Raw genomic sequence first — 56,599 nt, 5'->3', positions numbered from 1 at the left:
CTCCGCCACCCCGGCGACCTCCCCTCGGACGAAGGCCACCGGATCGGCGACCCGCCAGGACAGCTCGACGACGGCCGTGAAGTCGCCCTTGCCGGAGCTGGGCAGGGCGACCTGGTGCACGGCGTGCTGCGGGGTGAGGTCCACCTCGTAGTACGTCACCGGGCGGGGCGGGCCGCCGCCGTACGGGTCGGCCGGGTTCAGCAGGGTGAGCGGCCCCTCGGGACCGGTGTGCACGACGGCACTGCGCCCCGGCACGGGAATCCGCAGCCGCCCGAGGTCCCCGACGACCCCGGGCCCCTTCACCAGCTCCCGCTGCCCGCCGCCCGGGTGACACCAGGCGTGGGGCACCCCCCGGTCCCCGTACAACGGCTGGAACCGGTACGGCCCGGAGGCGGCGGAACTGGCCGTGAAACTGCCGTAGAGGGCGGGGGAGACCACGATCAGCAACGGGGAGTCGCCCACCCCGGGAGCCGGGGTGCCGAAGCCCACGGTCAGACGGGGCGGTTCGGTGAGCGCGGCCCAGTGGTCGGGCAGCCAGCGCAGGGCGGCGACGAGGACGGGGAGCAGGTCGGTGCCGGGCTCGACCCGGACCGAGTAGCCGTCGGGGTGGACGTACACCGCGTACTGCTGCGGCGCGAGGGCACCCCGGGACAGGACCTGGTGGACCGCGTACTCGAGGGTGATACGGCTTTCGGGGTGGGCGGAGAGGTCGGTGCCGGTCTTGAAGCGGAGGGCGGGGGCCTCGGCCTGTCCCAGGGCGGTCCGCAGGGACTGGCGCAGGGTGCGCAGACGGGCGCGGGTCGCCTCGGCGGCGGGACCCGGGACGCCGTACAGCGGGTCGCTGCGGAAGAGGTCGAGCGCGCCCTGGAGCAGCCGCCGGCCCAGCTCCGGAGTCAGGTCGGCGGAGTGCTGGGCGAGGGCGTTCTCGCAGGTGAAGGCATCCACGTAGGCGCCGCCCGCGTGCAGCGCGTAGCCGTCGGAGAGGGCGGCCAGGGTGCCGGGGCCGAGGCTGTCGCGGACCTCCGCGGCGAGGGCGTCCATACGGCGGATGGACTCCGGCGCGGCCGGCGGCTGCTCCCACAGCCCCGCGGACAGCTGCTCGTGGGTCAGGCGCCGCCCGGCGTTCATGAGCAGCATGCACAGCAGCGCCTGGGCCTCGGGGGACGGGACCTTCAGCGGCCGCCCGTTGCGGGTGATGCGCAGGGGGCCCAGCAGCTTGATGTGCGGCGCGTCGTACTCCCGCGCGGTCGAGAGCTCCGAGAGCGCGGAGGCGGGCAGGGTGCCCCGCACGATCTCGTCCATGAGCGCCCGGTGGTGCGAGGGGGTCGGCACATCCGGGGCCAGGCGCCCCAGCAGGGAGCCGAATGCGGCCGAGTCCGAGTCCACGGTCCAGGTGCGTGACTCCGACCCCAGGGCGAACCGGCTGAGCATGACGGTGCCGTCCGGACGCAACAGCAGCCCCTGCGAGGATTGTTGTCCGCGCACCAGCCCCCGCTCGTGCAGCGCGTTCAGCCCGGCCGTCCCGTCGCACAGCAGCCGTGCGAACACCGCGAACGACACACCGGGCCCGCTGCCCTCGACCACCTCGGTCAGCGTCACCCCGTCCACGAACTCCGCCACCAGATACGGCGTCCGGCCCTCCACGCCGAAATCCAGCACCCGCACCACACACGGATCCTCGATCTCGGACAGCGCCCGCGCCTCCCGCAGGAACCGCTCGTGCGGAGCCGGCTGCTCCGGGTACCGGTGGACGACGACCGGCCGGTCGGTGCGGACGTCCACCGCGCTCCGCACTCTGCGCCCCGGCCCCCGCCGCTCCAGCAGCCGGTACCGCCCCCCGATCAGCTCCCCGGAGGACGCCCCGCCCAGCCGCCGTACCGTCTCCGGGCTGACCGTCGCGAAGGCCGGGGTGCCGGTGGGCTCCTCGCCCCCGGAGGTCTGCGCGCGGAATTCGCCCGCCGTCAGGCCCGCGCGTTCGTCGATCGCACCGCCGATGCGTGCCAGGAGTTCGCGGGTACGGCCGCGGGTGGAGCGGGGCAGGGTGCGCAGCAGGAGGTCGCGGACACCGGCGCGGAAGTCGTAGGAGCCGGGTGGGCCGGGGACGGCGATGAGCATGCCGCTGAGGATCACCTCGGCGAGGTGCTGCGGGCGGGGGTCGCGGTCCACGGCCCGTTGGACCAGGCGCATCACCGGGACCGAGGGGACGGCCAGGGCCAGATGGCCGGCCAGGCGGAACGCCTCGGGGGAGGCCGTGGCGCGGAAGCGGAGGACCAGGTCCTGGGCCGGGAGGTCCGTGGGGGAGGGGGCGGGGGCCGTGGGCGGTGGGGCGGTCGGCAGCCAGGCCGCCGCTCCGGGGGTGCGGGCGCCGCCGGGGGACGCCACCAGCGCCGCCCAGTTGGCGAGCCACGGCGCGCCCGGCTCCAGTACGGGGAGGGGGAGGGCGGACGGGCCCGGCGGGGGGTCGGCCTCCGGGGCGTGGGGGGTGAAGGCGAGGGCCGTCAGCGGGGCTGCCGCGGCCGGGGCGGACAGGACACCGGGCTCCGCCGGGAGGGCCGTCGTCGGCCACAGCTGTTCCGGGAGCGGCTGTACGACGGCCAGCGGCATCCGGGACGCCCAGTGCCGCAGGGTGCGGTACCAGCGCTCGCCCGCCGGGCCGGTGCGCCACTGCGGGCCCATGCAGTCGCTGACGACCAGCGTGACCGTCCGGCCGTCCCCCGGGTCGGGCACGTGCCGGGCGCTCCCGTCGGGGCCCGCCGGGTGCAGGGTGACCGTGCGGAACACGCCCGACTGGGCCAGCACGGTGTGCAGTTCGCGGACCAGCGGCCGCCAGACGGGCATGGTCGGGCCCGTGTCGTGGACCAGGTTCAGCCGCAGCCAGCGGTCCCGGGCGGGGCGCAGCACGGGCAGCCAGACGTCCGGGTGCGCGCCGAGCCGCGCGATGCGGTCCGCGGTGGCCCGCTCGTCGAGGAGCCGGGCGCGGGCCGCCGGAACCGTGCGCTTCAGCGGACGCAGGGCCCGCTGGAGGGCCAGCGGGCGGGGCAGCATCGGGGGTGCGGGGGCGAGGAGGGGGGTGGTGTCGGTGGTCGCCCCGGTCGCGGTGGCGGCGGGGCGTGCGGGCGTGGGGAGGCGGAGGGGGACGCGGTCGTCGGCCGGGAGCGCGGGCGGTGGGGCGGGAGGGGCCGGGGGCGGCGGCGGTCCGGCTGCCGCGGCCGCCTCCGCCGTGCCCTCCGCCTCCGCTTCCCTCTCCCTCTCCGCCTCCGCCTCCGTCCCGGTCTCCGTCAAGGGCCTCCGTGTGCCCTCCAACTGCCGTGCCAGCCACAGCAGTTCCGCCAGTTCGCGGGCCGTCGGCGGGGTGTCCGCGGCGGCGGTCAGCAGGGCCGTCAGCCGGGCGAGCGCGGGGGTGTCGCCGACGGGGGCCGGGGTGTCAGAAGCCATCGCCGTCCGCCGTGGCGCCGAGGTACGGCATCAGCTGTTCGGCGAGGGCGTCCCGTGAGTCGGCGTCCAGGCCCGCGACCCCGGTCAGGTAGAGGGCGTTCAGCAGCTGGTCGGTGGCGAGTTCGCCGTCGGCCGCGCGGGCCAGGAACCGGCCGATGAGGTGTTCCGCCTCGCCGGGCGGGGTGTCGAGGTGGGCGCGGACGATCTCGGTGAGCTGCTCGCGGCCGGGGCGGCGCAGCTTCAGCCGGACACAGCGGCGCAGGAAGGCGGGCGGGAACTCGCGCTCGCCGTTGCTGGTGAGGACCACGAACGGGAACGCCCGGCAGCGGACCCGGCCCCGGGTGACGGTCACCGGCGCCTGCGTGCCGTCGGCGAGCACCTCGGCGGTGGCGCCCCCGGCGGCGTGGCGGCCGGCCCGCATCAGCTCGGGGATCTCGTACTGGCCCTCCTCCAGCACGTTCAGCAGGTCGTTGGGCAGATCGAGGTCGCTCTTGTCGATCTCGTCGACCAGGAGGGCGCGGGGACGGGCGTACGGCAGCAGGGCGGTGCCGAGGGGGCCGAGGCGCAGGTGGTCCTCGACGCCTCCGCCGCCCGGCAGCGCCTCCGGGGCCCGGGACGCCGCCTGCCGTGCCGCGTACAGCCGGGACAGCGGATCGTACTGGTAGAGCCCGTCGGCGAGGGTGGAGCGGCTGGTGATGTTCCAGCGCAGCACCGGGCCGAGGCCCAGCTCGCGGGCGACCGCGTAGGCCAGGGAGGACTTGCCGGTGCCGGGCGGGCCGGTGACCAGCAGCGGGCGGCGCAGGACGAGGGCCGCGTTGACGAGCTGGACGCTGTCCGGGGTGGCGACGTACGTACGGGCGCGGTGGACGCGGTCGGGGGAGACGGCGGCCTCGTCGTCGCCGTCGCGCGGTGGCGGCAGCACGGGTTCGCCGTCGAACGCCCGCCAGGGCGGCGGCTCGGGCAGCCGGTCGATGCCGTCGTGCGGCTCGCTGTTGCCGGTGTAGACCGTCCAGTGGGGCATGGTTCTCCGAAACTCGAAACTCGGCGTGACTCGGCGTGACTCGGCGTACGCATCCGTGGTGGTGGGGCGGTGGCTCAGGAGACGGGGGAGCGGGCGTGGGCGGGGGCGTCGCCGTGCGGGTCCGTGAAGACGCGCGGGTCGTCCCACAGCAGCTGGATGTCCCGGGCCCAGTGGCCCTCGTCCGCGTCGGCCTCCTCGCGCAACGCCAGTACCTCGCGCGGGAGTTCGGCGGGCGGCACCGCGGAGACACAGGCGTCCAGCTCGTCCAGGAAGGTCTTGCCCGCGCAGCCGTCGCCGCCCGCGCAGCCCTCGGCGCCGCCCGCGCAGCCGCCCCGCGACCAGATGACCACCGGGGCGGGCGCGGTGAGCGAGGTGTCGAAATGGGGGCGGGTGCGCGAGGCGGCCGGGGCGGTGGCGAAACCGGCCAGGCACGCGTCGGGCTTGCGCAACCTGAGCCGCAGCCGGGCGGGTTCCTCGGGGCTGGCGCACTCCACCCGGTGCACCCGCGCCCCCGGCAGGGTGTCCAGCCGCCGCCAGGCCCGGGTCAGCTGGTGCCGGGTGCCCGGCCGCAGCCGCGCCTGGTCGGTGACGACGAGCGGGTACACGGACCCCAGCGGGGTCTCGTCGTCCGGGGCGCTCGCCCAGCGGTCCACCGGCAGGTCGATCCAGTCCCGGGGCAGCGCGAACGCGATCAACTCGTCGCAGCCGGGCGTCAGATACCGGAACGCGGCGTCGATCCGCTCCTGCACATAGGCCCGCACCCGGGCCTGCGGCACGGTCTCGGAGGCGACCGGATGCCGGCGGCCCCCGCTGTACGCGGACACCTCCACCCGCACATGCCCGTCCCCGGCGCCGCTGTGCCGCAGATCGACGAGGATCGGCGACCAGTCGGGCGCGGCGGCCGGCCCGGCAGGGGCCCGGAACAACGCCTCCACCTGGGCGGTGAAGCGGGCGACGGTGCCGGCCGCGTCGGCGCCGTCGATCTCGCACAGCACGAACAGGGCCGCCGACCACAGCGAGTCGAACCCTTCTTCGGGAGCGTCCGGGTCCAGCGGGCCCCGGGCGGCCTCGTAGAGCCGGACGAGCCGTACGGGATCGCAGTCGAGATGCGCGCGCACGGCCCGCTCGACGAGTCCGCGCAGCCGGGCCCGGTCCGCCGCCCCGTGGTCGGAGGTGGGCACCAGGCCCTCCAGGCCGCGCCAGTAGCGGGCCATGACCTCGGTGGGCATCATCCGCCCGTTGTGCACGCCCTGCGCGCCCGCCGCCGCGGTGACCATGCCGACGACCTCGCCGGTGTCGGCGAGGGCGACGGCGGCGCCGCTGAACCCGGGCGCGAGCGGCTGCCCGCCGGGCTGCCAGGCCTCCAGCTGGATCCACTCACGGTTGAGCAACTGGGCTGAGGTGACGCGGTATTCGGCGAGCGTGCCCTCGTCGAAGCCGACCGGGAAGCCGTACACGACGAGTTTGCGGGGCCGGTCGGCGCGCTGTCCGTGCGCCGCGTCGACCGGGGCGAGCGCGGCCGGTGCGATCGGCACCTCGTACGCCAGTTCCAGTACGGCCAGATCGCCGAGATCGGTCGGGCCGCCGCCCCAGCCGCCGTCGGCGATCACCCGCGCCGGTACCGCCGGGAAGCCCGGCCGCTCGGTGAACGTCACCGTCAGCCCGTCCGCCGCGCCGCCCCCGCCCACCACATGGGCGCAGGTCAGCACCTTGCGCGGGGTGATCAGGAAGCCCGCCCCGGCGACCTGGCCCGCGGTCTCGATCCGGGCGTGCCACTCGGCGCTGTTCATGAGGCGGTGGTGGGCTCCGGCCCTCCGTCCGGTGACGGTTGTCGCGTCTCGGCCGGTGCGGGGGACCAGGTCAGTTTCACCACGAGGTGGCCCTCCGCCGTGCCCTTGGCGATGATCGCGCCGGTCTCCGCCGAGAGCTTCACCCCGAACTCGATCTCCACGCCGTCCGGCCGTAACGTGCCGTCCCGGAACACCCGCAGCGCGGACTCGGCCGCCGCCCGCACCCCTTCCAGGGCGTCCTCGAAGGTACGGGCCGCCTGGACCGTGCCGTCGCCGCGCGCCACCAGCCGTGACCCGGGCCGCCGGTCGGCGGCCGCCTCGACGGACACCACGGCCCCGTCGTCGGTCCTGAACTCCACCAGTCCGTCCACGACGCCCCCGTAGCCCCTTCTCTCGCTCTCCCGGCCTGCGCGGGCCCCGCGGCTCTGCGCAGCCCCATTGTTACGGACGGTACTCGGGGTTGTCCTGTTCCTCCGCCCGTTTTCACGGCGTCCCCCGCTCCGGTGACCGGATCACCCCCAGTTCCGCCAAGTCCTGCGGCCGGATCCGGAGTTGCCCGGCCGTCTCCGCCACCTCCGCGGGCGGCCGCTTGAGGATCGCGGCGGCCATCTCGGGCGCGATCACGGAGAAGTAGCTGTCCGGCGCGGCCCAGGTGCGGCCGGGCGCGGCCAGCGCGAGCGCCCCGCCGGAGCCGCCCTCGCCGATCACCAGCGTGGTGACCGGCGTCCGCACGGTGGCGAGGACCCCGAACAGCTCCGCGATCGCCGCGCCCACGCCCTGCCGTTCCGCCTCGGCGTCGTTGGCCGCGCCGGGCGTGTCCACCAGCGTGAGCACCGGGATGCCCAGCCGGTCCGCGAGCCGGATCAGCCGGGTCGCCGTCCGGTATCCGGCGGGCCGGGTGGCGGCCCCGGTCTGCGCGGCGTACGCGACGGTACGGCCGCCGTGCTCGCCGAAGCCGCACAGCATCCCGTCCGGGTCGGTGCCCCCGCACCGGTCGCCGCGGACCGCGACCCGGTGGGTGAAGTAGGCGTCCAGGTACTTCGGGGCGCGCGGCCGTCGGGGGGAGCGGGCGCGGCGTACCGCGTCCCAGCCGGAGGCGGGCAGATCGCGCGCGCCGAGCGGCTCCGGCACCGGGGCCGGCTCGCCGGAGGCCCCGGTCAGCAGCCGCAGCCACCGCCCGAGCGTCTCCCGCAGCTCCCCTTCGGGTACGACGGCGTCCGCCGCCCCCGCCGCGACCTGCGCCTCGGCCGTGTACGCGGCCGGATCGGCGTCCGCCGGCCGCACCCGTGACCCGGCGAAGCCGACCTGGGCGCCGGGCAGCGCGAGGACGACGTCGGCGCCCGCGCCGAGCGTGGCCCAGCCCCCGCCGGTCGTCGGGTCCCGCAGCACCGCGATCTGCGCCAGTCCCGCCTGCCGGGTCAGCGCCGACTCCCGCGCCACCCGCTGGAGTTGGGTGAGGGCGAGCATGCCCTCCTGCATCCGGCTGCCGCCGGTGGCGACCAACGGCACGACGGGCAGCCGGTGTTCCCGGGCATGGGCGTACGCCGCCGCCAGCCGGTCGCCGGTGCGTTCGCCGAGCGAGCCGCCCAGGAAGCCGAACTCGAAGGCGATCAGCACCGCTCGGGTGCCCTCGACCTCCGCGGTGCCGCAGACGACGGACTCGCTCTCACCGGTGCGCTCGGCGCCGCGGGCGCGCGAGAGGTCGTAGCCGGGCCAGGCGAGCGGTCCGTCGCGGCGGAAGTTCCTGGCCGGGTAGGGGAGTTCGGTGAAGGCGTCGGTGACGAGGGCGATGACCTCGCGGGCGCTGGCCCGTCCCGTCATGACGGCAGCGCCCGCTTCATGATCTTCCCCATGTCGTTGCGGGGCAGCGCGTCGAGGTAACGCACCTCGCGGGGCCGCTTGTGCGGTGCGAGCCGCCCGGCCACATGGCCGGCCAGCTCGGCCGCGTCCGGCGGGGACTGCGGATCGGCCGGGACGATCCAGGCGACGATCCGCTCCCCGAGGTCCGCGTCCGGCGCCCCCGTGACGGCCGCCTCCCGCACCCCCGGATGCTCCAGCAGCGCGTTCTCGATCTCCCCGGCGCCGATCTTGTACCCGCCGCTCTTGATGAGATCGGTGGCCTTGCGCCCCACGATCCGCACATACCCGTCCGGATCGAGCACGGCCACGTCACCCGTGCGGAACCAGCCGTCGGTGGTGAAGGCGGCGGCGGTCGCGTCGGGCCGGTTGAGGTACTCCGTGAACAGATTCGGCCCGCGCACCTGGATCTCGCCGACGGTCTCCCCGTCGTACGCCGCGACGGCCGCCCCGCCCTCGTCGACCAGCCGCAGCTCCACCCCCGGCAGCGGCACCCCGACGGTGCCCGCCCGGGCCTCCCCGTCGGCCCGCACCGCCGTGTTCATCAGGGTCTCCGTCATGCCGTACCGCTCGATCACCCGCCGCCCGGTCGCCGCCGCGATCCGCTCGTGGTCGTGCACGGGCAGCGCGGCCGAGCCCGACACCAGCAGCCGCGCCCCCGACAGCGCCTTGACCAGCTCCGGGTCCTGCGGGAGCGTCTCGGCGATCCGGTGGTACATCGTCGGCACCCCGAACAGCATGGTCGCGCCGCCGTTCAGCTCCCGGGCCACGCCCTCCGTGGTGAACCGCCCCAGATGCCGTACCGCCCCGCCCCGCCGCAGCGGCCCGAGCACGCCCAGCACCAGCCCGTGCACATGGAACAGCGGCAGCCCGTGCACCAGCACGTCCTCCCCCGTCCACTGCCAGGCGTCGGCGAGGGCGTCCAGGGTGGCGCCGACGGCCCGCCGGGGGATGACCGCGCCCTTCGGGGGGCCGGTGGTGCCGGAGGTGTAGACGACGAGGGCCGGGTCCCCGTCGTCGGCGGACTCCACCGCGGACGTCGGCCCGACGGCGCGGACATCGACGTCCACCCGCTCGAACCCGGCGAGGGCGGCGGGCAGTTCGTCGCCCGGAGCGGCGAGGACGAGCCCGGGCGCGCTGTCCCGGAGGATGTGCCCGAGTTCCTTGTCCCCCGACTTCGGATTGAGCGGCACGGCGGCGGATCCGGCGAGCAGCACCCCCACCACCGCCACGGCGGTCTCCAGGGCCGGCGTCGCCCACACGGCCACCCTCCCCTTCCCCCGTACCCGCTCCCCGACGGCCCCGGCCGCCGCCGCGAGCTCCGCGTACGTCAGGACCCGCTCACCGAACCGCAGCGCGACGCGCTCGGAGGGATCGCCCGTCAGGGCCGGAAAGAGAGAGGACACGCGGACGCTCCTTGGACTGGTGGGCTGTGGTCGTGTGCCCTCGATCCTGCCCCGGGTCGGGCCGCCTCCACCACCTCCCTCACATCCGCCACCACACAGCTCACGTTGTCCGGGCCACCGGCCGCGTTCGCCTCGGCGACCAGGGCGCGGACCGCGTCGTCCGGGCCGGGTGCGCGGGCGAGGAGGTCGTGGATGCGGCCGTGCCCGACGACACGCGACAGACCGTCGGAGCACAGCAGATAGCGGTCGCCGGGGCGGGCGTCGTGCAGACGGAGGTCGGGGGTGGCGGGGGCGCCGCCGGTCAGGGCCTTCAGCAGCAGGGCGCGCTGCGGGTGGCTCAGGGCCTCCTCCGGGGTCAGCCGGCCCTCGTCGATCATCGACTGGACCACCGTGTGGTCGTGGCTGATGACACGGAGGGCACCCTCGCGCAGTACGTAGCCGCGCGTGTCGCCGATGTGGACCAGGGCCGTGCGGGAGCCCGTCCACAGCAGGGCCGTCAGGGTCGTGCCGACCTCGTCCGAGCCGTCCGCGGCCTCCCGGACCGCGTCGTGCGCGCCACGCACCGCCTCCTCCAGCAGCGCGAGCACGTTCCCGGCCGGAACCTCCTCGGAGTCCAGCCCCCGCAACGCCCGCACCGCCGCCCTGCTCGCAGGCGCCCCCGCCGGTCCGAATCCGTCCGCGACGGCGAGCAGCCGCCCGCCCGCGTACGCCGTGTCCTGGTTCTCGGGGCGGACCAGCCCCCGGTCCGAGCGGGCGCAGTAACGCAGTTCCAGCATGGTGGTGTCCTTCCTCGGTGTCGCCGACAGCTGATCCACGAGGAACGCGGCCAGGTCCCGCCGTACGGCCGTCTCCGCCTCGACCCGCGCCCAGTAGGCGCGGATCTCCCGGGCGGCCGCCGCCGGATCGCCGAGGGCGCAGACCTCACGGATCCGGGCCAGCGGCATCCCGAGCCGCCGCAGCCAGGCCACCAGCCGGGCCTGTTCCAGCTGCCCGGCCGTGTAGTAGCGGTACCCGGTGTCGGGGTCGACCCGTGCGGGCCGCAGCAGCTCCAGCTCGTCGTAGAGCCGCAGCGCCTTGGGCGACAGCCGGCAGGCCTTCGCGAAGGCACCGATCGTCAGCAGGTCCATGCGTACTCCCCGGGTGCCGAGCCGTTCCTCGCCACCGATGCTGTGGCTTCACCGAGGGGGAAGGTCAAGCGGCCTGTGCGGGTTCCCGCGGCGGTTGTTAGCCTTCCGGGGACCGATCATCGGACATGAGTACGAAGAGGGAGTCCCGCTGTGCCCCGTATCGCCCTCGTCACCTGCCGGCCCGGACCCGAGGTCGCCGTCGACCGGGATCTGCCGGGGCTGGTGGCGGCGCTGAAGGAGGCCGGGGCGGACGCGCGGGCCGTCGTCTGGGACGACCCCGACGCCGACTGGGCCGGCTTCGACCTCGCCGTCATCCGCTCCACCTGGGACTACAGCTGGCGCGCGGCCGAGTTCCTGGCCTGGGCCGAGAAGACCGGCGCGGCCACCCGGCTGGCCAATCCGGCCGAGGTGATCCGCTGGAACGGCGACAAGCGCTACCTCGGCGCGCTCGCGGCCGCCGGGGTCGCGACCGTCCCGACCCGCTACCTCGCGCCCGGCGAGCCGGCCGGTCTCCCCGACGACCACGAGTACGTCGTGAAGCCGACCTCCGGCGGGGGCGCCCGCTTCGCCGCCCGCTACACCCCCGACGAGCACGACACCGCCGTACGGCACCTCGCGCGCCTGCACGCCGAGGGCTTCACCGCGATGGTGCAGCCCTATGTGCGGGGCATCGACGCGGCCGGCGAGCGGGCCCTGCAGTTCTTCGGCGGCCGTCTGCTGCACGCCAGCCGCAAGGGCGCCGTCCTCGCGCCCGGCACGCCGTACGACGAGCGCAAGGTGGCCCACCCCGGCCTGGAGGCCTGGCAGCCCACGGACGCCGAACTGGCCGTGGCCGAACAGGCCCTGGCGGCCGTACCGGGGGCCCCCGAGCTGCTGTACGCGCGTGTGGACCTCGTGGACGGCGACGACGGCCGCCCCCAGGTCATGGAACTGGAACTGGTCGAACCGAACCTGTTCCTGTCCCTGCACACCGGCTCGGTGGCGGCGGTCGTGGTGGCGATCCTCGCGGCGGCCCGCTAGCACCGAGCGGCGGCCCGCTAGCACCGAGCGGCGGCCCGCTAGTACTGCCCGTACTGCCGCTCGTGCAGTTCCTGCTGCTCGTACGGGCCGGGCCCGGGGCCGTTCCCGTCCCGGACCGTCGCCCGCTGGAGCAGGCCCCAGGTGAACTCGGCGATCACCTCCCTGGGCGCGCCCAGCGCGTCCGGCGCGGTGAACGCCAGTCCCCAGCGGCCGGGGGCGGTCCCCTCCAGCGGGCGGGCCGGGGCGAAGGCGTGCGCGACCTCGTCGACCGTGCAGGACCAGGGGGCCAGGTCGTCCAGGGTGTTCAGCGCGGGGCCGGGCTGCCGCGGGGCGCGGACCAGCCAGTCGTTCCAGACGGAGTTGTTCGGCGCGAGCAGAACCTCGAAGCGCAGGTCGGGCCAGAGCGGGATCGGCCACTGCCAGGACTCGCAGTCGAGGTCGCCGACGCGGCGGGCGGTCCTCGACTCGGGCTCACCGAGGACCGAGCGGTAACGGGAGAGGGCGCCCCGTGCGTGCGGGGAGTGGACCATGGCCTGCCAACGCTTGTTGGCCTCCCTCATCTGCGCCAGGGACACCCCCAGGTCATGGCGGGCGTCGTCCACCAGATCCGGGTTGTGGTCGGCCATGCGGCGCAGCAGCACGAGTTGGAAGTCGGCGACACTGAAGGTGCCGGCGAGACGTTTCGGGGTCGGCATGCCCCCATCCTGGCCCACCGAGGCGTTCCAGCATGATTCCAGCGACGAACCCCGGGCTTTTACGCCTGGGAGGAATCAAAGACGGTGGGGGGCGTGGCGGTTCACTTCCCTCGATCGGGTGATCCGTCCCGAACGTGTGGTGGTGCCTCGCACGGGTGTGTACGTTCGGTGAGCCGTGCAGGCGGCGGCACTCGGGGCGACCCTGCACGCCTGCGACGAGGCGGCCACCTGGGCGAGCGAGGTCGCGTTCGAGAAGGGCGTGAAGCGCTGCCGGAAAGCCGACGGGAAGCCGATCTTCCGTCCGCGGGGCGCGCAGCCGTACGACGACCGGATGCCGCTGGCGCCCTGCGAGGTGCCCGAGGCGCCGCTGAACACCGATCCGCATGACGTCCCCGGCATCGACCTGGGCATCGTCGACATCCGGCGTACACCTCCCGCACCTGCGCCGAGTGCGGGCGCATCGACAGGGCGAACCGGCATGCCGGAACTGGACGCAAACGCCACGTCACCGCCAGTGGCACCCGTTGTGCAAGCCCGGGACTTGAGTCCCGGTGTAGTTGACGACCATTGCCCAGCGCAGCGCCATATGACAGCCTGTGTTCGCCATGCCGATCGCCTGTTGAAATTTCGAACGCAGGCCAGGGACGAAACAGGGAGGGGGCCGGTCGTGGGACGCCTCGTACCAGCCGTGACCCGAGCTCTCGACATTCTCGAGCTCTTCCTCGACGGGGACGGGACGCTCTCCGCCCCCGACATCGTGCGCAGGCTCCAGCTCCCGCGCACCACGGTGCACGAACTGGTGACCACGCTCGCCGCGCGCTCCTATATCGTCCCCGTGCCCGGACAGCCCGGACGGTACCGCCTCGGGGTCCGCCCGTACCAGCTCGGGAGCCGGTACGCCGAGCAGCTCGACCTCGCCGCCGAGGGTCAGCAGATCGCCCGCAGTGTCGCCGAGACGTGTGACGAGACGGTCCACGTGGCGATCCTGGAGGGGACGGACGTCATCTACATCGCCAAGGTCGACTCCACGCACGCGGTGCGCATGGTCTCGGCCGCCGGCCGCCGGCTGCCCGCCCACTGCACCTCCGTCGGCAAGATGCTGCTGGCCTCCCTGCCCGAGAGCGAGCTCTCCGCCCGGGTCCCCGACGACGCCCAGCTCGTGCGGATGACCCCGAACAGCATCACCGAGCCCGCCGCCCTGCGCACCGCACTCGCGGAGATCCGGCACCGGGGCGTCGCGGTGGAGAGCCGCGAGTCGAACCCCGACGTGAGCTGTGTGGCCGCCCCCGTCCGCGACCGCACCGGCCAGGTCGTGGCGGCCCTGTCGATCTCCGTCCCGATGATCCGCTGGAGCGACGAGCGCCGCGTCGAGCTGGAGCAGCTCGCTGCCAAGGGCGCCGCGGAGCTCTCCGAACTCCTCGGCTACCGGAGCGTGGCATGAGCACCTCGTACGACATCGCGGTACGGGCCGAGGCCACCCTCGGCGAGGGCCCCACCTGGGACCCGGCCACCGGCCGCCTGCTCTGGCTCGACATCCTCGGCTCCCGGCTGCACACCTACGACCCCTCGACCGGCCACCGCACGGTCCGGGTCACCGACCAGCACGTGGGCGCGGCCAAGCCCCGCGAGGGCGGCGGTCTGGTCCTCAACCTCCGTGACGGCGTGGCCCTGCTGGACGAGGACGGCGCCTTCCGCTGGCTGCACCACGAGCCGGTCCCCGGCCGCCGCGCCAACGACGCCGCCGTCGCCCCCGACGGCTCCCTGTGGGCCGGCACCATGCGCTACGACGAGGCGCCCGGCGGCGGCACCCTGTCCCGCTTCACCGGCGACGGCACCACCGAGGTCTTCCTCGACGACGTGGCGGTGAGCAACGGCACGGGCTGGAGCCCGGACCACTCGCTCATGTACTACATCGACTCCCCGACCCGCCGGGTCGACGTCTTCTCCTTCGCCGGCGGCCGGATCTCCGACCGCCGCCCCTTCGTCGGGATCGAGGAGGGCGCCGGCTTCCCCGACGGCCTCACCGTCGACGCGGACGGCTGTGTCTGGGTTGCCCTCTGGGACGGCGGCGCGGTACGCCGCTACACCCCCAAGGGGGAACTCGACCGCGTCATCACCCTCCCCACCCCCCGGGTGACGGCCTGCGCCTTCGGCGGCTCCGACCTCACCGACCTCTACATCACCACGGCGACGGTGGGCCTGACGGCCCCGCACCCGGTGGCGGGCTCCCTGCTGGTGATACCGGGCGCGGGGAAGGGCCTGCCCCAGCCCGCGTTCCAGGGCTGAGGGAGGCCGCCGAGAGGCCGCCTGAGGGGGCCACCCCTACTGCAGCCCCACCCGCTTCAGTTCCTCCCCGGTCAGCGGCGGGCCGCTCAGCGGCGGTTTCAGCGGGCCCGCCGCGGCGGCCAGCAGGACGGACGGGGCCAGCAGGACCCCGGCTCCCCGCTCCAGCGACGTCACGTCCGTCACCCGCCGGGCGATCCGTCCGTTGCCGGTCGCCGTCAGCATCAGCCGGCCCACGTACGCCGACAGCACCCGGTCCCGTACCGTCGGCCCGCCCTCCGTCGCCCCCGGATAGAACACGTCCTGCCCGATCGCGAGATCCCACGCCGCCCCCGCCGGCCGGACCACCGCCCGCTGGACCCGCCGCGCCAGCCCGGCCGCCCCCCATCCGTACCGCCGCACCACGTCCCGCAGCAGCACCGCACTCTGCGCGGCGACGGCGAGACCGTGCCCGTAGAGCGGGTTGTACGCGGCCAGCGCGTCCCCGAGCACCGCGAAGTTCTCCGGCCACCGCGGCATCCGCTCGTAGAAGTGCCGCCGGTTGAGCGTGGCCCGCGTGTACGACACGTCGGTCAGCGGCTCGGCCCGCTCCAACAGCTCCCCGATGACCGGGTGGCGCAGCTCCTCCCGGGCGAACCGGACGAAGTCCCCGGCGTCGGCGGAGGGTTCACCGCCGCGCGTACCGTTGAGGGTGACGATCCAGCGCCCCTCCTCGATGGGCAGCAGAAAGCCGGCCCGCCCCGGACGCGCGTCCCGCGGATCCGGCTGCACGTTCACGATCGGATAGCCGGACCGGGCCTGCTCCGGAGCGAGATAGAGCCGGCTCGCGTAGGCCAGCCCCGCGTCGACCTCACGCCGCTCCACCTCGGGCAGCCCCAGCTCCGTCAGCCACCGCGACGCCCGCGAGCCGCGCCCGGTCGCGTCCACGACCAGCCCGGCCCGCAGCACCCGTACGGCGTCCCCCTCCCGGCTGCGGACCCGCACCCCGGTGACCGCCTCCGCGGTGCCCTCCAGCCCCAGCACCTCGGTGCCGTCGAGCAGTTCGACCCGCTCGTCCGCGAGGACCTGCGCCCGGACCGTCGCGTCCAGCAGGTCCCGCCCGGCGAGGATCACGTGGTGCGACTCGGGCCAGCGCCGGAACCAGCCGCGCGGCCCCATGACGACCATGTCCGTGGTGACCGGATGCCGGCGCGCCCCGGCCGCCCACAGCGCCTCCGTGGCGCCCGGCAGCAGCTCCGTGAGCGCCCGCACCCCGCCCGACCACAGCATGTGGGCGTGACGGGCCTGGGGCAGCCCCTTGCGGGGCTCGGGACCCTCGGGCAGGACGTCCCGCTCGACGACGACGACCCGCTCGGCGAGACCTGCCAGGGCGGCCGCCGCGAGTATGCCGGCATGGGATCCCCCCAGGACTACGGCGGTTCTGGCGGGGGTGGGATCTTCAGTCATGCGGGGACATGCTCTCTGCCGGGGCGGACCGCGAGCTCACGGACCGCGTCGATGTCATCGGGATGCCGGAGAACCTCGGACACGGCCTGGATCTCCCGCAACAGATAAGTCGTGTCCGCCCCGGCCCCCGGCCCCGGCGTTCCGCGCACGGGAACCGACCGAGCCACGGGGCCGGACGCCTCAAGCGGGCCGGACGCCCCGTGTGGGGCGGGCATGCTGCCCGGGTTGGGCGCCCCCTGCGGGCTGGGCACGCTGCCTGTGCCGGACGCCTCGCCAGGGCCGGACGCCTCGCCAGGGGCGGGCATCTCGCCCGGGGCGGGCGCCCTGTGCAGGGCGGGCACGCCGCCGGGGCTGGGCTCCCCGAGCGGGGTGGGCACGCTGCCCGGGCCGGGTACCTCGCCCAGGCCAGACACTCCAAGCGGCGCGGACGCCGAGGCCTCGGCGTGCGTCGGTCCGGGGCTCATGCCCTGGGCTTCCGCATCGTGGGCCTCCGCCCCCGCGCCCCGCGTCGGCGCGCGCGTCGCGCCCCGCGTCCGCGCGCCCGTGCTCCCGGGCAGCGTCTCCTCCAGGCGTGGGCCCGCGCCGCGGGCTCCCGCGATGGCGGCTCCGGTGCCCAGGGCCGGGTTTCCGATCGGCGCGGTGTCACCGGAGCGGGGGGAACGGTCCACCCCGTCGGCCGGGCCCTCCGGCGACGGCTCTCCTCGGCGGCTCGCCGCCACCGCCGCCTGGATCGTCACCGCCGCCGCCAGGGCCTGGGCGCGGCCGCGGTCGTGGCCGAGGGCGACCGCGGCGTCGTAGGAGCGCCTGCGCAGGTCGTCGTCGAGGTGGCGGGAGAGCTGGAGGACGGCGTCACGGATGAAGGTCTCGCGGCGGATCAGCCGGAGTTCGGGGGTGGCACGCAGGGCGAGCGGCTCACGGGTGCCGACGACGGGGCGCATCAGCCGGGCGAGCGGGCCGAGACCGCGGTGCAGCCGGCGGACCCGCCAGCGCTCCTGGAGGTACTGGCCGGCGTGCGGCACGATGAAGCCGACCGCGACCAGGGTGGCGGCGACACAGGCGGCCGACGGCGCGATGTCGGTGTTCAGCCAGTCCAGGTCGTGCCCGGTCCAGCGGGCCACCACGGCCGTCAGCTTGGCCGCGCTGAACAGCAGGTTCGTCGCATACCCGGCCCCCAGGAAGCGCAGCCCCCAGCGCAGCCAGGCGTCGAGGCCCTCGGTGCGGCTCCAGTTCCAGATCAGCCCGGCGGTGACCGAGCAGGCCACGGTGTGCGCGAGCAGATAGAGCAGGATCTCCTCCCGCATGAAGGGCGTGGTGGCGTAGTACGTGTCCAGGTCCCGGATCCGCTCCACGGGCACGTCGGCGAGCGCGAACAGCACCCACAGCGCGACCACGACCCCCGCGTACACGGACACCACCCACCGGGTGGCGCGCCGGGTCTGGGCCGAGCGCTCGGTGAGGTTGTTGCGCCAGGCGATGACCAGCAGCAGCCAGGACGCGGAGAGCGCGGTGAGCAGGGAGTACACCCAGGGCGCCGCGATGTTGGGGACCCCGGTGACCCGGTTGGTCCAGGCGATCGTCCTCGGGGCGGCGAACACGAACACCGCGCAGGCGAACAGCAGCAGCCCGCCGACCGCGCGCAGCAGCGGGTCCCGCCACAGCTTGAGGATGCTGGGCAGCTTGATCGCCAGGGCGGCGCCCAGCACCACGGTGGGCAGCCAGAAGGAGATGTGCAGACCGTGCATCACCGGGCCGCGCCCCCGCGTCCGCGGTAGCCCAGCGTCCGCTGCACCGGTGAGGTCTCCCCACCGGCCCCGCCCTCGGCGAGATAGCGCCGGAAGCGGGCCGCGAGCCGGTGCCCGAAGTCGTCGGCCTCGGCCTCGTCGGCCTCCCGGGACCCGTTGCGGGCGGCCACCGTCAGCGCCATGGACTCCCAGCCGCGCCGACCGGCGAGGACCCCCGCCGCGTCCCGGCCGGCACCGTGGTGGTGCCGGTGCCCGGCGTGCAGATGCCACAGCTCATGGCCGAGGATGACCAGCTGCTGCACGGCCTCGGCCCGCTCCTCCACGATGACCAGGTCGAAGTCGCGGAACTCCACCCACAGTCCGGTCACACCGATCTCGTCCGGGAACCGTTCGAACCGCAGCTCCACGGGGCGTCCGCCGCGCCGCGCGGCCATCGCCTCGCACAGGGCCCGGGACACCTCCCGCACCCCGGCGGGCCGCCGGGGCCTGGCCCGCAGCGCCGCGGAGAGCGCACCGGTCAGTTCGCGCATGGCCGGTCCGGTCCTCGGGCGCCGCAGCGCGGAGGCGATCCGGGCCGCCGTCCCGCGCGCGCCCGCGATGTCCATCAGGTCCCGCCCCCTTCTCGCCGCCGTGGGGCGGCCCGCCCGGCGCCTTCCGGTCGCGGCTTCGAGCCTACGCGGCTGGTTGTGTCCGCGTCACGAAAAGATTCGACGGGGCCGGGACCGGAGCCGCGGCCGCGATAGAAAGCGCTATCAGACTTCGTGTCGAAACCATTGACGCGCAAACGCATCGATTTTACGGTCGCGTTCGAAGTTACGTTCATGATCCGAAATGCCGAACGATGCTGAAGTGATGGACCGACCGACGACAGGGGCAAGGTATGGCACGACCTCGCCTGAATCGCAGGCAACTCCTCACCGCCGCGGGCGGTGCCGTGGTCGCGGGCAGCCTCGGTTTCGCCGCCCTCGGCACCGGCGCCGACGCGCTCGCGGCCGGCAGCCGCACCCGTATCCGCTACGGGAACCTCTTCCAGGGCGGCGACGGCGCCAACCAGGTCGCGATGGTGGACGCCTTCCGCAAGCGGCACCCCAGAGCCAGATCGTGCGGGGCGTCGCCCACACCGGTCTGGCCGGACAGTAGAGGGGACCGCGTTGCGCCAAAGACTCGCAACCCTGCTGGCGGCGGCCACCCTGGCCCTCCTGCCGGCCACGGCCCAGGCCTCCACCACCTACCCCGACCCCCAGCCGGTCACCGGCCGGCGGATCATCCACGACCCCACCGTCCTGCGCCTCAAGTCCGGCGGCTACGTGGCCTATTCGACCGGCGGGATCATCGGCGCCCGCACCTCGAAGGACCGCGTGCACTGGGACGACGCGGGCAACGCCTTCGCCGCGCCGCCGAGTTGGTGGTACGAGTACAACGCCACCGGCGACCCCTGGGCCCCGGACATCTCCTACCGCGCCGGCCGCTACTGGCTCTACTACGCCGTCTCCTCCTGGGGCACCAACCACTCCGCGATCGGCGTGGCCACCTCCCCGACCGGCCTGCCCGGCACCTGGACCGACCACGGCAAGGTCCTCACCTCCGGGACCACCGACGCCTGGAACGCCATCGACCCGGCCGTGATCCACGCGGACGGCCGCCTCTGGATGAGCTTCGGCTCGTACTGGACGGGCATCCGCATGGTCGAGCTGAACCCGATGACGGGCAAGGCCGTCCAGGGCGCCACGGTCCATCATCTGGCGACCCGCCCGGACGCCCCGTACGCGGTGGAGGGCCCGTACATCGTCCGGCACGGCCGCTCCTACTACCTCTTCGCTTCGTACGACCAGTGCTGCGCCGGCGTGCACTCCACCTACAAGATCAGGGTGGGCAGATCGACGTCCGTCACGGGCCCCTACGTGGACAGCACAGGCACGTCTTTGCTGGACGGAGGCGGCGACCTCCTCCTGGAGGGCCACGGCAGATACGTGGGCACGGGCGGAGAGTCGATCTTCAGGGACAGGGGCAGAGATGTCCTGGCGTACCACTACTACGACGCGGAGGACGACGGCACGCCAAAGCTGGGGCTGAACAGGCTCAGCTGGACAAGAGACGGCTGGCCCCGCGTCCTTTAGGGGCGCGGGACCGTATCGAGATGCGGCTCCGCCGCGTGGGCGCGACCAGCCCCCACCCACCCGCAGAAGAAACCGAACCTGGAAGGAAAAGATGAGCACCGCCCGCTTCACCCTCGACCCCGCCTTCACCATAGGCGAGGTCAACCCCCGCGTCTTCGGCTCCTTCGTCGAACACCTGGGCCGCTGCGTATACACGGGCATCTTCGAACCGGACCACCCCACAGCGGACAAGGAAGGCCTCCGCCAGGACGTCCTCGACCTCGTCCGCGAACTCGGCGTCACCGCCATCCGCTACCCCGGCGGCAACTTCGTCTCCGGCTACAAGTGGGAGGACTCGGTCGGCCCCGCACAGGACCGGCCCCGCCGTCTCGACCTCGCCTGGCGCTCCACGGAGACCAACCGCTTCGGCCTCTCCGAGTACATCGCCTTCCTCCGCAAGATCGGCCCGCAGGCCGAACCGATGATGGCCGTCAACCTCGGCACCCGCGGCGTGGCCGAGGCCCTGGAACTCCAGGAGTACGCCAACCACCCCTCCGGCACCGCCCTGTCCGACCTCCGTGTCACCCACGGCGACGAGGAGCCCTTCGGTATCCGGCTGTGGTGCCTGGGCAACGAGATGGACGGCCCCTGGCAGACCGGTCACAAGACGGCCCAGGAGTACGGCCGGCTGGCCGCGGAGAGCGCCCGCGCGATGCGCCAGATCGACCCGGGCGTCGAACTCGTCGTCTGCGGCTCCTCCAGCCAGTCCATGCCCACGTTCGCCGAGTGGGAGGCGACGGTCCTCGCCGAGACGTACGACCTCGTCGACTACATCTCCCTGCACGCCTACTACCAGCCCGAGGACGGCGACGTCGACTCGTTCCTGGCCTCCGCCGTCGACATGGAGTCCTTCATCGAGAACGTGGTCGCCACCGCCGACCACGTGGGCGCGAGGCTCAAGTCCAAGAAGAAGATCAACCTCTCCTTCGACGAGTGGAACGTCTGGTACATCTCGAAGTGGCACGAGATCGAGAACTCCGGCGCGCGGGACTGGGCGGAGGCCCCCCGCCTCCTGGAGGACAACTACAGCGTCCTGGACGCCGTCGTCTTCGGCTCGCTCCTGATCGCCCTGCTGCGGCACGCGGACCGTGTCACGGTCGCCTGTCTCGCCCAGCTCGTCAACGTCATCGCCCCGATCATGACCGAGCCCGGCGGCCCGGCCTGGCGGCAGACGACGTTCTTCCCGTTCGCCCAGGCCGCCCGCCACGGCCGGGGCCGGGTGCTCGACGTCCGGGTGGACTCACCGACGTACGAGACGAAGAAGTACGGCGAGACCGACCTGCTGCACGCGACGGCGGTCCGGGCCGAGGACGGCACGGTCACCGTCTTCGCCGTCAACCGCAGCCGTACCGAGGCGCTGCCCCTGGAAGTCGCCCTCAACGGCCTCGACCTCAGCTCGGTCGTCGAGCACACCGTGCTGGCCGACGCCGACCCGGACGCCCGCAACACCCTCGCCGAACCCGAGCGGGTCCTCCCGCACCCGGCCGAGGGCACGGCGCTGACGGACGGCACGCTGACGGCGACCCTGGAACCGCTCTCCTGGAACGTCGTCCGGCTGGCCTGAGCCCGCGGGACGCGCGGCGCGTCACAATGTCCGCATGAGGATCTCGGCACGGGCGGACTACGCGGTACGGGCGGTACTGGAGCTCGCCGTACGGCAGGGCGGTGACCCGGTGAAGGCGGAGACGGTCGCCGCCGCACAGGACATTCCGCACAAGTTTCTGGAAGGGATCCTCGGCGACCTCCGCCGGGCCGGGGTGGTCGACAGCCGGCGCGGTGGAGGGGGCGGCTACCGCCTGGCCCGCGACGCCGCGTCGATCACCGTCGCGGACGTGATCAGGGCGGTGGACGGCCCGATCGTCTCGGTCCGGGGCGAACGCCCCACCGGTCTCTCCTACACGGGCTCCGCCCAGCCCCTGCTCCCGCTGTGGATCGCGCTGCGGGCGAACGTGCGCCGGATCCTGGAGGGCGTCACCGTCGCGGACATCGCGGCGGACGCCCTGCCCGACCCGGTGAAGGAACTCGCGGCGGAACCGGCGGCCTGGGAGAACCCGTAGGTCTCACAGGTTTCACACGCCGCTCTCAGCTCGGCCCTCTAGCCTCGCTTCCCGTTAATCCCCACCTAACCGGTGGGGAAGGCAGGGAAAACAGCAGGGAACCAGGGAACAGGTATCTGGGATGCGCACGCTCGTACTGCTCGCCCTCGCGGGCCTCGGCGCCCAGCTCGTGGACGGCAGCCTCGGCATGGCCTACGGCGTGACCTCGACCACGCTGCTGCTGGCCATGGGCACCAATCCGGCCGCCGCCTCGGCCACGGTCCATCTCGCGGAGATCGGGACGACGCTGATGTCCGGCGCCTCGCACTGGCGGTTCGGGAACGTCGACCGGAAGGTCGTCGCACGGATCGGCGTACCGGGGGCGGTGGGCTCCTTCCTGGGCGCGACCGTGCTGTCGCGGCTGTCCACGGAGCTGGCCGAGCCCGCGATGTCGCTGATCCTGCTGGGCCTCGGGCTGTATGTGATGTCCCGCTTCACGTTCCGGGGCCTGCCCAAGGACCGGCTGGGCAAGCCGCTGCGCCGCCGCTTCCTGACCCCGCTCGGGCTGGTCGCCGGCTTCCTGGACGCGACCGGCGGGGGCGGCTGGGGCCCGGTCGGCACCCCGGCGCTGCTGGCCAGCGGCCGGATGGAGCCCCGCAAGGTGATCGGCTCGGTCGACACGAGCGAGTTCCTGGTGGCGCTCGCGGCCAGTCTCGGCTTTCTGCTCTCGCTGGGCTCACAGGGCCTGAAGTGGCCCTGGGTGCTGGCCTTCCTGCTGGGCGGCATGGTCGCGGCGCCCCTCGCCGCCTGGCTGGTCCGGCTGCTCCCGCCGCGCGTCCTCGGCTCGGCCGTCGGCGGCGTCATCGTCGTCACCAACATCCGTACGCTGCTGAGGAGCGACTGGGTGGCCGCGCCGGACGCGCTGAGCACCCTGGTCTACGTCGTCCTCTACGCGGCGTGGGCGGCCGCCGTCACCCATTCGGTCCGCGCGCACCGCAGGGAGCGGGCGGCCGGGGCGCCCGTCGCGGAACGCGAGCCGGCGGCGGCCTGAGGAGGGACCGCCGTACCGCCGCGGCCCTGACCAGTGCGTGGCTGGGGGCCGCGGCGGGGGTGGGTGGGCACCGCCCTGGGGGTCAGGCGGAGTTGACGCCCACGGTGAGGGTGGCCTTGTAGCCGTCGGAGACGCTGGAGCCGAGAGCGGTCAGGGTCAGCAGGCCCGAGGAGGCGCCTCCGTCGTCGTAGATGCTGTCGTCGGCGAGCGCGGTCTCCTTGGTGGTGTTCGCGGAGTACGGCGAGGTCGCCTGGATCTCCTCGTTGATGTCCGGGTCGAAGAACAGCTGACCGGTGTGGATGATGTCGCCGCCGGTGTACGAGTCGTCGGTGAGCGTCACCTCCGTGTGCACGCGCATATGGACGTGCACCGCGCGGGAGACGTAGTGGCCGGGCCAGATCGAGGTGATGCTGCACTGGCCGTTCTCGTCGGTCATCTGACCGCCGCGCAGGAAGGTGCCGTTGTCCTCCTCCGTGTGGCCGTTGCCGCCCACGAAGCCGGAGTACTCGCCGAGGGCGTCGCAGTGCCAGATCTCCACGAGGGCGTCGGCGAGCGGCTCGCAGTCGTTGGCCTGGTCGACGACGGTGAAGGTGTACTGGACCTCGAAGCCCTCCTTGTCCTCCCGGATGTCCTCCCGGACGAGGGCGCCCTCCAGGGAGTACGGACCCTCCGTGACCTCGGCGTTCAGGGTGCAGACGCCGGAGGTGGCCGAGGTGGAGGTGGAGGCCTTGGCCTCGGCGGCCGAGGAGCTCGACTCGCTGGTGCTGGTGTCGGCCGAGGCGATGCCGGCGATCGCCAGCCCGCCGGCGGCGGCGACCGCGCTGCCGCCGATCAGAACGCGGCGGCGCTTCACGCTCTTGTCGAGCCGGTGCCTCCCGGGCTGCTGGTTGTCGTTGGTGTCGTTGTTGTCGAGGATCTCGTGGTGCTCGGTGTTTCCCGTCATGCGGAAGAAACTAGGAGCGCAGCTGAGGAAATCCTTAATGTGCGGCTGTGAAGGACCTGGGGATGCAACGGTCAACCCCCCCGTCATTCACGGCGAGTTGGGGCAAGCCCCGGTCAGCGGCGGGTGGCCGGTCGCTTCGGCGGCGCTATCCGGACCCGCTGCTCGGCGGGCGCGCTCTCGATGTCGTCGAGCTGCGCGAGGATCGTGGCGCGCAGGTCGTCGTAGTCGTCGAAGCGGTGGTCGTTGAACAGGGTGTAGCCCGTCCACATCAGGTTGGCGCACACCCGGGCCGGGACCCGTCCGGTCAGCGCGCCCATGCCGACCAGCGCCACCGACCTGATGCCGCCGGGCGTCCCGTCGTTCTTGCGATGGATCGCCTGGAACGCGGCGGCGCAGGCCAGGGCCACGTTCAGCGTCTCGCTCACGTTCTGCGAGGACTGCTCCATCGTGGGCGTCGAGATCAGGAACTTCGGGTTCGTCGCCCCGGACGGCACGCACACCGCGCTGCCCACCGGGAGCCGCCCGCCGAACTCGTCGCGGATCGCCCGCTGCACCCGGAGCTGGATGCCCGCGCCGAGGTGCCGCTTGACGACGGCGTCCACCCCGCCGTTCATCAGCCCGCGCGCGTTGGTCGGGCTGACCCAGGCGTCGGCCCGCACCTCGAGGATCGAGCCCTTGCGGATCCCGATCTCCGGCGTGTCGGCGAACGCGGCCCGCCAGGCCTCGACCACCTGGGTGTTGACGTCGGTCAGCACCACCTCGAGCGGCGGCTGCACATGGTTCACGGTCATCTTCCACACTCCCGTCGGGGACCGGTCCTTCCAGTGATCACGACGCTACAAGGCCCCACTGACAACGCCCCGCGGCCGAAGGGGCGTTGTCAGACCCCGCTGTTAGCGTCCCGCCATGATCGACGCCAACGCCTCCGCGCAGCCCGACCCGAACGACCCGCTGGCCCTCGCCGAACTGTTCCAGGGCGGCGGTGAACCGTGGCTTCCGCTGCTCAGGCCCGTCATCGAGGCACAGCCGGGCGCCGCCTCGTTCATCGGCCCGGGCCGCGGCCCGGACGTGGTCCCGGTCCGTGAGCTGACCTTCCAGGCGCTCAAGCCGAACCCGCCGCACAAGTGGAAGGTCGTCGTCTTCGGGCAGAACCCGTACCCGCGCCCGGAGAGCGCCACCGGCATCGCGATGTTCGACAACACCTTCCACGACTGGAAGGACAGCCAGTTCGGCCGGGTCGTCAGCATCCGCTGCCTCATCAAGGCGGCGGCGATGTGGAAGTACGGCATCCCGAAGAAGACCCCGATAGCCGACGTCCGCGCGCTGCTGAAGAAGCAGGACACCGTCCTGCCGCCGGAGTGGTTCCAGGCGATGCTCACCCAGGGCGTCCTCCTGCTGAACGCGGCCCTCACCGCGAGCAGCGACGGGCCGCGCGGGGCCGATCCGCACACCGCGTTCTGGCGTCCGGTCGCCGAGCGGATCGTCGAGGAGATCCTCAAGGCCAAGCAGGACGCCGAGGACGAGGAGGACCGCGGTGTCGTCTTCGCCTGGTGGGGAGCGCACGCGCGCAGCCTGAAGTCGGTCGTCCAGCGGCTCCAGAAGAAGTACCCGGACGTCGAGGTCCGGCACATCGACCACTGCAATCCCGCCGCGCAGGGCGACATCTTCTGCGACGGCGACCACTTCGCCCTGGTCAACGACGCCCTCGCGGCGGTGGGCGCGGAGCCGGTCGACTGGCTGCCGAGCGCGGGATGGGACCAGCGGGCGGGGGAGGCCGACGGGGCCGGCGGCGGGGTCGCCGAACGCATGGGCGCGTTCATCACGTCCACCATGGAACTGCACCAGCTCTATCTGGAGCGGCTCTCCAGCGTCAAGGACGAGGGTCTCGTCCTCCCCGGGATCACCGGTGTGTTCGACACCCCGCTGCTGGACTTCCGGGACGCCGTCGGCCCCGTCGCCGGCCTGCTGCGCGGCCTCGACCGGCACGTCCAGCGCTCGCACGACTTCGGCAAGCGGCTCGCGGACCAGCAGCCGGGCAGTCTGTCCGCCGACGCGGTCGCCGCGCTCTACCTCTACACCTGCGAGTCGGCCTTCTACCGGGAGATCAACGCCGTCCTGCGCCACCCCGACCGGTCGAAACTGGTCCCGTACCTGCCGTATCTGCGGCTGCTGTTCTCGGCGGTGTCGGGACTGCCGGTGCGCACCGAGCCGCTGTGGCGCGGCGTGCCGCTGGACCTGCGGTCGCAGTACCCGGTCGGACGGACCGTCACCTGGTGGGGTGTGTCGTCCTGCACCTCCGAACTCGGCGTGGCGCGCGCCTTCCTGGGCAGCCGCGGCAAGCGCACCCTCTTCGAGGTCCAGCCCGCGCGGGCCGTCGGCATCCGCCGGTTCTCCGCGTTCACGGGAGAGGAGGAGTTCATCCTCCTGCCCGGCACCCAGCTGAAGGTGACCGAGGTGAAGGCCGAGCGCGGGGGACTGTGCACCGTGCGGCTGACCGAGTCGGAGGAGCAGCCCCTGGTGTCCTAGATCTCCGGCGTGTGAACGGACCGGGGTGAATGGCCGGAGTTCGCCCTGGCCGCTCCCCAGGGGCCTCCCTACGATTCGATCGCCGCGGTGCTCCACAGAAACCTCACAGGTTCTCCACGCTTCAACGAAGTGCTTCCACGAAGAGGAGAGACCCCCCATGGCAAGTGGACTGCTCCTGGGTGGCGCCGTCGCCGCCCTCGTCACCGCGGCGATGCCCGCGCACCAGCCGGGCGGGATCGCCGACCCGCCGCCGGACAAGATCGTCATCGATGTCGCCACGGTCAACGGCTCCGGCTGCCGTCCCGGTTCGGCGGCGGTCGCCGTCTCCGAGGACAACACCGCCTTCACCGTGACCTACAGCGAGTACCTCGCCCAGGTCGGCGGCAACTCCGACCCGACCGCGTTCCGCAAGAACTGCCAGCTCAGCCTGATCGTCCATGTCCCGCAGGGCTTCACGTACGCCATCGCCCAGGCGGACTACCGCGGCTTCGCCTCGCTCCAGTCGGGTGCGAACGCCGTGCAGCGGGCGTCGTACTACTTCCAGGGTTCGTCGCAGACGGTGTTCAAGAACCACACCTTCAACGGCGCGCTCAACGACAACTGGCAGGCGACCGACATCACGGACTGGGCGAACCTCGTCTACGCCCCGTGCGGAGTCCAGCGCAACTTCAACATCAACACCGAGCTGCGCGTGAACGCGGGCAGTTCCTCGCCGTCCAAGGTCAGCTTCATGACGATGGACTCGACCGACGGTGACATCAACACCGTCTACCACATGGCGTGGAAGGAGTGCCCCGCCAAGTGAGCCGGCGCTGACCCTCGGGTCACCTCCCCGCGTGGGCCACGAACTCGGCCCACGCGGTGGGGGAGAGGGTGAGATGGGGGCCGCCTGTCCTGTCCTTGGAGTCGCGGACGAGGATCTGGTGGGGGCGGGTGGCGACCTCTACGCAGTCGCCGGAGCCGCTGCTGCTGTAGCTGCTCTTGAACCAAGCCAGTTCGGGCGTGCTCATAGGTCTCCTCGCATCCGTTGCAACAGGCTCGCTGAGTCCTCGGCAGGAAGGGCCTGTGAACGCATCGTGGCATACCGGCTATGGAGCACGCTGATCGCTTTCGGGTCGGAAAGGAGCTGTCCGCTCTCGGGCGCCTCCATGTAGGCGAACCACTTGTTCTTAGAGGTCTCCAGCAACTGCATCGGTCCGTGCAGCCCGGCGTGTGAACGCCTGACCAGCGGCATGATCTGGATCGCGATGTTCCGTAACTTCCCGATCTCCAGCAGGTGGTTGATCGCTCCGAGGGTGACCTCCGGCCCGCCGGTCTGGCGCAGCAGCACCTGCTCCTCGATGATGAAGCTGAAGCTTGTGTTCGGCCGTTCCCGAAGCAACCGCTGACGCTCGGCCCGCGCCGCCCAGTTGGCCTCGATCTCGTCGTCGGTCAGCGGTGGCAGCTCGTCGATGAACAACTGCCGTGCGTACGCCTCCGTCTGCAACAGCCCCGGGATCATCCGGCACTCGTAGGTGTAGAGGGTGATCGCCGTCTTCTCCAGTCGAGCCCACCGCCGGAACCATGCCGCAAGCCCCGGCTGCCGCTCCAGGAACCCCGCCGCCCGCCTCAACGCCCCCGTGTTCCCCAGGGCCAGCTCCGCCGCCTCCACGAAATCCTCGTCCGGCATCCGCCTCCCCAGTTCCACCGAGGCCACCGTGTGTTTGGAGAAGCCCACGACGTCGCCGAGTTCCTCCCTGCTCAGCCCGTGATGCTCCCGCAGGCCCTGGACGACCGCCCCGAACGTCCGCAGACTGTCCGAGGACTCCGGCTCACCGCTCTCGACCGCCATGGTCACCTCCCGCACCCATGGTTACGGCGAGTCACCAGTACTGTCCACTGCGTAGGCGCGTACGCTCGCGCGGCGTACGCGCCTCCCACCTGGCGTGCCGGGTGCCGGGCCCGACACATTGGCGCCATGACAGTCCGCCCCACCCCCCAACCCCCGGTCACCGTACGTGTGTTCACCCAGCGCTTCAGTGCGACGCCCCGGGGTGCCCGCCTGGCGAGGCGCCTCGCGCTGCACCAGCTCGACACCTGGGGGATCCCGCACGGAACCGAGGCTTCCGACACGGTTGCGCTGATCGTCGCCGAGCTGGCCGCGAACGCCGTGACCCACGGCCGGGTGCCCGGCCGGGACTTCGAGCTGTGCCTGTCCCTGGTGACCGGAAGCGTCCGCATCGAGGTGAGCGACACACACGCAGGGGTCCGTCCGCCCGGACCCCGGGCCGTGCGCGCCCCGGGGCCGCTCGACGACGCCGGGCGCGGGCTGTACCTCGTGGACGCCCTCGCCGCCCGGTGGGAGGTGGTGGACCGGGAGCCGCCGCCGGGGAAGACCGTGCGCGCCGAGGTGGACGTCCTCAACTGGCTCTCCCTGGCCGGGCGGACGTTCCTCAGCGCAGCGCCGAGGCCACCAGTCCCCGGACCTCCTCCGCCGCCACCGCCCCGCCGTTGACCAGCCGGTCGAAGACCAGCCCGTCCACCTTGCCTTCGGGCAGGGTGCCCGGTCCTTCAGGGCCGGGGTGAATGCCCGCTCCCGCGGAGCGGGGCAGGGGAGCCGAATCGCCGTCGGGGCGATTCGGTGTCACCGTGCACGAGGCTGAGGACGCCCTGTGGCTGGGGTTACCTCGGAACGCAGGGCGTGTCGGTCCCCCGACGCCGCTACGACGCCGAACGCCGACGCCGCACCCGGTCCGTGGCCCGTGCCGCCCGCCAGGCCGGCCGGATGGGACACGGGCTCACCCATCCCCTCGCCGCGGCGCTGCGGGATGCGGCCCTGCGGCTGGCCCCCTCCGGGATCACGCTCCGCGCGGCCCTCCGGCACGCGGACTGGGCGCCACCGCGGTTGCGATGACGCCCAGCCGGAAGACAGACGAGGCTCAGCTGTCGACACCCAGGGTCAGCGTCGCCGAGTACCCGGAGGACGTCGAGCTCCCGAGGGCGGTCAGCGTCATCAGACCGGAGGAGGCGCCTGCGTCGTCGTAGATGGAGTCCTGCGCGAGGGTGGTGCGGGTGACCGTGTTGGTCGAGTACGGCGAGACCTTCGCGACGGCGGTCGTGATGGTCTCGTCGATGAAGAGCTGGCCGGTGTGCAGCTCGTTGCCGCCGCTGAAGTGCCCGTCGGAGGAGACCGTGACACCGGTGGCGACCTTGACGTGGATGTGGACGCAGCGGCCGCGGTACCAGCCGGGGTAGATCGTGGTGATCGAGGCGAGCCCGCTGGAGTTGGTGAGCACACCGCCGCGCAGGAAGGTGCCGTCGTCCGGCTCGCTGTGGCCGTTGTTGCCGACGTAACCGGAGTACTCGCCGAGGGCGTCGGCGTGCCAGATCTCCACCAGGGCGTTGCTGAGGGGGGCGCAGCTGCCGGCGTCGACCACGGTCAGGGCCAGCTTCAGCGGGATGCCGGCCTTGCCCTCGGTGACGTCGGAACGGACGTACTGTCCGTCGAGGTAGTAGGGGCCTTCGGTCATCTCCTTGGTGAGGGTGCAGACGGCCGCGGCGGCGACGGGAGCGGTGTCGTCCGCCGTGACGGTGGGGGCTTCGGTCGACGCGGCGGCGCCCACGGCGAGGGTGGCGGCGGTGGCGCCCGTCGCCACGAGCACCGTGCGGCGTCCGATGGGGCTGCGAGTTTCCGAGGTGTCTGTCATGAGCACGGCACCGTAGGAGCGGTTTCTGTCGGGACGCTGTCAGACCGGTAAAGTGAACATCCGTCAAGTTACTTGCAAGGCAAAGTGTCGACACGGTGGTCACCGGTAGCCAAGACGTGGTGCGAGACGGGCGGGAAGAGGCGACAAGCGACATCCGCCGTGATCCCGACTCGGGCCGATCACACCGGAGGCGCACACCAGCTGTCCGCGGGGGAGAAGCGATGCAGGTACGGATCGGGATCGTGGAGCGGGATCAGGGTCGAGTATCCGGCGGCCGCCCACCCCGGGGCCTCGCCGAAGCCGGCCGAGCGTGAGGAGGGCCCCGGCCGGGTGCTCCGGGACCTGGTGGCCGACGCGGACAGTCAGTCGTCGGGCCTGGGCGGCACCGACCTGGCGGACGGGGAGACGATCTCGGCGTACGACTCGGCCCTGACCGCGATCACGGCCATTCAAGGCGGTTCAGGTGGTGGTGCTGGATCCGGTCAAGAAGGCACCCCGACTGGTCACCACTGCCTGGCCCGGAGCCGATCGCTCGGAGAGGGCGAGCTGCGCCCGACCCCTGCGCTTTCAGGGGCGCGGGGCTGTGCGGCTCCGCCGCGACCAGCCCCGCGAAAAACGCACCCGGCTGCGCCCCCCCGCACCCCGAACGGTGACTATCCGACTACCCGACTACCCGGCCTGCCCCATCCCGGCGGCATTCGGCCACGACTGCGCGTTCGGCTGGGCGTTGGGCCACCCGGTGGCCGCCGCGGGCGTCAGCCCGTTGGTCCCCCGCACCTGCGCGGCGGTGAGCCCGCCGCGAGCGGGGACCCCGGGCGGAGTCGGGGCGGGAGCCGGCGCCGGCGCCGGGGCCATCGGCGCCTGCATGGCCGGAGCCATCATCGGCGCGGGCGCCTGCATGGGCGCCTGCATGGGCGCGGGGATCGGCGCCGGGGCCGGAGCGGCCGCGGGCACAGGCTGGGGGAAGACCTGTGCGGCAGCCGGCAACGGCATCCCGGCGCCGTTGGACGGGGCGGCCTGCGCCATCGCGGGCGCCTGCATGGGCAGGCCCGCGGCGGCCGGCGCCGGGACCAGTCCCGGCATGCCCATGGCCTGAGCGGCGAGGCCCTGCATGCCCGCCCCGTTGGTCGCCTCGACCAGCAGCCGGTCCACGGCGGCCGTGCCCGAGCTGTAGCTGATTCCGGGGCTCAGCTCGGGCACGGGGGCTCCCCGCCTGGTCCCGTAGAGCACCTGTTCCAGGCCGGACACCAGGCGACGCACATCCACCTGGGGGCGCACCACGAGCCGCGCGAAGCGGCTGGAGGAGCCGATCTTGTTGCCGCACTCACGGATCAGAATGCGGTGCTCGGTGAGCAGCCGGTCCCGCACGACCGTGCCCTCGGCGCCGACGGGGAGGCGCACGAAGAGGAAGTTGCCCTGGGAGGGGTAGACGGTGAGACCGGGCAGGGCGGAGAGCTGGCTCGCCATGTCGAGGCGGTCCCGGCGCACCTGCATCAGGCTCTGCATGTACTCGGGGCCGTGCTCCTTGAGCATGAAGACCACGTACTCGGCGAAGGCGTTGAGGTTCCACTTCGGCAGCATCGAGCGGACCTTGCCGGCCAGGGAGGGGTTGGCGACCATGTAGCCGAACCGGATGCCGTGCAGACCGAAGTTCTTGCCGAGACTGCGCAGGACGATGACGTTCGGGCGGATCATCGCCTCCTGCACGACGCTGGGCTCCTGCTCCGCGTCGGCGAACTCCAGGAACGACTCGTCGATGATGATCAGGTCGAGGTCGGCCATCGCGTCCATGAACTGCACGAGGGCGTGCTTGTGCAGGAAGCCGCCGTCGGGGTTGTTCGGGTTGCAGATGACCGCGGCCCGGGTCCCGCGGGTGCGGATGAAGTCGGCGTACTGCGCGAGGTCGAGGGCGAAGCCGCTGGACTCCTGGAGCGGGAACATGTCGACCCGCTTGCCGGTCTCCATCGGCTGGTCGGTCCAGCGGCCGAAGGTGGGCACGGGGACGGCGACGGACTCACGGATCAGCAGATGGTCGATCCAGGTGATCAGCTCGGTGGAGCCGTTGCCCATCGCGACGGCGGACGGGGGCAGCTGGAGGAGGTTGCACAGCTCGGCGGTGATCGTGTCGGCGCTGCTGGGGTAGTAGGTGACGATGTCCCGCAGTTTGGCGGACATGGTGTCCATCATGGCCGGCGTGGGGAAATAGGGGTTGCAGGGGATACAGAAGTCGACCGGACCCGTCCCGTCGCCGCCTTCTCGTGTCAGCGCCGCCATCGACGGGCTGTGAGCCGCCGTACTGCGGAACAACGAGGTGACGTTGTCGGCCATGGAACCTCCGTAGGGGGCGGGCCCGCTGGGGACGACCGGGCCCGTCGTCTGGGTGGCCCGCGCGGGGGAGCACGGGCCACCGGTACATACGTGGATGTGAGTCATCCCGTTCAACCGATGTGAAAAAAATGTGAGTTGCGGAACCGGGAACCCAGGTTTCGCATCCGCGTTCCCGGATCAAAAGGCCGGGGCCGGGCCGGGGCTCTACACCCCGAAGGTGTGCACCGTCGTCGAGCGGTAGGTCTCCCCGGGGCGCAGGGTCGTCGACGGGAACGACGGCCGGTTCGGGGAGTCCGGGAAGTGCTGGGTCTCCAGGCAGAGCGCGTCGCCCTGACGGTAGACCCGGCCGCCCGGGCCGGTCAGGGTGCCGTCGAGGAAGTTGCCGGAGTAGAACTGGAGCCCCGGCTCGGTCGTGGCGACGCCCAGGGTGCGGCCCGAGGCCGGGTCGCGCAGGAACGCCACCGGGACGGGCTCCTCGGTGACGCCCTTGTCGAGGACCCAGTTGTGGTCGTAGCCCTGGCCGTGCAGCAGCTGCGGGTCGGCGACCCGCAGGTCCCGGCCGATCTCCTTGGCCGTGCGGAAGTCGAAGGGGGTGTCCGTGACCTCGGCCAGCTCGCCCGTGGGGATCAGTCCGGGGCCGACCGGGGTGTAGCGGGCGGCGGCGATCGACAGCTCATGTGCCGCGACGGAGCCGCTGCCCTCGCCGGCCAGGTTCCAGTAGACGTGGTTCGTGAGGTTGACCACCGTCGGGCGGTCGGTGGTGGCCTCGTAGTCGATCCGCCAGCCGCCGTCCGCGGTGAGGGTGTACGTCACCCGGACCGCGAGCGTGCCGGGATGGCCCATCTCGCCGTCGGGGCTCGTCCGGGACAGCCGCAGGCCGACGTCCGGGCCCTGCGCGAAGGGCTCCACGTCCCAGACCCGGCGGTCGAAGCCCTCCGCCCCGCCGTGCAGACTGTTCGGCCCGTCGTTGACGTCGGCCTGGTGGGTCTCGCCGTCGAGGGTGTAGCGGCCCGCGCCGAGCCGGTTGCCGTAGCGGCCGATCAGCGCGCCGAAGTACGGGGTCTTCTCGACGTACTCCTCGAGGGTGCCGAACCCGAGGCTGACGTTCGCGAGGCGGCCCTCGCGGTCGGGGATCTCCAGGGACCGCACGATCCCGCCGTAGTCGAGGACCCGCAGCCGGGTCCCGCCGTTCTCCAGCGCCCAGCTGTGGATCGGCGTGCCGTCGGCCAGCTTGCCGAAGAGCGACTGCACCGGCATTTCGCCTCCCTGTTCATGGTCCCTGTTCATGGTCCCCGCTCCTGGTCCCCGCTCATGGGAAGGGCCCCGCCGCACGGCGGGGCCCGATCCGGTCTGCTCGGTCGATCCGGTCTACGAACCGGACTTGCGCTTGTTCCAGACGTCGAAGCCGACCGCGAGCAGCAGGGCGAGGCCCTTGATGACCTGCTGCCAGTCGGTGCCGACGCTCAGGAGGTTCATGCCGTTGTTCAGGACACCGAGGACGAGACCACCGATGATCGCGCCGAGGACGGTGCCGACACCGCCGCTCATCGACGCGCCGCCGATGAACGACGAGGCGATCGCCTCCAGTTCGAAGTTCAGGCCCGCCTTCGGCGAGGCCGCGTTCAGCCGGGCCGCGACCACGAGACCCGCCAGCGCCGCGAGCACGCCCATGTTCAGGAAGACGTAGAAGGTGACCTTCTTGTCCTTGACGCCGGACAGCTTGGCCGCCGGCAGGTTGCCGCCGATCGCGTAGATGTGCCGGCCGAAGACCGCGTTGCGCATGACATAGCCGTAGCCGACCACCAGCAGGCCCAGGATCAGCAGCACGATGGGCGCGCCCTTGTAGCTGGCGAGCAGCATGGTGACCGTGAGGACCGCGGCGACGACCGCGACGAGCTTGAGCAGGAAGAGGTTGCGGGGCGCCACGTCGAGCGAGAACTCCTGCTGGCGCTTGCGGTCGCGGATCTCCTGGAGGACCACGAAGACCAGCAGGGCGAGGCCGAGCAGCAGCGTGAGGTTGTGGTAGTTCGTCTTCGGTCCGACCTCCGGCAGGAAGCCGTTGCCCATCTTCTGCAGGCCGTCCGGGAACGGGCCGAGGGTCTGGCCCTTCAGCAGGATCTCCGTCAGACCGCGGAAGAGCAGCATGCCGGCGAGGGTGACGATGAAGGACGGTATGCCGAGATAGGCGACCAGGAAGCCCTGTACCGAGCCCGCCACCGCGCCCACGACCAGGCACAGCAGCAGGGCGAGGGGCCACGCCATGCTGTGCTGCACCATCAGGACGGCCGCGAAGGCGCCCACGAACGCGGTCAGTGAACCGACCGACAGGTCGATGTGGCCCGCGATGATCACCAGCATCATGCCGATCGCGAGGATCAGGATGTAGCTGTTCTGCAGCACCAGGTTGGAGACGTTGCGCGGCAGCAGCAGGTCACCGCCGGTCCAGATCTGGAACAGGACGACGATCAGACCGAGCGCGATCAGCATGCCGTACTGGCGCATGTTGCGGCGCAGACCGCCCAGCACCAGCTGGAGCAGGTTGCCGTCGGACGATCCGCCGCTCTTGCCGGGCGGCGCGGCGGCCGGGACCTTGTCCGTGACTTCGGTGCTCATCGCGTTACCTCTTTGTCCTTCGTCATCTGACGCATCAGCACTTCCTGCGTGGCCTCGGCCCGCGGGACCTCGCCCGTGAGCCGCCCGGCGGCCATGGTGTAGATGCGGTCGCACATACCGAGCAGTTCGGGCAGCTCGGAGGAGATGAAGACGACCGCCTTGCCCTGGGCGGCCAGCTGGTCGATGACCGTGTAGATCTCGTACTTGGCGCCGACGTCGATGCCGCGCGTGGGCTCGTCCAGGATCAGCACGTCCGGACCCGCGAAGATCCACTTGCTGAGGACGACCTTCTGCTGGTTGCCGCCGGACAGCTTGCCCACCGGCTCGAAGACGGTCGGCGCCTTGATGTTCATCGTCTTGCGGTAGCCCTCGGAGACCTGCCGCTCCTCGTGCTCGTCGACGATGCCCCGCTTGGCCACCTTGTTCAGGGCGGTCAGCGAGATGTTGCGGTTGATGGTGTCGATGAGGTTCAGGCCGTAGTGCTTGCGGTCCTCGGTGACGTACGCGATGCCGTGGTCGACCGCCTCCGCGACGGTCTTCGTACGGATCTCCTTGCCGTCCTTGAGGACCGTGCCGCCCGTGTACCGGCCGTAGGTCCGTCCGAAGACGCTCATCGCGAGTTCGGTGCGGCCGGCGCCCATCAGGCCCGCGATGCCGACGATCTCCCCGCGCCGCACCTGGATCGACACGTCGTCGACGACCTTGCGCTGCTGGTCGATCGGGTGGTGCACGGTCCAGTTGCGGATCTCCAGGGCGGGAGCCGCGTCGACCTCCGCCTCGTGCGGGGTGCGCTCGGGGAAGCGGTGGTCGAGGTCGCGGCCGACCATGCCGCTGATGATCCGGTCCTCGGTCGTCTCCGCCGACCTCACGTCGAGGGTCTCGATGGACCGGCCGTCACGGATGATCGTCACCGAGTCGGCGACCTTGCGGATCTCGTTGAGCTTGTGGGAGATGATGATCGAGGTGATGCCCTGCTTCTTCAGCTCCAGGATGAGGTTGAGGAGCTTGTCGCTGTCCTCGTCGTTGAGCGCCGCCGTCGGCTCGTCGAGGATGAGCAGCTTCACCTTCTTGGACAGCGCCTTCGCGATCTCCACGAGCTGCTGCTTGCCCACGCCGATGTCGGCGACGCGGGTCTCCGGGTGGTCGTCGAGACCGACCCGGCGCAGCAGCTCGCTGGCGTGCCGCAGGGTCTCCCGCCAGTCGATGAACCCGCCCTTGGCGTGTTCGTTGCCGAGGAAGATGTTCTCCGCGAGGGAGAGGTAGGGCGACAGCGCCAGTTCCTGGTGGATGATGACGATGCCGCGGTGCTCGCTCGCCCGGATGTCCTTGAACGAACAGACCTCTCCGTCGAAGAGGATCTCGCCCTCGTAGCTGCCGTGCGGATGGACGCCGGAGAGCACCTTCATCAAGGTGGACTTGCCGGCGCCGTTCTCACCGCAGATGGCGTGGACCTCGCCCTGGCGGACGGTCAGTGTGACGTCCGACAGCGCTTTCACACCGGGAAAGGTCTTGACGATCGAGCGCATTTCCAGGACGGGTCCCGCCATGGTCGTGCCTTCCAATCAGTAGGTGCCGGTGGTTACTTGAGCTCGTCGGCGGTGTAGTAGCCGCCGTCCACCAGAACCTTCTCGTAGTTGGTCTTGTCGACGCTCACCGGCTGGAGCAGGTAGGCCGGGACGACCTTCGAGCCGTTGTCGTAGGTCTTGGTGTCGTTGGTCTCCGGCTTCTTGCCGTTGAGGACCGCGTCCACCATGTTCGCGGCGACCTTGGCCAGCTCACGGGTGTCCTTGTAGACGGTCTGCGTCTGCTCGCCCGCGATGATCGACTTCACCGAGGCCAGCTCGGCGTCCTGGCCGGTGAGGACCGGCAGCGGCTTGCTCTTGGAGCCGTAGTCGTCCGACTTCAGCGCCGACAGGATGCCGATCGAGATGCCGTCGTACGGCGAGAGGACCGCGTCGACCTTCTTGCTCGTGTAGGCCTTGGTCAGGATGTCGTCCATGCGCTTCTGGGCGGTGGCGCCGTCCCAGCGCAGGGTGGTGACCTGGGTGAGCTGGGTGTCGCCGGACTGGACGACCAGCTTCTTCTTGTCGATGTACGGCTGGAGCACGCTCATCGCGCCGTTGAAGAAGTACTTGGTGTTGTTGTCGTCGTTGGAGCCGGCGAACAGCTCGATGTTGAACGGGCCCTTGCCGCTGGCCAGGCCGAGCTTGTCGACGATGTAGTTGGCCTGGAGCTCGCCGACCTTGGTGTTGTCGAACGACGCGTAGTAGTCGACGTTCGGCGTGCCGAGGATCAGGCGGTCGTACGCGATGACCGGGATGTCCGCGTCCTTGGCCTGCTGGAGGACGTTGTTCAGGGACTTGTTGTCGATCGCGGCGACGATCAGCGCCTTGACGCCCTGGGTGATCAGGTTCTCGATCTGGGAGACCTGCTGGTCGGGGTCGTCCTCGCCGTAGACCAGCTTGGTCTTGTAGCCCGCGGACTGGAGGTTCTTCACGACGTTGTTGCCGTCGGCGATCCAGCGCTCGGAGGACTTGGTCGGCATCGCGATGCCGATCGTGCCGCCCTTGGCGCTGCCCTTCTCCTCCTTGCTGCCACCCTCGCTGTTCTGGCCACAGGCGCTGAGCGTGAGGGCGAGGGAAGCGGCTCCGGCTATGGCGGCGAGTGCGGCTCTGCGGTTACGCATGGTCATCATCCTTGATGTGTGTGCAGGGCTCGGTCCCGCGGTGCGAGGACGCCCTGGAGGGACGCCGTGAAAAGACCGAGAAGGAGGTGTGTGGGATTCTGCGCGCCTGTGTCGGCTTGTGTGAAGCGAGGTTTCCGGAACGTTATGACCGGGCGTCAAACCTGTTCAGTTCGCCAGGCAGGCGGGAGCCCAGCGGGGCCATGTCACCGTCCGCTCCATGCCGCGCGAGCAGGTCGAGCGCGAGCCGGCCGCGCCGGACCCGCTCCCGGGCGGTGGACAGGGTCAGATCCCTCATGTGGTGGCCGTAAGGGTAGATCCCCGGGGCCTTGGACAGACCGAACTTCAGATACAGAGGTGCGCCGCGCCGGATCAGCTCGGCCACTTCGTACATCCGGATGTACCCGCCGAGGTCGTCGGGTGCCTCGATGTACATGTCCATCGGGGCACCGGAGACCCGGCGGATCTCGGTCAGGTGGTCCAGCGTGAGATCGCTGGGCACATTCACGGAGTCGGCGCCGAGCCGCTCGTAGACGGCGTACGAGGCCGGGTTCACGGGGCCGATCAGCGCCGACACCTTCAGCGTGGTGTCGGCCGGGATGATGCCGGCCGTACGGGCCTGGTGCAGCGTCCACAGCACGCCCTCGTCGGCGACGAGCAGGCACTTGACGCCCAGCTCGGTGGCGCGGACCGCGTCCTCGACACAGCCGGCTACGGCGTCGTGGCCGCGGGCGCGCAAGCCCCCGCCGCGCGAGTCGGTCCGGGTGGAGCCGCCGATGTCCCAGGTGCCGCGCGGACCGGTGAACAGGCAGAGCTCGATGTCCCGCTCGTTCGTCGCGTCGACCATCTCGGTGATCTCGGCGTCGGTCAGCATCCACACACCGCTGCCCTGGCTGATGCGGTGGATCGGCACGTCGAGCCGCGAGGCCTCCTTCAGGATGACGGCCAGCGCCTCGGGACCCTCGCACGAAGGGACCTCGGTGCGCCAGCGGCCGCCGCCGGGGAAGGAGTGCGGCGAGGAGTCGGCGGGGTCGAGGGCGGGTGCGCCCAGGCCGAGTGCGGCGAGCGCCTGCTCACCGGGTCGACGGGCTGCCGGGGCGGAAGCGTCGGTCACAAGGTGTCCTTAGTGTTCGATATTTCGGACGAGGTTCGCGGCTCAGGGCGCGGGTGGGTCTGGATGTACGCCGGTGCGGGGACCGTCAGGTCGCCCCCGCACCGGCGTACGGCGTGAGGGGCCTGCCGCTACGGCTTGAGCAGCACCTTGCCCACCTTCGGGTCGCCGGATCCCACCAGCTCGATGGCCTCGGGGAACTCGGCCAGCGGCAGTTCGTGCGTGACCAGCGGCAGCGGGTCCAGCAGCCCGGCCCCGAACACCCGCACCGTGTGCGACCAGGCGTCCGGCGGTGCCCCGAAGACGGTGTGCACCTCCAGCTGCCGTACGACGAGATCCGTCGGGTCGAGACCGTCGGCACCCGCGGCAGGAATGCCCGTGAGGACCAGCCGTCCGCCCCTGCGGAGCAGCGAGGCGGCCGTTCGGGCAGCGCTCGCGGACCCGGCGGTCTCGATCACGACGTCGAAGTCGTCGGGGAGCTCCTGGTCCTTGGTGCGGAAGTCGGTCGCCCCGAACCGCCGTGACAGCGTTTCCCTGTCGTCGCGGGTGCCCACCACCAGCAGCTCCGCCGGCGAGCCCGCCTTCAGGAACTGCACCGCGAACATGCCCAGCGTCCCGGTGCCCACCACGGCCACCTTCTCGCCCGGCAGCGCCCGCGCCTTGATGGCGGCGGCCGCGATGCACGCGGCGGGCTCCAGCAGGGCGGCGGCCGTGAGATCGGCGTCCTCGGACAGTACGTGCAGCAGCCGCGCCGGGAGGGTGAGGGTGGTGGCCATCGCCCCCGGCTGGGTGAAGCCGGTCTCCTCGTACCCGTCCGTGCACAGCGTCGTCTCGCCCGCGTGGCAGCGGTCGCAGACCTGGCAGTTGCGGAAGCCCTCGCCCACCACCTTCCGGCCGACCAGGCCCGCGGGCACCCCGGCGCCCACGGCCTGCACGGTCCCGGACCACTCGTGGCCGGGGGTCAGCGGGTAGCGGACGTACCCCTCGGGCCGGTTGCCCTGGTACACCTCGCGGTCGCTGCCGCAGATGCCCACCGCGTGGACCCGGACCAGGGCCTCGCCCGGGCCCGGCTCACGCGGTGTGTGCGCGGTGAGCCGGTGCTCGCCGGGCGCCTCGATGACGACCTCGGTGCTCACTTCGTGCCCTTCGGCTTCCGCTGCTCCCAGCCCTCGGCCCACAGGTCGAAGCGGGCCTGCTGCTGCGGGAACTCGGCGGCGGCGTCCACGTCCAGCTCCACACCGAGACCCGGCGCGTCGGAGAGGTGGAAGTAGCCGTCGACGACCTCGGGCGCGCCCTTGACGACCTTCTTGATCTCCGCGTCGGCGAAGTCGTTGAAGTGCTCGAGGATCTTGAAGTTGGGGGAGGTGAAGCCGACCTGGAGGGAGGCGGCGGTCAGCACCGGGCCACCGACGTTGTGCGGGGCGACGAGCACGTAGTGCGTCTCCGCCGTGGCGGCGAGCTTGCGGGTCTCCCAGATGCCGCCGATGTGGCCGACGTCCGGCTGGATGATGTCCACGGCCTGGCTCTCGAAGAGCTCGCGGAACTCGATGCGGTCGTGGATGCGCTCACCCGTGGCGACCGGGATGTCGACCTTGGCGGCGACCTTCTCCAGCGCCTTCAGGTTCTCCGGCGGGCAGGGCTCCTCCAGCCACGCGGGCTTGAAGGGGGCCAGTTCCCTGGCCAGCCGCACGGCGGTGGCGGGGGAGAAGCGGCCGTGCATCTCCAGCATCAGCTCGGCGTCCGGCCCGATGGCGTCGCGCACGGCCTCGATGAGGGAGACGGCGTACAGGCTCTGCTCGTGGTCGAGCTCGAAGTGCCCGGTGCCGAAGGGGTCGATCTTGAGCGCCTTGTAACCGCGCTCGATGACCCCCTGGGCGGCCTTGTGGTAGGCCTCCGGGGTGCGCTCGGTGGTGTACCAGCCGTTGGCGTACGCCTTGACCTTGTCGGTGACCTTGCCGCCGAGCAGCTGCCACACCGGGACGCCGAGGGCCTTGCCCTTGATGTCCCAGCAGGCCATCTCGACGACGGCGATGCCGGACATCACGATCTCGCCGGCCCGGCCGTAGTCGCCGTACTTCATCCGGCGGGTGAGGTCCTCGACAGCGAACGGGTCGGAGCCGAGAATGTGGTTCTGCTCGGCTTCTCTCAGGTAGCCGATCAGCGCGTCGGTGTGGCCCAGCATGCGGGTCTCGCCGACACCCGTGATGCCCTCGTCGGTGTGCACCAGGACGTAGGTCAGGTTGCGCCACGGCGTCCCGACCACGTGCGTGCTGATTCCGGTGATGCGCACGGAAGTTACCCTTCGGCTGTTCGAGATTTCGTCACATGTTCGAAATGCTGGGCAGACAGTAAGGACGGCGCGAGGGGAGTGTCAATGGGTCGAACAGGTAACGGTTTGACGGCTTCGATGCCCCTTTCGCCATCGAAGGGTGTCGGAGGTGTGTGACAGCTCACCCGGGCCGCCGCACCGGTATGGCCGGTTTCCCACACAACTTTCACAGGCGAGCCTGGGAACGTGACCGCCCGGGAACCTAGTCTTCCCGCGTCATGGACTACTGCCACCCGTGCCGACGGCACCTCAACGGCGCCCTCACCTGCCCGGGGTGCGGCGCATCTGCTGATCCGCTACGCGCGTATCCCCGGGACGTGTACACCCCGGAGCCGCGGCCCGGCGCGTCCGACGGGCCCGGCGATCATGACACGCCCGGCGGGGGCGGCCATGTCGGCCACGAGGCCCAGGGTGACGGCCGGGAAGCCCCTGAGGCCGACGGCGACGAGTCGCGGGGGCGGGCCGCGCGTCGGCGTGGCCAGGGCAGGGGTGGTCGCAGGGGTGGCGGGGACGCGGCGGGCGCGGGTCCGGCCGACGCCTCGGACGCGAGCCGGCGGGACCGCAAGGCGGCCGTCCACCGCAGACGCCGCAGACGCGCGGTGCTGATCACCGCCGGTTTCGTGCTGGCGGCGGGCGGGCTGAGCCTCGCCGAACTCGGCGTGGACGCGCCGGGGTTCTCCTCCAGGACGAACCCGGCGGCGGCCGGCGGCGAGTCCTCCGAGGTGGACGACTCGGCGGCGGAACCGAGCACGTCCGCACAGCCGTTGGACGACCGGAAGGGCGCGGGCAAGGACGAGACCTCGGCGTCTCCCAGCGCGTCCGCGTCCCCGTCGGCCTCGGACTCCCCGGACGCGGAGGACGCGAGCCGAACCCCGGACAAGGAAGCCCAGTCGGCGACCGTCCCCGGCTCCTCCTCCGGCGCGACGGCCCCCTCCGGCTCCACCCCGACCGCGGCCCCGACGACCTCGGACCCGTCCCCCGACCCCTCCCCCTCGGAAACCTGCACCCGCTTCCTGTGGTGGTGCTCCTAGGGCCGGTCGTCTGGATCGGGCCGCAGGCGCGGGGTGCCTCCCTCCGGCCCGACCGCCCGGCAGGCCCCGTCCATCCGGCAGCGACCGGAACTCACCCCCTCCGAGCCCCCTCCGAATGGCTCAACTTCGCTGGTGTGAGCGGTGGTTGAGGGATCCTTGGACGGGCGTCCAAGCAAGTCCCGTCACCTGGCGCGTTATTCAACCGTGACGACGTTCCGTTGCAGCCCTCTTGACCGCCATGAATTGTTAGCGCTCACAATGACGTCCGCATTCACCGGTCGGCGTCCAGCGCCAGCGTGGGAGGTATGAGCGTCGTGCCCGTAGTGCCCCAACTTGCCAGTCCCAGCAGTGCTGTTGGGTGCACGGACAGCGCGGAGTGAAACCGGCCGCGCGGAAACCACCGCCCACGACACACGACTTATCCGCAGACGATCGCCAAGGAGGTGCGGCCGTGTCACCAGCGCAGCTGCGGCCGCCCACCATGGCCGACGTGGCACGCCAGGCCGGCGTGTCCCACCAGACCGTCTCCCGCGTCCTGGGGGACCACCCCAACGTGCGGGAGGAGACCCGGGCCAGGGTGCTCCGCGTGATCGAGGAGATGGGTTACCGCCGTAACTCCTCGGCCCGGGCCCTGGCCACCCGGCGCACCCGGACGCTGGGCGTCGTCGCCTCCGACACCACCCTGTACGGCCCGGCCAGCACCCTGTTCGCGCTGGAGGAGGCGGCGCGCGCCGAGGGCTATCTCGTCTCCACGGTCAGCCTGCGCGAACTGACCATGGCGACCCTGTCCGAGGCCCTGGACCACCTCAGCGAGGGCGGGGTCGAGGGGGTGGTCGCCATCGCCCCGCAGCGCTCGGCGGTGGACGCCCTCGCCGAACTCCGCAGCCCCTTCCCGGTGGTGGTCGTGGGCAGCGGGCAGGGCGTGGACATTCCCAGTGTCAGCGTGGACCAGCGTCTCGGGGCCACCCTGGCCACCCGCCATCTGCTGGCCGCCGGCCATCGCAGGGTCTGGCACCTCGCCGGACCCGAGGACTGGCTGGAGGCGGCCGACCGGGCCGCCGGCTGGCGGGCCACCCTGGAGGCGGCGGACGTCGAACCGCCCCTGCTGCTGCGCGGCGACTGGAGTCCGCTGTCCGGCTACCGGGCCGGGCAGGAGCTGGCCGGCTGGGTGGGCCGGGGGCTGACCGCCGTCTTCGTCGCCAACGACCAGATGGCGCTGGGGGTGTTGCGGGCGCTGCGCGAGGCCGGTGTGCGGACCCCGCAGGACGTCGCGGTGGTCGGCTTCGACGACATCCCGGAGTCGGAGTTCTTCGCGCCGCCCCTGACCACCGTCCGGCAGGACTTCTCGGCGGTCGGGAAGCAGGGCATCGCGCTGCTCCTGGAGATGATCGAGGGCCGCTCGCCCGCCACCCCGTCCCCGATCGCGATCGAGCCCCAACTTGTCGTGCGCGCAAGTACGTTCCCGCACGCCGCGCAACCCGAAGGTGTGCCCCTCTGACGGATCCGTAGGCCTCACCGCCCAGCGGTGTGGCCGAAATACCGAACGATGATCGACAGGCTGGACGCAGTGCGGCCGGTCCCCGAGTACCAGCAGGTCCGTCCCCGGGCCGGCTCTTCAAAGGAGAAGAACATGCTCAGCAGAAGGAACTTCCTCACCGCGGCGGTCGGCGTGGCGGCGGCGGGCGGCCTGGCGGCCTGTGCGAAGAAGGACGACAGCTCTTCCGGCTCGTCCTCCGGGGGCAGCAAGACCATCACGCTCGGCTTCTCCCAGGTCGGCGCGGAGAGCGGCTGGCGCAGCGCCAACACCACCTCGGTGAAGGACGCGGCCAAGGAGGCCGGCTACACCCTCAAGTTCTCCGACGCCCAGCAGAAGCAGGAGAACCAGATCTCCGCGATCCGCAGCTACATCGCGCAGAAGGTGGACGTCATCGCCTTCTCCCCGGTGGTCGTCACCGGCTGGGACGCCGTGCTCAAGGAGGCCAAGGCCGCGAAGATCCCGGTGGTCCTCACCGACCGCTCGGTGGAGACCTCCGACGACTCCCTCTACGTCACCCTGGTCGGCTCCGACTTCACCGACGAGGGCCGCCGCGCCGCCAAGATGCTGGCGACGGTCGTCGAGAAGGCCGGCCTCAAGGGCACGGTGAAGATCGCCCAGCTGGAGGGCACCACCGGTGCCGCCCCGGCCATCGAGCGCGCCAAGGGCTTCAAGGAGGTCATGGACGCCGACCACGCCGACGACTGGAAGATCGTCGTCAGCCAGACCGGTGACTTCACCCGCGCCGGCGGCAAGCAGGTCATGGCGGCCTTCCTCCAGTCCAACCCGGACATCAACGTCCTCTTCGCGCACAACGACGACATGGCCATCGGTGCCATCCAGTCCATCGAGGCGGCCGGCAAGAAGCCCGGCAAGGACATCCTGATCGTCTCGATCGACGGCGTGAAGGACGGCTTCGTGGCCATGTCCGAGGGCAAGATCAACGGCATCGTCGAGTGCAACCCGCTGCTCGGCCCCCAGCTGATGGACGTCGTGAAGAAGGTCCACGAGGGCGAGACGGTCGAGCGCTGGATCAAGACCAAGGAAGGCGACTACCTCCAGGACCAGGCCAAGGCCGAGCTCCCGAACCGCAAGTACTGACCCACGGCACCCACCGGCAGGGAGCCCGCGGCCGACCGAGCGCCATCGGTCCCGGGGCTCCCTGCGGGCCTGAACCAATCTCACGAGGAGCGCTGCCATGGCAGAGCCGCGGCCCGTCCTGGAAATGGCGGGCATAGTCAAAGAGTTCCCGGGGGTACGGGCTCTGTCGGACGTCGACTTCCGGCTCTTCCCCGGCGAGATCCACGCCCTGATGGGTGAGAACGGCGCGGGCAAGTCCACCCTGATCAAGGTGCTGACGGGGGTCTACTCCCTGGACGGCGGCACGATCACGCTGGACGGCGAGTCCGTGCGGTTCGCCAGCCCGTTGCAGGCCCAGCAGGCCGGCATCAGCACCGTTTACCAGGAGGTCAACCTCTGCCCCAACCTCTCGGTGGCGGAGAACATCTTCATCGGCCGTGAACCGACCCGCATGGGCCGCATCCAGTGGAAGCGGCTGCGCCAGGAGGCGGCCCGGCTGGTGGACCGGCTCGGCCTCGACATCGACGTCACCGCCCCGCTGTCCTCGTACCCGCTGGCGGTGCAGCAACTGGTCGCGATCGTACGGTCGTTGGGGATCGGGGACGGCGACGGCGACGGGGAGGGCGCCGGCGGCGGACCCGGCACCAAGGTGCTGATCCTCGACGAGCCGACCTCCAGCCTCGACCGCGACGAGGTCCTCCAGCTCTTCGCGCTGATGCGGCGGCTGAAGGACGAGGGTGTGGCGATCCTGTTCGTCTCGCACTTCCTCGACCAGATCTACGAGGTCTGCGACCGTATGACGGTCCTGCGCAACGGCACCCTCGTAAGCGAGCACCTGGTGAGCGATCTCGACCAGGTCGGGCTCGTCCAGCTGATGCTCGGCAAGGCCATGGGCCAGCTGGAGGAGCTCCACGAGCACCAGCTGCACTCCACCGCGGGCGAGACCCTGCTGAAGGCGGACGGACTCGGCCGGACCGGCAGCATCGCCCCCTTCGACCTGGAGATCGACAAGGGCGAGGTGATCGGCCTCGCGGGACTGCTCGGCTCGGGCCGCACCGAACTCGCCCGGCTGCTCTTCGGCGCCGACCACCCCGACAGCGGCACGGTCACCGTCGACGGCAAGCAGGTCTCGCTCAGTGCCCCGAACGGCGCGATCGGCGCCGGGGTCGCGTTCTGCTCCGAGAACCGCAAGACCGAGGGCCTGGTGCCCGACCTGACGGTCCGGGAGAACATCATCCTGGCCCTCCAGGCCGCCCGCGGCTGGACCCGGCCCGTCCCGGCCGCCCAGCGCGACGAACTGGTCGCCAAGTACATCAAGGCCCTCGACATCCGCCCCGCCAACCCCGAGGCGAGGGTCGGCCAGCTCAGCGGCGGCAACCAGCAGAAGGTGCTGCTGGCCCGCTGGCTGATCACCCAGCCCAAGCTGCTGATCCTCGACGAGCCCACCCGCGGCATCGACATCGGCGCCAAGGCCGAGATCCAGAAACTCGTCGTCTCGCTCTCCGAGGACGGCATGTCCGTCCTGTACATCGCCGCCGAGCTGGAGGAGGTGCTCCGGCTCAGCCACACCATCGGAGTGCTGCGCGACCGCCGGCTGGTGGCGCGGATCACCAACGGGCCCGAGATCACCACCAGCAAGATCCTCGAGACCATCGCGAGCGGAGAACACCAGTGACCACCACCTCCCGCTGGCGAGCACTGACGCACCACCAGCTGTTCTGGCCGGTCGCGGTCCTGATCCTCCTGCTGCTCGTCAACGTCCCGTTCACCCCCGACTTCTTCTCGGTCAAGATGACGGACGGCCACCTCTACGGCAGCCTCGTCTCGATCGTGCTGTTCGGCTCGCCCCTCATCCTGGTCGCGGTCGGCATGACCCTGGTCATCGCCACCGGCGGCATCGACCTCTCCGTGGGCGCCGTGGTCGCCATCACCGGGGCGCTGACCTGCTCCTACATCAGCGACCAGGCCGACCAGGGCGCCCTGTCCGGGGTGCTGCTCGCGATGGGCCTCGGTCTGCTGGCCGCAGTCGTCTGCGGTCTGTGGAACGGCTTCCTGGTCGCCCGGATGGGCATCCAGCCGATCATCGCCACGCTGATCATCATGGTCGCCGGACGCGGTGTCGCCCAGTTCATCACCGACGGCCAGATCATCACCATCAACAGCGAGCCGTACAAGCTGATCGGCGGCGGCTACTGGCTGACGCTGCCCTTCTCCATCTTCGTCGTCGCCGTGGTCGTGGCCGTCACCGTGGCGCTGACCCGCCGCACCGCCCTCGGCCTGCTCGTCGAGTCGGTCGGCGGCAACGCCGAGGCCAGCCGGCTGGTCGGCATCAGGTCCAGCCGCATCAAGATCATGGTGTACGTGTTCTGCGCCCTGTGCGCCGGTATCGCGGGCCTGATGATCAGCTCCAACACCTCCGCGGCCGACGGCAACAACGCCGGCCTGTGGATCGAGCTCGACGCGATCCTCGCCGTGGTGATCGGCGGCACCTCGCTGCTGGGCGGCCGGTTCTCCATCGGTGGCACGGTGGTCGGCGCCCTCGTCATCCAGACCCTGACCACCACGATCTACACCATCGGCGTCCCCACCCAGACCAACCTGGTGTTCAAGGCCGCCGTCGTCATCGTCGTCTGTCTGCTCCAGTCCCCGAAGTTCCGCGCCAAGGTCTTCGGCGCGAAGTTCGGCGCGAGGTTCGGTGCCAGGGGAAGCGCCCGGCCGGCCGCCGCCCCGGCGGACCCCGCCCCGCCCGCCGACGCCGCTCCCAAGATGGAGGTGTCGTGATGACCACGACCACCCAGAGCCCCCAGGCCGCCCCGGACAGCCGTACGCCGTCCAGGGCCGCGCGGCTGCTCGCCGACCGGCGCCTGCCCGTCGCGGCCACGGCCCTGCTCTTCCTCGTCATGTACGGCGTGGGCCTGAGCCGCTACCAGTTCTACGGGTTCGCCGAACCGCAGGTCTTCCTGAACCTGTTCATCGACAACGGCTATCTCCTGGTCGCCGCCGTCGGCGTCACCTTCGTCATCCTGTCCGGCGGCATCGACCTGTCCGTCGGCTCGATGATCGGCTTCACCACGATGTTCACGGCCTGGCTGGTGGAACGCCAGGGGCTGCCGCTCGCCCTCGTGATCCCCCTGGCCCTGGCCGTGGGCGCGTTCGGCGGCTTCCTGATGGGCTATGTGATCCACAACTTCGAGATCCAGCCCTTCATCGTGACGCTCGCCGGCCTCTTCCTCTTCCGCGGCCTGTGCCTGGTCATCAGCAAGGAGTCGATCTCCATCAGCGACTCCGGGGTCAGCAGCATGGCCCAGGCGCAGGTGTCGCTCGGCATGGGCTTCCTGTCGATCGGCGCGGTCGTCTCGCTGGTCGTCCTCGCCCTCGCCTTCTACGTCCTGCACTACACCCGCTTCGGACGCCGGGTGTACGCCATCGGCGGCAACGAGCAGTCGGCCCTGCTGATGGGCCTGCCGCAGGGCGGCACGAAGATCGCCGTGTACACCGTCAGCGGCTTCTGCTCGGCGCTCGCCGGCCTCCTGTTCACCCTCTACATCCAGTCCGGCGACCCGCTGCACGCCACCGGCATGGAACTCGACGCGATCGCCGCGGTCGTCATCGGCGGCACCCTGCTGACCGGCGGCTCCGGTTATGTCCTGGGCACGCTGTTCGGCGTCCTCGTCCTCGGCCTGATCAAGAGCCTCATCCAGTTCGAGGGCACCCTCAGCTCCTGGTGGACCAAGATCGCCACGGGTGTGCTGCTCTGCGCGTTCATCCTGATCCAGCGCTTCATGACGACCCGCAAGAAGGCCTGACCCGCGGGACCGGGAAACACCGAAGGTCCGGCGCACACACCCGTGCGCCGGACCTTCACGTTCCGGGAACCGCGGCCCGGACCCCCGCGTGTAGAACGGCAGTGCCCGTCCGAGAAGGAGCGCCCCGTGATGCTGCTCGCCCTGTCCGTCCTCCTCGTCCTCACCGTCGGAGGATGCGCCTGCGTCTGGTGGGCGGCGCGCGGCGGCCCCCGCTGGACCCGACCCGTGGCCAAGGCGACCCTCGCGGCCGGCCGACTGGCCCGCAAGACCGACATCAGGAGCAACAGCACGGGCCAGAACATGGGTGACTAGGGCGACCGGGGCGGCCGGGGTCCTAGTGCCGCGGCACTAGTTCTTGCCGTTGTCCACGATCACCGGGGTGCCGTTCGAGTCCGTGCCGCACGGGACCGCGTACACCGGGTTGGCCTTGGCGGCCTCCTTGTAGGCCTCCAGGCACTGGTTGTAGAGGACCTTGTCGCTCAGCGAGCGCTCGATGATCCTGTTGGCGTCGGCGATGCCCTGCGCCTCGATGCGCTTGCGCTCCGCCTCCGCCTTGGCCGTGCGCGCCGCCTCCAGGGACCGCTCGGTGGCCTGCTCCTGCTGGATCTTCTTGTCGATCTGCTCCTGGAGCTCCTTCGACGGCTTCACATTGCGCAGATTGACGGCGGTGACGTCGATCCCGCGCGGCGCCAGCCGCTCCTTGATCGAGGCGGCGATCTCCGAGCCGATCTGCTCACGGGCCGAGGCGTAGCCCTCCTCGCTGGTGTGCTTCGCGAAGACGTTGCGGATGATCTCGCGGCTGTCCGGCAGCACCAGCCGCGCCTGGACGGCCTCCGCGCTGCCCGCCAGCCGGTACAGCTCGACCGCCTTCGACGGCATCACGGCCCACTTGATGGTGACGTCCGCGTCCAGCACCCCGCCCTCCGAGGAGCGGACCTCGACCACGTCCTTGTCGTAGAGGTTGAGGTCGACCGGACGGGTGGAGAAGGACGTGACGTCGGTGAACGGCGACTTGAACTGGATGCCGGACTTCATCGGTGAGCCGACCTTGCCGAAGGTCACCGGCACACCGACCTCGTAGGCGCTCACCACGTGCACGCACGAGAACACGCCGAACAACAGGCCTCCCAGGGCGCTGAGCGCCGCCCCGATCTTCCACCCCGACCCGTCGCGACCCCGGCCGACCAGGAACAACACGACCGCCGCCACGAGCAGCAGTATGGACAGCACGAACACAGAGATCCCCCCTTGGACACGAAACCGCGCCGCCGCGGATGCGACGCGCGGCGCAGCGCATCGTAAGGGGAGTGATCCCCGGGCCGTAACGGGTCGGGACCCCGGGTTGTCAGTGATTCACCGCGATGTCAGCCGCCGTTCGCCTCGGCCGCCAGCATCCGCCGGAGCAGCGCCCGCAGCGCCACCCGCTCCTCCTCGGCGAGCCCGGCCAGGGGCTCGCGCGCGAAGCGCAGGGACTCGCGCAGGCCCTTGGCGACGCTGCGCCCCTCCTCCGTCGCCGCGGCCAGCTTCACCCGGCGGTCGGCCGGGTCCGGCCGGCGTTCGACCAGGCCGCGGGACTCCAGGCGGTCGACGATGCCGGTGACGTTGGACGGCTCGCACTTCAGCTTCTGGGCCAGCTTGCGCATGGGGAGCGGTTCGAGGGAGAGCAGGCTGAGCAGCCGGGCCTGGGCGCCGGTGAGGGTGTGGTCGGAGGCCGCCTCCTCGTAGTCCTCGTAGAAGCGGGCCACGACCTCGCCGAAGAGCTCGACGACCTCCAGGGTGAGGGCGTCGGGCAGAGGGGTCCTGGGTGAGGTGGCCATGGGCGCGAGGATACCTCTTTACTTGACAACATGAAATATTCAGGCGCATGGTTGTTTCAGATAGTGAAGCATTTGATGTGAAAGGCGCTCCCCCCATGACTGACTCCGCCCTCCCCGCCACCGGCCGCGAATGGCGTCTGCTCAGCCGTCCCGTCGGCTGGCCGAAGCCCGAGGACTTCGAACTGGCCGAGGCGGAGATCCGGCAGCCCGGCCCCGGTCAGGTGCTCGTGCGCAACGCGTACGTCTCCGTCGACCCGTACATGCGCGGCCGGATGAGCGCCGCGAAGTCGTACGTCGCCCCCTTCGAGCTGGGCAAGGCCCTCCAGGGCGGGGCCGTCGGCGAGGTCGTCGCCTCCGCCGCCGAGGGGATCGCCGTCGGTGACCACGTCCTGCACTTCGGCGGCTGGCGCGAGTACGCCACCTTCGACGCGGCCCAGGCCGTCAAGGTCGACCCCGAGGCCGCACCGCTCTCCACCTACCTCGGCGTCCTCGGCATGACCGGCCTCACCGCCTACGCCGGACTGCTGCGCACCGGCGCCTTCAAGGAGGGCGACGCCGTCTTCGTGTCGGGCGCCGCGGGTGCCGTCGGCAGCCAGGTCGGCCAGATCGCCAGGCTCAAGGGCGCCTCGCGGGTCATCGGCTCGGCGGGCTCGGACGACAAGGTCAAGCTCCTCGTCGAGGAGTACGGCTTCGATGCCGCCTTCAACTACAAGAACGGCCCCGTGGCCGAGCAGCTGCGCGCCGCCGCCCCCGACGGCGTCGACGTCTACTTCGACAACGTCGGCGGCGACCACCTCGAGGCCGCCATCGGCTCCCTCAACGAGCGCGGCCGGATCGTGATCTGCGGCATGATCTCCGTCTACAACAACACCGAGGCCGCCCCCGGCCCGAAGAACCTCGCCCGCCTCATCCAGACCCGCGGCCGCATCGAGGGCTTCCTGGTCGGCGACCACTACGACCTCCAGCCGGAGTTCGTCCGCGAGGTCGGCGGCTGGATCCGCTCCGGCGAGCTGAAGTACCGCGAGACCGTCGTCGAGGGCATCGAGAACAACCTGGAGGCGTTCCTCGGGGTCCTGCGCGGCGACAACACCGGAAAGATGATCGTCAAGCTCTGAGGCCGTCGCGTCCCGGGCGTGACGCAACCCCGGCACCGTCGTTGCGTACGACGAAGGCCGCACCCCTGGACGTGGGGTGCGGCCTTCGCCCGGTGCCGGGTCACCCGCTGAGCGCCGCCCGGTGCACGGCCGCCGCCAGCCGGTCGTTCTCCGGCGCCGGCCCGCCCGGGAACGCGAACCGGCGCCGCGTGTACCCGTAGGCCAGCCCGCTGCGCGGATCCGCGAAGGCCTGGCTGCCACCGGCCCCGGCGTGCCCGAACGTCCCGGCGCCCAGGAACGGGTGGTAGACGTCCGCGGTCGCCTGGAAGCCGAGCCCGTACGCCCGGTGCGCGCGGGACACCAGGTCGTACCCGACCGAGTGCATCTGCCCGAACTCCGCCGCCGTGTCCTCCTTCAGCAGCGGCGCCTTCCCCTCCCGCTCACTGATCGCCGCCGCGTACAGCCCCGCGAGACCACGCGCCGAGGCCACCCCGCCCACCGAGGCCGGACCCTTCGCCCGGACCAGCGGGTCGTTGGGCAGCGCTTCGAGGTCGGTCGGCTCGGCGGTGTGCCGGTTGAAGGCGATCGAGGCGAGCGTGTGCGGTCCGCCCGGCACGGCGTCGAGCAGCGCCCGCTGTTCGGCCGTGGGGGCCATCGGCAGGGTGGTGCGGAACCGCGGCTCGTGCGCGGCGGGCAGCCCCAGGAAGAAGTCCAGCCCGTACGGGGCGCGCACCCGCTCCTCGTACACCTCCTGGAGCGTACGGCCGGTGGCCCGCCGTACCACCTCGCCCGTGAGCGCTCCGATGACCATCCCGTGGTAGCCGAAGGCGGTGCCCGGGCGCCAGAACGGCCGCTGGTCGGCCAGGCGTTCGGCGATCTGCCGGTCGTCGGCCAGCTCCTGCCGGGAGAACCCGGTGTCGGTGCCCACCACCCCGGCCCGGTGCGCGATCAGCTCACGCAGGGTCAGCTGACCCTTGCCCTCGGCCGCGAACTCCGGCCAGTAGTAGGTCACTTTGCGGTCCAGCTCCAGCGTGCCGTCCTGGACGAGCAGGGCGACCACCAGATGGGCCGCGCCCTTGGTGGACGAGTACACGCCGTACAGGGCGTCGGCCTCGCCCCCCACCCAGAGGTCGACGACCCGCCGCCCGTGCACATACGCGCACAACTGACCCTCGTAGTCCGCCTGCTCCTCCGCCACGAACGCGCTGAACTCTTCCCGCACCGCTTCGAAACCGTCGGCCACGGTGCCGTGGATCTCCCTGGTCATCCGCTTCTCCTCGCACTCAGCCGCCTCTGGAGATCGGTACGGCGAGGCGTGCCCGTTCGACTCAACATAGAGTGCGGGCATGCGAGATCTCGGGGTGGGTTTTCAGTATCTGGTGAAGGGCCAGCGGTGGGTGGCCCGCAACGGCAGGCAGTACGGGTTCGGGCTGCTGCCGGGGCTGATCACGCTGGTGCTGTACCTGGCGGCGCTCGTCGCGCTCGCCGTGTGGGGCGCGGACTTCGTGGCATGGGCGACGCCCTTCGCGGACGACTGGTCGAGCCCCTGGCCCGGTCTCTTCCGGGGCTTCCTCCTCGTCGTGCTGTTCGCCCTCGGCCTGCTGCTCGCCGTCCTCACGTTCACCGCCGTCACCCTGCTCATCGGCCAGCCCTTCTACGAGAGCCTCTCCGAGGCGGTCGACCGGGACGTGTCCCCCGACGGCACCGCCCCCGAGTCCGGGCTGCCGCTCTGGCGCGAGCTGTGGATCTCCGCACGGGACAGCCTGCGCATCCTGGTGCGCGCCGGGGTGTGGGGCATCCTGCTGTTCGGTCTCGGGTTCGTCCCCTTCGTCGGGCAGACCGTCGTCCCCGTGATCGGCTTCTTCGTCACCGGCTTCTTCCTCACCGAGGAACTCACCGCCGTCGCGCTCCAGCGCCGTGGCGTCGACCTGCGCGCCCGCCTCGCGCTGCTCCGCTCCCGCAAGACCCTGGTCTGGGGCTTCGGCACCCCGCTGGGCCTCGCCTTCCTGGTCCCCGTCGTCGCGGTGTTCCTGATGCCGGGCGCGGTCGCGGGCGCCACCCTCATGGCCCGCGACCTGCTCGGCGAGGACATCCGGGACGAGGACGACCAGCGCGAGGGGGAACTCACGGCATGACCGCCGCCGTGCCGCCCCTCACCGCCGGCGAGCTCAACCGTGCCACCCTGGCCCGCCAACTCCTCCTGCGCCGCGAGGCGCTGGCGGTGCCCGACGCCGTCCGCCGGGTCGTCGCGCTCCAGGCGCAGCACCCCGCGTCCCCGTACCTCGCCCTCTGGAACCGGGTGGCGCATTTCCGGCCGGACGACCTCGACGAGGCGTTCGCCTCCCGCACGGTGGTCAAGGCGACGCTGATGCGGATCACGCTCCACGCCGTCCACGCCGACGACCACCGCGCCTTCCGCGGCGCGATGCAGCAGACGCTGTACGGCTCCCGGCTCGGCGCCCGGTTCGCGGTGTCCGGGCTCACCCCGGCCGACGCGGACCGCATCGTCCCGGACCTGCTGGATTTCACCCGGCGGCAGCGCACCGCGGCGGAGATCGAGACCTGGCTGGCGGAACGCCTCGGCGCGGAGCGCAAGGCCGCCGCCTGGTGGGGCCTGAAGGCCTACGCCCCGCTGCTGCACGCCCCCGCCGGCGCCCCCTGGTCCTTCGGCGCCCGCGCCTCCTTCGTCGCCGCCCCGCCCGGCCCGCCGCTGTCCGGCCGTACCCCCGAGCCGGACTCGCTCCGCGCCCTGATCCTCCGGTACCTGGCCGCGTTCGGCCCGGCGAGCGTCGCGGACATCGCCCAGTTCGCCCTGGTCCAGCGGGCCCCCGTCCGCGAGGCCCTCGACACGCTCGACGACGGCCGGCTGGTGCGCCTCACCGGCACCGACGGCAGCCTCCTCCTGGACGTGCCCGGGGCCCCGCGCCCGCCCGCCGACACCCCGGCCCCGCCCCGCCTCCTGCCGATGTGGGACAGCATCCTGCTGGCCTACGCCGACCGCTCCCGGGTGATCCCCCCGGAGTACCGCCGCCTCGTCACCCGCGTCAACGGGGACGTCCTCCCCACCCTCCTGGTGGACGGCCGGGTGGCAGGGGTGTGGCGGCCCACCGCGGCGGGCGTGGAGGCGAGCGCGTTCCATCCGCTGCCCGCCGAGGTCTGGGAGGCGCTGTCGGCCGAGGCCCGCTCCCTGGCCGCGCTCCTGGCCGGCCGCGGCGACCCGGACGTCTACGCCCGCCACACGCACTGGTGGACCAAGCTCCCGCCCGCCGCCGAGACGCGCCTACTCGGCGCCGGCGGCCACGGCTAGGACCGCCCGCACCTGCGCGACGATGTCCAGCCGGTTGCGCACGAACTCCGGGTCGGTCACCTCGGTGGTGTTGCCGGCGGCGAACTGGAGCACCGGCGTGTGGAGATGGCCGCCCGGCAGGGTGTCGTGCAGCCCCAGCCGGTCCCGCAGCAGGGTCGCGCGGTAGGCGATCTCGTTGGAGAGGTAGTTCCCGCCGCCCCCGGCCCGTGCGGTGGAGCCGGCGGTCGGACCGTCCGGCCGGACGACGGGCTCGGTGCCCCCCGCCGGGATCTCGGTCACGCCCGTGTTGTCGTACACCGGGAAACGGCCGGTGCCCGCCGCGACGATCGCCGCGTACGGCAGGGTCGTCGTCGTCCACTGCGGCTGCGAGGCCGGGTCGGTCACCGGGACGGTCTCCGTGCGGCCGATGTTCTCGTTGTCCGGGAAGCCGCCCCGCCAGGCCCCGTTGGTGCGCTCCACGTCGAAGCGCCCGACCCGGCCCTGGCTGACGGTCGTGAACAGATCGACGTACGGCAGGTACGGCCGCAGCGTCCGCTCCACCGTGCCCTGCGCGAAGTCCTGCCAGCGCACCGGGAACACGGCCGTCTCCACCCGGGCCGGCCCGTCCGCCGTCTCGATCACCGTGCCGTCCAGCGCGAGGGCGCTCGCGCCGGAGGGGTTGGAGATCCGGATGTCCCGGTCCAGTGTGAACGGGTCGAAGCCGGTGACCAGCACCCGCTTGAGCCCCCGGTGCCCCGCCTTCGGATACCGGATGTCGGTCTGACCGCGTGACGTCCGCTCCAAGTCGGCCAGCAGGGACGAGCGTTGAGCGTCCGTCAGGCCGAACGACGGCTCCCAGGTCCGCACTTCACGGGTCATGCCCAGCCGCGCCCAGTACAACGGCCGGTCGTCGTCCCGGCTCAGGTCGCCGCCCGCCGGGCCCCGCCCCTGCACCCGGTCGACGGCCCGCCGCCACAGCGCGGAACCCTGGTGCGCGACGACGCGGCGGGCCTGTGCGTAGGAGCGTGCGGAGCCCAGCGCGGCGGTGAACCCGGGGGCCACGGAGTCGAATCCGGACCGCCGGAGGATCTCCTGCGGTACGGCCTGTCCGAGCCGCTGTTCCTCGACGGTGGGGGAGGGCGCCGCCGCGGAGGCGGTCGCGGTCGTGGGTGCGGACAGGCCGGCCAGCAGGGCCAGGCCGAGGATGCCGGTGCGAACGCGTAAGGAATTCACGGGAGTTGTATGCCCCGTCGGCCTCGTGCTGCACCTCGCGTCCCTCAGTGCACCGGCTCGCCCAGCAGCCGCAGGAAGTCCCGGAACGCCGCCGCCATGTCCACCGACTCGGGGTCCAGCAGCCACTGGTACTGGAGCCCGTCCATCACCGCCACCAGCAGGGGCGCCGTGCGCTCGGGCGTGAGCCCGTTCGGGAGGCGGTCGCCGTACTGGGCGCGCAGGGCCCGGGCCATGGTCCGCCGTACGCCCGTGTACCGCTCGGTGAAGTACTCCCGCGCCGGATGCCCCTCCGTCACGCTCTCGCCGAGCAGCGCCGAGAAGGTCTGGATGATGCCGGGCCGCATCGCGTTGTAGTCGACGAGCGAGGTCAGCAGGTCGACCCGCCACTGGGTGTCCGGTACCGCGTCCCACTGGTCGCGTTCCTCCAGGACGGC

At 71.9% G+C, this 56,599-nt stretch carries 48 protein-coding genes and 3 pseudogenes (2 of these 51 cut by a window edge); 22 read left to right on the top strand and 29 right to left on the bottom strand.

Going from position 1 to position 56,599, the window contains the following annotated elements; genetic code table 11:
- From AQJ64_RS50030 to AQJ64_RS08070, 7 genes are all read right to left on the bottom strand, one after another.
- On the bottom strand, positions 1-3,435 hold the 5' portion of the coding sequence (locus AQJ64_RS50030) for an SAV_2336 N-terminal domain-related protein (RefSeq protein WP_059202512.1). The gene continues 897 nt to the left of window position 1, outside the view; 3,435 of the gene's 4,332 nt are visible here — the first part of the coding sequence; the start codon lies at positions 3,433-3,435; its stop codon lies off the left edge, out of view.
- Positions 3,425-4,456, bottom strand: coding sequence for an AAA family ATPase (locus tag AQJ64_RS08095; protein ID WP_059202511.1), 1,032 nt, complete (start codon positions 4,454-4,456; stop codon positions 3,425-3,427). Before AQJ64_RS08095 ends, AQJ64_RS50030 begins: the two co-directional genes overlap by 11 nt.
- 74 nt (positions 4,457-4,530) lie before the next feature.
- The gene (locus AQJ64_RS08090) at positions 4,531-6,246 is read right to left on the bottom strand and encodes a VMAP-C domain-containing protein (RefSeq protein ID WP_059202510.1); all 1,716 of its coding nucleotides are present in this window, start codon (positions 6,244-6,246) and stop codon (positions 4,531-4,533) included.
- On the bottom strand, positions 6,243-6,617 hold the full coding sequence (locus tag AQJ64_RS08085; protein ID WP_055638831.1) for a CU044_2847 family protein: 375 nt from the start codon (positions 6,615-6,617) through the stop codon (positions 6,243-6,245). The genes AQJ64_RS08090 and AQJ64_RS08085 overlap by 4 nt, the downstream gene beginning before the upstream one ends.
- A gap of 112 nt (positions 6,618-6,729) precedes the next feature.
- A complete protein-coding gene (locus AQJ64_RS08080; protein WP_055638832.1) occupies positions 6,730-8,067 on the bottom strand; it encodes a carboxyl transferase domain-containing protein in 1,338 nt (445 codons plus the stop codon).
- Complete coding sequence (locus tag AQJ64_RS08075) at positions 8,064-9,509, bottom strand: acyl-CoA synthetase (RefSeq protein ID WP_059202509.1); 1,446 nt, start codon at positions 9,507-9,509, stop codon at positions 8,064-8,066. Before AQJ64_RS08075 ends, AQJ64_RS08080 begins: the two co-directional genes overlap by 4 nt.
- Complete coding sequence (locus tag AQJ64_RS08070) at positions 9,485-10,636, bottom strand: MerR family transcriptional regulator (RefSeq protein WP_079061524.1); 1,152 nt, start codon at positions 10,634-10,636, stop codon at positions 9,485-9,487. The genes AQJ64_RS08075 and AQJ64_RS08070 overlap by 25 nt, the downstream gene beginning before the upstream one ends.
- 150 nt (positions 10,637-10,786) lie before the next feature.
- Here AQJ64_RS08070 and AQJ64_RS08065 point away from each other — a divergent pair, with 150 nt between their 5' ends.
- Entirely contained in the window at positions 10,787-11,656 is an 870-nt protein-coding gene (locus AQJ64_RS08065) for an ATP-grasp domain-containing protein (RefSeq protein WP_055635695.1), read from the top strand.
- A gap of 38 nt (positions 11,657-11,694) precedes the next feature.
- Here AQJ64_RS08065 and AQJ64_RS08060 read toward each other — a convergent pair whose 3' ends face one another.
- Complete coding sequence (locus AQJ64_RS08060; RefSeq protein ID WP_240512731.1) at positions 11,695-12,351, bottom strand: hypothetical protein; 657 nt, start codon at positions 12,349-12,351, stop codon at positions 11,695-11,697.
- A 667-nt stretch (positions 12,352-13,018) separates the two neighbouring features.
- Between AQJ64_RS08060 and AQJ64_RS08055 the strand changes: the two genes are divergently transcribed.
- Positions 13,019-13,792, top strand: coding sequence for an IclR family transcriptional regulator (locus AQJ64_RS08055; protein WP_055635696.1), 774 nt, complete (start codon positions 13,019-13,021; stop codon positions 13,790-13,792).
- Complete coding sequence (locus tag AQJ64_RS08050) at positions 13,789-14,637, top strand: SMP-30/gluconolactonase/LRE family protein (protein ID WP_055635697.1); 849 nt, start codon at positions 13,789-13,791, stop codon at positions 14,635-14,637. Before AQJ64_RS08055 ends, AQJ64_RS08050 begins: the two co-directional genes overlap by 4 nt.
- 36 nt (positions 14,638-14,673) lie before the next feature.
- Here AQJ64_RS08050 and AQJ64_RS08045 read toward each other — a convergent pair whose 3' ends face one another.
- The 3 genes and pseudogenes from AQJ64_RS08045 to AQJ64_RS08035 form a co-directional block, all read right to left on the bottom strand.
- Positions 14,674-16,080 (bottom strand): NAD(P)/FAD-dependent oxidoreductase, encoded by a 1,407-nt coding sequence (locus AQJ64_RS08045; RefSeq protein WP_211286464.1) that lies wholly within the window; start codon positions 16,078-16,080, stop codon positions 14,674-14,676.
- Between the two features lie 671 nt (positions 16,081-16,751).
- Positions 16,752-17,822, bottom strand: a pseudogene (locus tag AQJ64_RS08040) (MAB_1171c family putative transporter); the annotation flags it as partial.
- Positions 17,822-18,427: a toxin-antitoxin system, toxin component family protein gene (locus AQJ64_RS08035; RefSeq protein WP_206189648.1), complete on the bottom strand. Its 606-nt coding sequence runs from the start codon at positions 18,425-18,427 to the stop codon at positions 17,822-17,824. The gene AQJ64_RS08035 and the pseudogene AQJ64_RS08040, both read right to left, overlap by 1 nt.
- Positions 18,428-18,702: 275 nt before the next feature.
- Between AQJ64_RS08035 and AQJ64_RS50605 the strand changes: the two are divergent.
- The 5 genes and pseudogenes from AQJ64_RS50605 to AQJ64_RS08015 form a co-directional block, all read left to right on the top strand.
- Positions 18,703-18,912, top strand: a pseudogene (locus AQJ64_RS50605) (extracellular solute-binding protein); the annotation flags it as partial.
- Positions 18,913-18,973: 61 nt separating this feature from the next.
- Entirely contained in the window at positions 18,974-19,939 is a 966-nt protein-coding gene (locus tag AQJ64_RS08030; protein WP_055632831.1) for an arabinan endo-1,5-alpha-L-arabinosidase, read from the top strand.
- 91 nt (positions 19,940-20,030) lie between these two features.
- Positions 20,031-21,542 carry an arabinosylfuranosidase ArfA gene (gene arfA, locus AQJ64_RS08025; RefSeq protein WP_055632832.1) on the top strand — a complete coding sequence of 504 codons (1,512 nt, stop codon included), beginning with the start codon at positions 20,031-20,033 and terminating at the stop codon, positions 21,540-21,542.
- Positions 21,543-21,576: 34 nt separating this feature from the next.
- On the top strand, positions 21,577-22,035 hold the full coding sequence (locus AQJ64_RS08020) for an RrF2 family transcriptional regulator (RefSeq protein WP_055632833.1): 459 nt from the start codon (positions 21,577-21,579) through the stop codon (positions 22,033-22,035).
- Between the two features lie 121 nt (positions 22,036-22,156).
- Positions 22,157-23,065, top strand: a complete 909-nt coding sequence (locus tag AQJ64_RS08015) for a sulfite exporter TauE/SafE family protein (RefSeq protein ID WP_055632834.1) — start codon at positions 22,157-22,159, stop codon at positions 23,063-23,065.
- A gap of 82 nt (positions 23,066-23,147) precedes the next feature.
- Here the strand turns inward: AQJ64_RS08015 and AQJ64_RS08010 are convergent, their stop codons facing one another.
- Both AQJ64_RS08010 and AQJ64_RS08005 read right to left on the bottom strand, forming a co-directional pair.
- On the bottom strand, positions 23,148-24,008 hold the full coding sequence (locus AQJ64_RS08010) for an intradiol ring-cleavage dioxygenase (RefSeq protein ID WP_059202508.1): 861 nt from the start codon (positions 24,006-24,008) through the stop codon (positions 23,148-23,150).
- Positions 24,009-24,121: 113 nt separating this feature from the next.
- Positions 24,122-24,799 carry a macro domain-containing protein gene (locus AQJ64_RS08005; RefSeq protein WP_059202531.1) on the bottom strand — a complete coding sequence of 226 codons (678 nt, stop codon included), beginning with the start codon at positions 24,797-24,799 and terminating at the stop codon, positions 24,122-24,124.
- Positions 24,800-24,914: 115 nt separating this feature from the next.
- Here AQJ64_RS08005 and AQJ64_RS08000 point away from each other — a divergent pair, with 115 nt between their 5' ends.
- Together AQJ64_RS08000 and AQJ64_RS07995 are read left to right on the top strand one after the other, a co-directional pair.
- On the top strand, positions 24,915-26,534 hold the full coding sequence (locus AQJ64_RS08000) for an ADP-ribosyltransferase domain-containing protein (RefSeq protein ID WP_059202507.1): 1,620 nt from the start codon (positions 24,915-24,917) through the stop codon (positions 26,532-26,534).
- A 157-nt stretch (positions 26,535-26,691) separates the two neighbouring features.
- Positions 26,692-27,339, top strand: coding sequence for a DUF4360 domain-containing protein (locus tag AQJ64_RS07995; protein ID WP_055636339.1), 648 nt, complete (start codon positions 26,692-26,694; stop codon positions 27,337-27,339).
- A 19-nt stretch (positions 27,340-27,358) separates the two neighbouring features.
- Here the strand turns inward: AQJ64_RS07995 and AQJ64_RS07990 are convergent, their stop codons facing one another.
- Positions 27,359-27,544, bottom strand: coding sequence for a DUF397 domain-containing protein (locus AQJ64_RS07990; RefSeq protein ID WP_055636340.1), 186 nt, complete (start codon positions 27,542-27,544; stop codon positions 27,359-27,361).
- On the bottom strand, positions 27,541-28,365 hold the full coding sequence (locus AQJ64_RS07985; RefSeq protein ID WP_055636352.1) for a helix-turn-helix domain-containing protein: 825 nt from the start codon (positions 28,363-28,365) through the stop codon (positions 27,541-27,543). Before AQJ64_RS07985 ends, AQJ64_RS07990 begins: the two co-directional genes overlap by 4 nt.
- Positions 28,366-28,491: 126 nt before the next feature.
- Between AQJ64_RS07985 and AQJ64_RS07980 the strand changes: the two genes are divergently transcribed.
- Complete coding sequence (locus AQJ64_RS07980) at positions 28,492-29,028, top strand: ATP-binding protein (protein ID WP_055636341.1); 537 nt, start codon at positions 28,492-28,494, stop codon at positions 29,026-29,028.
- 204 nt (positions 29,029-29,232) lie between these two features.
- Positions 29,233-29,427, top strand: a pseudogene (locus tag AQJ64_RS07975) (FAD-dependent oxidoreductase); the annotation flags it as partial.
- Positions 29,428-29,452: 25 nt separating this feature from the next.
- Here AQJ64_RS07975 and AQJ64_RS07970 read toward each other — a convergent pair.
- From AQJ64_RS07970 to AQJ64_RS07930, 9 genes are all read right to left on the bottom strand, one after another.
- Positions 29,453-30,220, bottom strand: coding sequence for an intradiol ring-cleavage dioxygenase (locus AQJ64_RS07970; protein WP_055636343.1), 768 nt, complete (start codon positions 30,218-30,220; stop codon positions 29,453-29,455).
- 669 nt (positions 30,221-30,889) lie between these two features.
- Entirely contained in the window at positions 30,890-32,548 is a 1,659-nt protein-coding gene (locus AQJ64_RS07965) for a pyridoxal phosphate-dependent aminotransferase (RefSeq protein WP_055636344.1), read from the bottom strand.
- Between the two features lie 204 nt (positions 32,549-32,752).
- Positions 32,753-33,835 (bottom strand): aldose epimerase family protein, encoded by a 1,083-nt coding sequence (locus tag AQJ64_RS07960; RefSeq protein WP_167738994.1) that lies wholly within the window; start codon positions 33,833-33,835, stop codon positions 32,753-32,755.
- Positions 33,836-33,916: 81 nt separating this feature from the next.
- A complete protein-coding gene (mmsB, locus tag AQJ64_RS07955) occupies positions 33,917-35,161 on the bottom strand; it encodes a multiple monosaccharide ABC transporter permease (RefSeq protein ID WP_055636345.1) in 1,245 nt (414 codons plus the stop codon).
- The gene (mmsA, locus tag AQJ64_RS07950; RefSeq protein ID WP_055636346.1) at positions 35,158-36,708 is read right to left on the bottom strand and encodes a multiple monosaccharide ABC transporter ATP-binding protein; all 1,551 of its coding nucleotides are present in this window, start codon (positions 36,706-36,708) and stop codon (positions 35,158-35,160) included. The genes mmsB and mmsA overlap by 4 nt, the downstream gene beginning before the upstream one ends.
- 32 nt (positions 36,709-36,740) lie before the next feature.
- Complete coding sequence (chvE, locus tag AQJ64_RS07945) at positions 36,741-37,847, bottom strand: multiple monosaccharide ABC transporter substrate-binding protein (RefSeq protein ID WP_055636347.1); 1,107 nt, start codon at positions 37,845-37,847, stop codon at positions 36,741-36,743.
- Between the two features lie 142 nt (positions 37,848-37,989).
- Entirely contained in the window at positions 37,990-38,958 is a 969-nt protein-coding gene (locus tag AQJ64_RS07940; RefSeq protein WP_055636348.1) for a hypothetical protein, read from the bottom strand.
- Positions 38,959-39,086: 128 nt separating this feature from the next.
- Positions 39,087-40,091: a zinc-dependent alcohol dehydrogenase gene (locus AQJ64_RS07935; RefSeq protein ID WP_055636349.1), complete on the bottom strand. Its 1,005-nt coding sequence runs from the start codon at positions 40,089-40,091 to the stop codon at positions 39,087-39,089.
- Positions 40,088-41,245 (bottom strand): mandelate racemase/muconate lactonizing enzyme family protein, encoded by a 1,158-nt coding sequence (locus AQJ64_RS07930; protein ID WP_055636350.1) that lies wholly within the window; start codon positions 41,243-41,245, stop codon positions 40,088-40,090. Before AQJ64_RS07930 ends, AQJ64_RS07935 begins: the two co-directional genes overlap by 4 nt.
- Before the next feature lie 257 nt (positions 41,246-41,502).
- On the opposite strand from AQJ64_RS07930, the gene AQJ64_RS07925 reads away from it, so the two are divergent.
- The 7 genes from AQJ64_RS07925 (at position 41,503) to AQJ64_RS07895 (ending at position 49,047) form a co-directional block, all read left to right on the top strand.
- A complete protein-coding gene (locus tag AQJ64_RS07925) occupies positions 41,503-42,315 on the top strand; it encodes an SCO2400 family protein (protein ID WP_063808074.1) in 813 nt (270 codons plus the stop codon).
- 451 nt (positions 42,316-42,766) lie between these two features.
- The gene (locus tag AQJ64_RS07920; RefSeq protein WP_055638877.1) at positions 42,767-43,813 is read left to right on the top strand and encodes a LacI family DNA-binding transcriptional regulator; all 1,047 of its coding nucleotides are present in this window, start codon (positions 42,767-42,769) and stop codon (positions 43,811-43,813) included.
- 132 nt (positions 43,814-43,945) lie between these two features.
- Positions 43,946-44,950, top strand: a complete 1,005-nt coding sequence (locus AQJ64_RS07915; protein WP_055638878.1) for an ABC transporter substrate-binding protein — start codon at positions 43,946-43,948, stop codon at positions 44,948-44,950.
- A gap of 97 nt (positions 44,951-45,047) precedes the next feature.
- Entirely contained in the window at positions 45,048-46,604 is a 1,557-nt protein-coding gene (locus AQJ64_RS07910; RefSeq protein WP_055638876.1) for a sugar ABC transporter ATP-binding protein, read from the top strand.
- Entirely contained in the window at positions 46,601-47,710 is a 1,110-nt protein-coding gene (locus AQJ64_RS07905) for an ABC transporter permease (RefSeq protein WP_055638875.1), read from the top strand. Before AQJ64_RS07910 ends, AQJ64_RS07905 begins: the two co-directional genes overlap by 4 nt.
- Complete coding sequence (yjfF, locus tag AQJ64_RS07900) at positions 47,710-48,735, top strand: galactofuranose ABC transporter, permease protein YjfF (protein WP_055638874.1); 1,026 nt, start codon at positions 47,710-47,712, stop codon at positions 48,733-48,735. Before AQJ64_RS07905 ends, yjfF begins: the two co-directional genes overlap by 1 nt.
- Positions 48,736-48,864: 129 nt before the next feature.
- On the top strand, positions 48,865-49,047 hold the full coding sequence (locus AQJ64_RS07895) for a hypothetical protein (protein ID WP_055638873.1): 183 nt from the start codon (positions 48,865-48,867) through the stop codon (positions 49,045-49,047).
- Between the two features lie 36 nt (positions 49,048-49,083).
- Here AQJ64_RS07895 and AQJ64_RS07890 read toward each other — a convergent pair whose 3' ends face one another.
- Complete coding sequence (locus AQJ64_RS07890) at positions 49,084-49,965, bottom strand: prohibitin family protein (protein WP_240512989.1); 882 nt, start codon at positions 49,963-49,965, stop codon at positions 49,084-49,086.
- A gap of 134 nt (positions 49,966-50,099) precedes the next feature.
- Positions 50,100-50,552, bottom strand: coding sequence for a MarR family winged helix-turn-helix transcriptional regulator (locus AQJ64_RS07885; RefSeq protein WP_055638871.1), 453 nt, complete (start codon positions 50,550-50,552; stop codon positions 50,100-50,102).
- A 95-nt stretch (positions 50,553-50,647) separates the two neighbouring features.
- Between AQJ64_RS07885 and AQJ64_RS07880 the strand changes: the two genes are divergently transcribed.
- On the top strand, positions 50,648-51,667 hold the full coding sequence (locus AQJ64_RS07880; protein ID WP_055638870.1) for an NADP-dependent oxidoreductase: 1,020 nt from the start codon (positions 50,648-50,650) through the stop codon (positions 51,665-51,667).
- 100 nt (positions 51,668-51,767) lie between these two features.
- Here the strand turns inward: AQJ64_RS07880 and AQJ64_RS07875 are convergent, their stop codons facing one another.
- A complete protein-coding gene (locus AQJ64_RS07875; protein ID WP_055638869.1) occupies positions 51,768-52,913 on the bottom strand; it encodes a serine hydrolase domain-containing protein in 1,146 nt (381 codons plus the stop codon).
- Positions 52,914-52,992: 79 nt separating this feature from the next.
- Between AQJ64_RS07875 and AQJ64_RS07870 the strand changes: the two genes are divergently transcribed.
- Together AQJ64_RS07870 and AQJ64_RS07865 are read left to right on the top strand one after the other, a co-directional pair.
- Positions 52,993-53,781 carry an EI24 domain-containing protein gene (locus tag AQJ64_RS07870; RefSeq protein WP_055638868.1) on the top strand — a complete coding sequence of 263 codons (789 nt, stop codon included), beginning with the start codon at positions 52,993-52,995 and terminating at the stop codon, positions 53,779-53,781.
- Positions 53,778-54,953 carry a winged helix DNA-binding domain-containing protein gene (locus AQJ64_RS07865; RefSeq protein WP_059202505.1) on the top strand — a complete coding sequence of 392 codons (1,176 nt, stop codon included), beginning with the start codon at positions 53,778-53,780 and terminating at the stop codon, positions 54,951-54,953. Before AQJ64_RS07870 ends, AQJ64_RS07865 begins: the two co-directional genes overlap by 4 nt.
- On the opposite strand, the gene AQJ64_RS07860 is transcribed toward AQJ64_RS07865, so the two are convergent.
- Together AQJ64_RS07860 and AQJ64_RS07855 are read right to left on the bottom strand one after the other, a co-directional pair.
- Entirely contained in the window at positions 54,927-56,165 is a 1,239-nt protein-coding gene (locus AQJ64_RS07860) for a pyroglutamyl-peptidase I (protein ID WP_055633006.1), read from the bottom strand. The two genes, AQJ64_RS07865 and AQJ64_RS07860, sit on opposite strands and share 27 nt — an antisense overlap.
- Positions 56,166-56,209: 44 nt before the next feature.
- Positions 56,210-56,599 carry the 3' portion of a TetR/AcrR family transcriptional regulator gene (locus AQJ64_RS07855; RefSeq protein ID WP_055633005.1) on the bottom strand. Its footprint extends 174 nt past the window's final position, so only the last 390 of its 564 coding nucleotides appear in the window; its start codon lies off the right edge, out of view — the gene reads right to left on this strand; it ends in the stop codon at positions 56,210-56,212.

This window comes from Streptomyces griseoruber, from assembly GCF_001514205.1.
GTDB classification, from domain to species: Bacteria; Actinomycetota; Actinomycetes; order Streptomycetales; family Streptomycetaceae; genus Streptomyces; species Streptomyces griseoruber.
Note: the sequence above shows the minus strand (reverse complement) of the source record. Positions and strands in the feature narration are given on the sequence as shown.

Bases quoted from the DNA above. Each gene is read 5' to 3' on its own strand.
- AQJ64_RS08050 (WP_055635697.1), top strand. From the start codon at position 13,789: ATGAGCACCTCGTACGACATCGCGGTACGGGCCGAGGCCACCCTCGGC.
- AQJ64_RS08020 (WP_055632833.1), top strand. From the start codon at position 21,577: ATGAGGATCTCGGCACGGGCGGACTACGCGGTACGGGCGGTACTGGAG.
- AQJ64_RS08060 (WP_240512731.1), bottom strand. From the start codon at position 12,351: ATGCCGACCCCGAAACGTCTCGCCGGCACCTTCAGTGTCGCCGACTTC.
- AQJ64_RS07915 (WP_055638878.1), top strand. From the start codon at position 43,946: ATGCTCAGCAGAAGGAACTTCCTCACCGCGGCGGTCGGCGTGGCGGCG.
- AQJ64_RS07925 (WP_063808074.1), top strand. From the start codon at position 41,503: ATGGACTACTGCCACCCGTGCCGACGGCACCTCAACGGCGCCCTCACC.
- yjfF (WP_055638874.1), top strand. From the start codon at position 47,710: ATGACCACGACCACCCAGAGCCCCCAGGCCGCCCCGGACAGCCGTACG.
- AQJ64_RS07870 (WP_055638868.1), top strand. From the start codon at position 52,993: ATGCGAGATCTCGGGGTGGGTTTTCAGTATCTGGTGAAGGGCCAGCGG.
- mmsA (WP_055636346.1), bottom strand. From the start codon at position 36,708: ATGGCGGGACCCGTCCTGGAAATGCGCTCGATCGTCAAGACCTTTCCC.
- AQJ64_RS08015 (WP_055632834.1), top strand. From the start codon at position 22,157: ATGCGCACGCTCGTACTGCTCGCCCTCGCGGGCCTCGGCGCCCAGCTC.
- AQJ64_RS08070 (WP_079061524.1), bottom strand. From the start codon at position 10,636: ATGGACCTGCTGACGATCGGTGCCTTCGCGAAGGCCTGCCGGCTGTCG.
- AQJ64_RS08045 (WP_211286464.1), bottom strand. From the start codon at position 16,080: ATGACTGAAGATCCCACCCCCGCCAGAACCGCCGTAGTCCTGGGGGGA.
- AQJ64_RS08095 (WP_059202511.1), bottom strand. From the start codon at position 4,456: ATGCCCCACTGGACGGTCTACACCGGCAACAGCGAGCCGCACGACGGC.
- AQJ64_RS07875 (WP_055638869.1), bottom strand. From the start codon at position 52,913: ATGACCAGGGAGATCCACGGCACCGTGGCCGACGGTTTCGAAGCGGTG.
- AQJ64_RS07885 (WP_055638871.1), bottom strand. From the start codon at position 50,552: ATGGCCACCTCACCCAGGACCCCTCTGCCCGACGCCCTCACCCTGGAG.
- AQJ64_RS08080 (WP_055638832.1), bottom strand. From the start codon at position 8,067: ATGACGGGACGGGCCAGCGCCCGCGAGGTCATCGCCCTCGTCACCGAC.
- AQJ64_RS08090 (WP_059202510.1), bottom strand. From the start codon at position 6,246: ATGAACAGCGCCGAGTGGCACGCCCGGATCGAGACCGCGGGCCAGGTC.
- AQJ64_RS07985 (WP_055636352.1), bottom strand. From the start codon at position 28,365: ATGGCGGTCGAGAGCGGTGAGCCGGAGTCCTCGGACAGTCTGCGGACG.
- AQJ64_RS07910 (WP_055638876.1), top strand. From the start codon at position 45,048: ATGGCAGAGCCGCGGCCCGTCCTGGAAATGGCGGGCATAGTCAAAGAG.
- AQJ64_RS08000 (WP_059202507.1), top strand. From the start codon at position 24,915: ATGATCGACGCCAACGCCTCCGCGCAGCCCGACCCGAACGACCCGCTG.
- AQJ64_RS08010 (WP_059202508.1), bottom strand. From the start codon at position 24,008: ATGACGGGAAACACCGAGCACCACGAGATCCTCGACAACAACGACACC.
- arfA (WP_055632832.1), top strand. From the start codon at position 20,031: ATGAGCACCGCCCGCTTCACCCTCGACCCCGCCTTCACCATAGGCGAG.
- AQJ64_RS07960 (WP_167738994.1), bottom strand. From the start codon at position 33,835: ATGAACAGGGACCATGAACAGGGAGGCGAAATGCCGGTGCAGTCGCTC.
- AQJ64_RS07865 (WP_059202505.1), top strand. From the start codon at position 53,778: ATGACCGCCGCCGTGCCGCCCCTCACCGCCGGCGAGCTCAACCGTGCC.
- AQJ64_RS07880 (WP_055638870.1), top strand. From the start codon at position 50,648: ATGACTGACTCCGCCCTCCCCGCCACCGGCCGCGAATGGCGTCTGCTC.
- AQJ64_RS07895 (WP_055638873.1), top strand. From the start codon at position 48,865: ATGCTGCTCGCCCTGTCCGTCCTCCTCGTCCTCACCGTCGGAGGATGC.
- chvE (WP_055636347.1), bottom strand. From the start codon at position 37,847: ATGCGTAACCGCAGAGCCGCACTCGCCGCCATAGCCGGAGCCGCTTCC.
- mmsB (WP_055636345.1), bottom strand. From the start codon at position 35,161: ATGAGCACCGAAGTCACGGACAAGGTCCCGGCCGCCGCGCCGCCCGGC.
- AQJ64_RS07990 (WP_055636340.1), bottom strand. From the start codon at position 27,544: ATGAGCACGCCCGAACTGGCTTGGTTCAAGAGCAGCTACAGCAGCAGC.
- AQJ64_RS07970 (WP_055636343.1), bottom strand. From the start codon at position 30,220: ATGACAGACACCTCGGAAACTCGCAGCCCCATCGGACGCCGCACGGTG.
- AQJ64_RS08005 (WP_059202531.1), bottom strand. From the start codon at position 24,799: ATGACCGTGAACCATGTGCAGCCGCCGCTCGAGGTGGTGCTGACCGAC.
- AQJ64_RS07995 (WP_055636339.1), top strand. From the start codon at position 26,692: ATGGCAAGTGGACTGCTCCTGGGTGGCGCCGTCGCCGCCCTCGTCACC.
- AQJ64_RS07965 (WP_055636344.1), bottom strand. From the start codon at position 32,548: ATGGCCGACAACGTCACCTCGTTGTTCCGCAGTACGGCGGCTCACAGC.
- AQJ64_RS07980 (WP_055636341.1), top strand. From the start codon at position 28,492: ATGACAGTCCGCCCCACCCCCCAACCCCCGGTCACCGTACGTGTGTTC.
- AQJ64_RS08035 (WP_206189648.1), bottom strand. From the start codon at position 18,427: ATGGACATCGCGGGCGCGCGCGGGACGGCGGCCCGGATCGCCTCCGCG.